General features: G+C 65.8%; 47 protein-coding genes and 3 tRNA genes (1 of these 50 cut by a window edge). 26 read left to right on the top strand and 24 right to left on the bottom strand.

The window, feature by feature from the left end:
• Window positions 1-46: the 3' portion of a CidA/LrgA family protein gene (locus KHP16_RS08385; RefSeq protein ID WP_109580869.1), read on the top strand. Its footprint begins 386 nt before the window's first position; 46 of the gene's 432 nt are visible here — the last part of the coding sequence; its start codon lies beyond the left edge, outside the window; it ends in the stop codon at window positions 44-46.
• A 2-nt stretch (window positions 47-48) separates the two neighbouring features.
• Complete coding sequence (locus tag KHP16_RS08380; protein ID WP_109580870.1) at window positions 49-759, top strand: LrgB family protein; 711 nt, start codon at window positions 49-51, stop codon at window positions 757-759.
• 15 nt (window positions 760-774) lie between these two features.
• On the opposite strand, the gene KHP16_RS08375 is transcribed toward KHP16_RS08380, so the two are convergent.
• The 7 genes from KHP16_RS08375 to KHP16_RS08345 form a co-directional block, all read right to left on the bottom strand.
• On the bottom strand, window positions 775-1,188 hold the full coding sequence (locus KHP16_RS08375) for a DUF3830 family protein (protein ID WP_109580871.1): 414 nt from the start codon (window positions 1,186-1,188) through the stop codon (window positions 775-777).
• Between the two features lie 79 nt (window positions 1,189-1,267).
• A complete protein-coding gene (locus KHP16_RS08370) occupies window positions 1,268-2,458 on the bottom strand; it encodes an amidase (RefSeq protein ID WP_115952423.1) in 1,191 nt (396 codons plus the stop codon).
• Between the two features lie 27 nt (window positions 2,459-2,485).
• Window positions 2,486-3,502, bottom strand: coding sequence for an ABC transporter ATP-binding protein (locus tag KHP16_RS08365; RefSeq protein ID WP_109580873.1), 1,017 nt, complete (start codon window positions 3,500-3,502; stop codon window positions 2,486-2,488).
• 11 nt (window positions 3,503-3,513) lie between these two features.
• Window positions 3,514-4,596 (bottom strand): ABC transporter ATP-binding protein, encoded by a 1,083-nt coding sequence (locus KHP16_RS08360; protein ID WP_109580874.1) that lies wholly within the window; start codon window positions 4,594-4,596, stop codon window positions 3,514-3,516.
• Window positions 4,597-4,598: 2 nt separating this feature from the next.
• Entirely contained in the window at window positions 4,599-5,486 is an 888-nt protein-coding gene (locus KHP16_RS08355) for an ABC transporter permease (protein ID WP_109580875.1), read from the bottom strand.
• Between the two features lie 30 nt (window positions 5,487-5,516).
• A complete protein-coding gene (locus KHP16_RS08350; RefSeq protein WP_109580876.1) occupies window positions 5,517-6,467 on the bottom strand; it encodes an ABC transporter permease in 951 nt (316 codons plus the stop codon).
• 68 nt (window positions 6,468-6,535) lie between these two features.
• Complete coding sequence (locus KHP16_RS08345) at window positions 6,536-8,230, bottom strand: ABC transporter substrate-binding protein (RefSeq protein ID WP_115952421.1); 1,695 nt, start codon at window positions 8,228-8,230, stop codon at window positions 6,536-6,538.
• 156 nt (window positions 8,231-8,386) lie between these two features.
• Here KHP16_RS08345 and KHP16_RS08340 point away from each other — a divergent pair, with 156 nt between their 5' ends.
• Window positions 8,387-9,634 carry a Zn-dependent hydrolase gene (locus KHP16_RS08340; protein ID WP_211959932.1) on the top strand — a complete coding sequence of 416 codons (1,248 nt, stop codon included), beginning with the start codon at window positions 8,387-8,389 and terminating at the stop codon, window positions 9,632-9,634.
• A gap of 30 nt (window positions 9,635-9,664) precedes the next feature.
• Here KHP16_RS08340 and KHP16_RS08335 read toward each other — a convergent pair whose 3' ends face one another.
• Window positions 9,665-10,438 (bottom strand): IclR family transcriptional regulator, encoded by a 774-nt coding sequence (locus KHP16_RS08335; protein WP_109580879.1) that lies wholly within the window; start codon window positions 10,436-10,438, stop codon window positions 9,665-9,667.
• Between the two features lie 244 nt (window positions 10,439-10,682).
• On the opposite strand from KHP16_RS08335, the gene KHP16_RS08330 reads away from it, so the two are divergent.
• The 6 genes from KHP16_RS08330 (at window position 10,683) to KHP16_RS08305 (ending at window position 15,644) form a co-directional block, all read left to right on the top strand.
• On the top strand, window positions 10,683-11,393 hold the full coding sequence (locus tag KHP16_RS08330) for a GntR family transcriptional regulator (RefSeq protein WP_109580880.1): 711 nt from the start codon (window positions 10,683-10,685) through the stop codon (window positions 11,391-11,393).
• Between the two features lie 33 nt (window positions 11,394-11,426).
• The gene (locus KHP16_RS08325) at window positions 11,427-12,104 is read left to right on the top strand and encodes a DUF2848 domain-containing protein (protein WP_109580881.1); all 678 of its coding nucleotides are present in this window, start codon (window positions 11,427-11,429) and stop codon (window positions 12,102-12,104) included.
• A 58-nt stretch (window positions 12,105-12,162) separates the two neighbouring features.
• Window positions 12,163-13,482: an amidase gene (locus KHP16_RS08320; RefSeq protein WP_211959931.1), complete on the top strand. Its 1,320-nt coding sequence runs from the start codon at window positions 12,163-12,165 to the stop codon at window positions 13,480-13,482.
• Between the two features lie 112 nt (window positions 13,483-13,594).
• Window positions 13,595-14,920, top strand: coding sequence for an MFS transporter (locus KHP16_RS08315; RefSeq protein WP_244835688.1), 1,326 nt, complete (start codon window positions 13,595-13,597; stop codon window positions 14,918-14,920).
• Window positions 14,921-15,046: 126 nt separating this feature from the next.
• Window positions 15,047-15,133: transfer RNA gene (locus KHP16_RS08310), tRNA-Leu, on the top strand.
• A gap of 151 nt (window positions 15,134-15,284) precedes the next feature.
• Window positions 15,285-15,644 carry a VanZ family protein gene (locus tag KHP16_RS08305; RefSeq protein ID WP_179593431.1) on the top strand — a complete coding sequence of 120 codons (360 nt, stop codon included), beginning with the start codon at window positions 15,285-15,287 and terminating at the stop codon, window positions 15,642-15,644.
• Here KHP16_RS08305 and KHP16_RS08300 read toward each other — a convergent pair.
• A complete protein-coding gene (locus tag KHP16_RS08300; RefSeq protein WP_109580885.1) occupies window positions 15,641-16,489 on the bottom strand; it encodes a 23S rRNA (adenine(2030)-N(6))-methyltransferase RlmJ in 849 nt (282 codons plus the stop codon). The genes KHP16_RS08305 and KHP16_RS08300 overlap by 4 nt on opposite strands.
• Window positions 16,490-16,601: 112 nt before the next feature.
• On the opposite strand from KHP16_RS08300, the gene mnmC reads away from it, so the two are divergent.
• From mnmC to KHP16_RS08260, 8 genes are all read left to right on the top strand, one after another.
• Entirely contained in the window at window positions 16,602-18,653 is a 2,052-nt protein-coding gene (gene mnmC, locus KHP16_RS08295) for a bifunctional tRNA (5-methylaminomethyl-2-thiouridine)(34)-methyltransferase MnmC2/FAD-dependent 5-carboxymethylaminomethyl-2-thiouridine(34) oxidoreductase MnmC1 (protein WP_211959930.1), read from the top strand.
• A gap of 183 nt (window positions 18,654-18,836) precedes the next feature.
• Window positions 18,837-20,192, top strand: coding sequence for a trigger factor (gene tig, locus KHP16_RS08290; protein ID WP_109580887.1), 1,356 nt, complete (start codon window positions 18,837-18,839; stop codon window positions 20,190-20,192).
• A 74-nt stretch (window positions 20,193-20,266) separates the two neighbouring features.
• Window positions 20,267-20,917, top strand: a complete 651-nt coding sequence (gene clpP / locus KHP16_RS08285; protein WP_109580888.1) for an ATP-dependent Clp endopeptidase proteolytic subunit ClpP — start codon at window positions 20,267-20,269, stop codon at window positions 20,915-20,917.
• Between the two features lie 151 nt (window positions 20,918-21,068).
• The gene (gene clpX / locus KHP16_RS08280) at window positions 21,069-22,349 is read left to right on the top strand and encodes an ATP-dependent Clp protease ATP-binding subunit ClpX (RefSeq protein WP_109580889.1); all 1,281 of its coding nucleotides are present in this window, start codon (window positions 21,069-21,071) and stop codon (window positions 22,347-22,349) included.
• A gap of 297 nt (window positions 22,350-22,646) precedes the next feature.
• Window positions 22,647-25,058 (top strand): endopeptidase La, encoded by a 2,412-nt coding sequence (gene lon, locus KHP16_RS08275; protein ID WP_109580890.1) that lies wholly within the window; start codon window positions 22,647-22,649, stop codon window positions 25,056-25,058.
• 201 nt (window positions 25,059-25,259) lie between these two features.
• Window positions 25,260-25,335: transfer RNA gene (locus tag KHP16_RS08270), tRNA-Val, on the top strand.
• Window positions 25,336-25,364: 29 nt separating this feature from the next.
• Window positions 25,365-25,441 (top strand) — tRNA-Asp (locus KHP16_RS08265).
• A 424-nt stretch (window positions 25,442-25,865) separates the two neighbouring features.
• Window positions 25,866-27,800 carry a SurA N-terminal domain-containing protein gene (locus KHP16_RS08260; RefSeq protein ID WP_109580891.1) on the top strand — a complete coding sequence of 645 codons (1,935 nt, stop codon included), beginning with the start codon at window positions 25,866-25,868 and terminating at the stop codon, window positions 27,798-27,800.
• A gap of 53 nt (window positions 27,801-27,853) precedes the next feature.
• Here the strand turns inward: KHP16_RS08260 and KHP16_RS08255 are convergent, their stop codons facing one another.
• Window positions 27,854-28,498, bottom strand: a complete 645-nt coding sequence (locus tag KHP16_RS08255) for an arylesterase (protein WP_415831433.1) — start codon at window positions 28,496-28,498, stop codon at window positions 27,854-27,856.
• Between the two features lie 142 nt (window positions 28,499-28,640).
• On the opposite strand from KHP16_RS08255, the gene KHP16_RS08250 reads away from it, so the two are divergent.
• Window positions 28,641-29,339, top strand: coding sequence for an ABC transporter ATP-binding protein (locus KHP16_RS08250; protein WP_109580892.1), 699 nt, complete (start codon window positions 28,641-28,643; stop codon window positions 29,337-29,339).
• Here the strand turns inward: KHP16_RS08250 and pgi are convergent.
• From pgi to KHP16_RS08220, 6 genes are all read right to left on the bottom strand, one after another.
• Complete coding sequence (gene pgi / locus KHP16_RS08245) at window positions 29,315-30,985, bottom strand: glucose-6-phosphate isomerase (protein WP_109580893.1); 1,671 nt, start codon at window positions 30,983-30,985, stop codon at window positions 29,315-29,317. The two genes, KHP16_RS08250 and pgi, sit on opposite strands and share 25 nt — an antisense overlap.
• Window positions 30,986-31,299: 314 nt before the next feature.
• Window positions 31,300-33,105, bottom strand: a complete 1,806-nt coding sequence (locus KHP16_RS08240; RefSeq protein ID WP_211959929.1) for an NAD(P)H-hydrate dehydratase — start codon at window positions 33,103-33,105, stop codon at window positions 31,300-31,302.
• A gap of 53 nt (window positions 33,106-33,158) precedes the next feature.
• Window positions 33,159-34,493 carry a D-amino acid dehydrogenase gene (locus tag KHP16_RS08235; RefSeq protein WP_109580895.1) on the bottom strand — a complete coding sequence of 445 codons (1,335 nt, stop codon included), beginning with the start codon at window positions 34,491-34,493 and terminating at the stop codon, window positions 33,159-33,161.
• Window positions 34,494-34,561: 68 nt separating this feature from the next.
• Entirely contained in the window at window positions 34,562-35,872 is a 1,311-nt protein-coding gene (locus tag KHP16_RS08230; RefSeq protein WP_109580896.1) for a TRAP transporter large permease, read from the bottom strand.
• On the bottom strand, window positions 35,872-36,423 hold the full coding sequence (locus KHP16_RS08225; RefSeq protein ID WP_109580897.1) for a TRAP transporter small permease subunit: 552 nt from the start codon (window positions 36,421-36,423) through the stop codon (window positions 35,872-35,874). The genes KHP16_RS08230 and KHP16_RS08225 overlap by 1 nt, the downstream gene beginning before the upstream one ends.
• Before the next feature lie 6 nt (window positions 36,424-36,429).
• Window positions 36,430-37,428: a TRAP transporter substrate-binding protein gene (locus KHP16_RS08220; protein ID WP_109580898.1), complete on the bottom strand. Its 999-nt coding sequence runs from the start codon at window positions 37,426-37,428 to the stop codon at window positions 36,430-36,432.
• Between the two features lie 222 nt (window positions 37,429-37,650).
• Here KHP16_RS08220 and KHP16_RS08215 point away from each other — a divergent pair, with 222 nt between their 5' ends.
• The 5 genes from KHP16_RS08215 (at window position 37,651) to KHP16_RS08195 (ending at window position 46,759) form a co-directional block, all read left to right on the top strand.
• The gene (locus KHP16_RS08215) at window positions 37,651-38,238 is read left to right on the top strand and encodes a winged helix DNA-binding protein (RefSeq protein ID WP_109580899.1); all 588 of its coding nucleotides are present in this window, start codon (window positions 37,651-37,653) and stop codon (window positions 38,236-38,238) included.
• 244 nt (window positions 38,239-38,482) lie between these two features.
• Window positions 38,483-42,541, top strand: a complete 4,059-nt coding sequence (gene purL / locus KHP16_RS08210) for a phosphoribosylformylglycinamidine synthase (protein WP_109580900.1) — start codon at window positions 38,483-38,485, stop codon at window positions 42,539-42,541.
• Window positions 42,542-42,946: 405 nt separating this feature from the next.
• Entirely contained in the window at window positions 42,947-43,969 is a 1,023-nt protein-coding gene (locus KHP16_RS08205) for a Fic family protein (RefSeq protein ID WP_244835687.1), read from the top strand.
• A 29-nt stretch (window positions 43,970-43,998) separates the two neighbouring features.
• Complete coding sequence (locus KHP16_RS08200; protein ID WP_244835686.1) at window positions 43,999-45,162, top strand: dipeptidase; 1,164 nt, start codon at window positions 43,999-44,001, stop codon at window positions 45,160-45,162.
• A gap of 169 nt (window positions 45,163-45,331) precedes the next feature.
• A complete protein-coding gene (locus KHP16_RS08195; RefSeq protein ID WP_211959927.1) occupies window positions 45,332-46,759 on the top strand; it encodes a CAP domain-containing protein in 1,428 nt (475 codons plus the stop codon).
• A gap of 13 nt (window positions 46,760-46,772) precedes the next feature.
• On the opposite strand, the gene KHP16_RS08190 is transcribed toward KHP16_RS08195, so the two are convergent.
• The 4 genes from KHP16_RS08190 to KHP16_RS08175 form a co-directional block, all read right to left on the bottom strand.
• A complete protein-coding gene (locus KHP16_RS08190; RefSeq protein WP_211959926.1) occupies window positions 46,773-47,585 on the bottom strand; it encodes a hypothetical protein in 813 nt (270 codons plus the stop codon).
• Window positions 47,586-47,657: 72 nt separating this feature from the next.
• The gene (locus tag KHP16_RS08185) at window positions 47,658-49,139 is read right to left on the bottom strand and encodes a hypothetical protein (protein WP_244835685.1); all 1,482 of its coding nucleotides are present in this window, start codon (window positions 49,137-49,139) and stop codon (window positions 47,658-47,660) included.
• 59 nt (window positions 49,140-49,198) lie between these two features.
• Window positions 49,199-50,893 carry an OmpA family protein gene (locus KHP16_RS08180; protein ID WP_244835684.1) on the bottom strand — a complete coding sequence of 565 codons (1,695 nt, stop codon included), beginning with the start codon at window positions 50,891-50,893 and terminating at the stop codon, window positions 49,199-49,201.
• A 425-nt stretch (window positions 50,894-51,318) separates the two neighbouring features.
• A complete protein-coding gene (locus tag KHP16_RS08175) occupies window positions 51,319-51,657 on the bottom strand; it encodes a DUF4148 domain-containing protein (protein ID WP_109580906.1) in 339 nt (112 codons plus the stop codon).
• Between the two features lie 374 nt (window positions 51,658-52,031).
• Here KHP16_RS08175 and KHP16_RS08170 point away from each other — a divergent pair, with 374 nt between their 5' ends.
• A complete protein-coding gene (locus KHP16_RS08170; RefSeq protein WP_146208384.1) occupies window positions 52,032-52,466 on the top strand; it encodes a hypothetical protein in 435 nt (144 codons plus the stop codon).
• A 61-nt stretch (window positions 52,467-52,527) separates the two neighbouring features.
• Here KHP16_RS08170 and KHP16_RS08165 read toward each other — a convergent pair whose 3' ends face one another.
• On the bottom strand, window positions 52,528-53,637 hold the full coding sequence (locus KHP16_RS08165; protein ID WP_211959924.1) for an NADH:flavin oxidoreductase/NADH oxidase: 1,110 nt from the start codon (window positions 53,635-53,637) through the stop codon (window positions 52,528-52,530).
• Between the two features lie 92 nt (window positions 53,638-53,729).
• On the opposite strand from KHP16_RS08165, the gene KHP16_RS08160 reads away from it, so the two are divergent.
• Together KHP16_RS08160 and KHP16_RS08155 are read left to right on the top strand one after the other, a co-directional pair.
• Window positions 53,730-54,611 carry a LysR family transcriptional regulator gene (locus KHP16_RS08160; RefSeq protein ID WP_109580909.1) on the top strand — a complete coding sequence of 294 codons (882 nt, stop codon included), beginning with the start codon at window positions 53,730-53,732 and terminating at the stop codon, window positions 54,609-54,611.
• A gap of 6 nt (window positions 54,612-54,617) precedes the next feature.
• Window positions 54,618-55,571 carry an alpha/beta fold hydrolase gene (locus tag KHP16_RS08155; protein ID WP_211959923.1) on the top strand — a complete coding sequence of 318 codons (954 nt, stop codon included), beginning with the start codon at window positions 54,618-54,620 and terminating at the stop codon, window positions 55,569-55,571.
• Between the two features lie 61 nt (window positions 55,572-55,632).
• Here the strand turns inward: KHP16_RS08155 and pqqE are convergent, their stop codons facing one another.
• From pqqE to pqqC, 3 genes are read right to left on the bottom strand one after another with little or no spacing between them, the layout of a single operon-like run.
• Window positions 55,633-56,778, bottom strand: a complete 1,146-nt coding sequence (pqqE, locus tag KHP16_RS08150; protein ID WP_244835683.1) for a pyrroloquinoline quinone biosynthesis protein PqqE — start codon at window positions 56,776-56,778, stop codon at window positions 55,633-55,635.
• Window positions 56,762-57,025, bottom strand: a complete 264-nt coding sequence (gene pqqD / locus KHP16_RS08145; protein ID WP_109580912.1) for a pyrroloquinoline quinone biosynthesis peptide chaperone PqqD — start codon at window positions 57,023-57,025, stop codon at window positions 56,762-56,764. The genes pqqE and pqqD overlap by 17 nt, the downstream gene beginning before the upstream one ends.
• Entirely contained in the window at window positions 57,022-57,663 is a 642-nt protein-coding gene (gene pqqC, locus KHP16_RS08140) for a pyrroloquinoline-quinone synthase PqqC (protein ID WP_109582638.1), read from the bottom strand. Before pqqC ends, pqqD begins: the two co-directional genes overlap by 4 nt.
• Window positions 57,664-57,671 lie beyond the last annotated feature (8 nt).

The raw sequence follows: 57,671 nt of genomic DNA, 5'->3' as shown, positions 1-57,671 counted from the left end.
CCGTCTCGAGCGGTGGATCGCCGCCCGCCGGGGGCAGGAGTCCTGAACATGAATCCCGATTCGCATGCCTACGCCGCCGCGTTCTGCATCGTGTGGACGTGCGCGCTGTACTTTGCGCTCAAACCGTTCTACCAGCGCCGCCCGCGCATCTGGCTGTCGCCGGCCATCCTGGTGCCCGCGCTGACCATCGGCCTGCTGCTGACCACGGATATCCCGTACGGCGATTACGTCGCGGATACGCATTGGCTCGTCTGGATGCTCGGCCCCGCGACGATCGCCTTCGCCGTGCCGATCTACGAGCAGCGCGCGATCGTGCGGCGTCACTGGCTCGCGCTGAGCCTTGGCGTGGTGGTGGGCATGCTGGTGGCGGTGATCAGCGCGCGGTGGCTTGCGGGCATGTTCCACTTCGATCCGACGGTGTCGAGCAGCCTGATGGCGCGCTCGATCTCCACGCCGTTCGCGATGGCCGTGGTCCAGCAGACGGGCGGCTCCGCGGAACTCGTGTCGCTGTTCACGGTGATCACGGGTCTCGTCGGCATGATCGCCGGCGATGTCGTGCTGGGGATGATGCACCTGTCGCCAGTGGCCAACGGCGCATCGCTGGGCGCATCCGCGCACGGTTTCGGCACCGTGCGGGCGCGGCAGCGCGGATCGGAGGAGGGGGTGGTCGCCAGCCTGACGATGGTGCTGGCTGGCGTGTTGATGGTATTGGTCGGCCCGCAGTTCACGCACGCGGTGCTGACGATGTTCCCCTACTAATCCCCGACTACTCCGCTACTCAGCGAGTTCGAAGACCACGTCTTGCGCGCCTTCCCACAGCACCTTGGTGCCGAGCGCGCGCAGGTTCTCCTTCCCTTCGGTAATCGTCAGGAAGTGATTACCGGCCAGCTGGCCCATCTTGCTGGCGAAGCAGCAGCTGCCATACGCGAGGATGATCTCGGTCTCGCTGTAGCCGCCGGGATAGAACAAGATGTCGCCCACCGACGGATGGCTCGTATGGTTCTCGAACCCCACGCCGAGCTTGAATTCGCCGAGCGGAATCCAGCAGCCTTCGCCGCTCCACCGCACGTGGATGAGTTTCTGGCGGTACGGCAGCAGCTTCATGAACGCGGCCACGGTCTCGGGCGCGTCGGGGTTGGTTTCGGCGATGAAGGTGTGGCCAGCGGCCGTGATACGGATTTTTGTCATGAGTCGGAGTATGGGTGCTCCCTTCCCCCGATGGGAGAAGGGAAAACCTTAGGTTTCAGGAGGCCGCCGCAGAGTGCGCTCAGCCCCAGCTGGCCAGCAGCGTCTCCGCCACGGCGATCAGGCTGCGGTCGCTGCCCTTCGGCCCCAGCAGCGAAATGCCATAGGGCGCGCCCTCGCGGCCCGACAGCGGCAGGCTCAGTTGCGGGAAGCCGGACAGCGGCGTCAGGCACAGCATATGCGCGGCCGCCATGCGGTAATCCTCGAACAGTTCCATCGGGGACGTGCGCAAGGGCGCGATGTCGGGCATCGTCGGCAGCACGAGCACGCCATCCGTGCCGAGCAGGCGGCCGAGATGCGCAGTGAACTCGGCGCGGATCTGGCTCGATGTTTCGAACTGCTCGGCGCTGACTTGCTTGCTGAACGCAAACCGTCCCGCGATATCGGAGCCCAGTTCGAGGCCGTATTGCTCGATCAGCTCGCCCGAAGACTGCCACGCTTCCCAGCCCTGGATGTACCGGAACGCCCAGTAGAGGTCCGATAGCGGCCGGTCCGCGACGGTCACGGGCGTGGCTGGCCCGAGGATGGCTTCCACCCGCGCCACGGTGGGCGCGAGCGCGGCGCGGGCTTCGTCGGTCGGCAGCGGCATGAGGTCGCTGGCGATGAGCATGCGCGGTGTCGCCGGCAGCGGCGCGGTGTCCGTGCCGAGCAGCACGTCGGCAACGCGCGCGAACGTGGCGATGTCGCGCGTGAAGAAGCCGCAGGTGTCGAGCGTCTCGCAGAGCGGCTGGCACAGTTCGAGCGAGATCCGGCCGTGGGACGGGCGGATGCCGAACAGGCCGCAGTGGCTCGCCGGGGCGCGGACCGAGCCGCCGGTATCGGTGCCGAGCGCGAAGTCGCAGAGGCTGTTCGAGACCGCCGAGGCCGAGCCGGAGGACGATCCGCCCGTGATGCGATCCGGGGCGCCGCCGTTGTAGGGGCTCCCGTAGTGGAAGTTCTTGCCGTTCATCGAGAACGCCATTTCGTCGGTGTGGCTCTTGCCGATGAACTGCGCGCCGGCGTCCAGCAATTTCCGCACGGTGGGCGCGGTGGCCGTCTTGATGCCCGAGCGGGCGAGCACATGCGGATTGCCACCGCCGGTCGGGTAGCCCGCCACGTCGAACAGATCCTTGACCGCGAAGGTGAGGCCCGCGAGGGGGCCTTCCGGCGCGTTGGGGACGGCGACGTCGGGGTAGGGCATGAACGCGCGGGCGGGATGCGTGGCAAAGGTCATGGCGATGAGGTCCTCTCGGTTAGTGGTTTATGCGGCAGCGGTGGCCGGGGCGGCGGGCTCCGATACCAGTACGCAGCTGACACGATGGCCGTTGCCCAGCGATACCGCGCGGGGTACCTCCTTCAGGCATTCGGGCCGCGCGTGCGCGCAGCGCGGGGCGAAGGTGCAGCCCGGCGGCAGCGCGGAGAGGTCGGGCGGCGCGCCGCCGATCGTCTCCAGCCGCTCGCCGCGCGACATGCCGTGCTGCCGGCTCTTGAGCAGCGCGTTCGTATAGGGATGCCGCGCCTCGCGCATCAGCGTGCGGATCGGACCCTCCTCGACGATACGGCCGCCGTACATGACGGCCACACGGTCGGCGATTTCGACCGCCGCGCCGATGTCGTGCGTCACGAACACGATGGATAGCCCAAGTTCGCGCTGCAGCTCGCGCATCAGGATCAGCACCTGGATCTGCACGGTGGCGTCGAGCGCGGTGGTCGGCTCGTCGGCCAGCAGGATCTTCGGTTGTGCGGACAACGCCAGCGCGATCATCGCGCGCTGGCGCATGCCGCCCGACATCTCGTGCGGATACGCCGCCAGCCGGCGTTCGGGGCTGGGAATGCGGACGGACTCGAGCGCCTTGAGCGCGCGCTCGCGCGCCTCGGCCTTGGTGACCTTCGCATGCGTGCGGATACATTCGACGATCTGCTGGCCGACGGTATAGACCGGGTCCAGCGCCAGCAACGGCTCCTGGAACACCATCGCCACCTTGCCGCCGCGCAGGCGCGACAGGGCGCGTTTGTCCATGGCGAGCACGTCCTCGCCATCGACGCGGATCTCGCCCTCCATGCGCGTGCGGCGCGGCGGATGCAGGCGCATCAGCGCGCGCAGCGTGACGCTCTTGCCGGAGCCGGATTCGCCGATCAGCGCGAGCGACTCGCCGGCGTTGACGGTCAGAGAGACGCCGTTGACGGCCTGAATGGTCTTGCCGCTGCCGTGGAAGGATACGTGCAGGTCGCGTACCGAGACGACAGGTGCAGCGACAGAAGTTTGGGTTTCGCTCATCGTAGTCCTCCTCAGGGCGTCGCCGCGTGCAGGCCCGGCGTCATCCGCCGCAACGGCAGCGAATGCCCGCCATCGGGCATGGCCATCAGGCACGACACGGGATGCCCGGCCAGCGCGTCCGTCAGCACCGGCGCGCGGCGCTCGCAAACGGGCTCGGCGCGCGCGCAGCGCGGGTGGAAGCTGCATCCCGGGGGCGGGTTGATCGGGTTCGGCGGATCGCCGGCAAGCGGCGCGGCCAGCGTGCGGTGGTCGGGGTCCATCGACGGCATGGACGCCAGCAGCGCGCGCGTGTAGGGGTGTGCGGGATTCGCGTAGATCGACTCCGTATCGCCTACCTCCACCACCTTGCCGAGGTACATCACCATCACGCGGTCGCAGAGATAGCGGATCACGTTGAGGTCATGGCTGATGAACACATACGTCAGGTCGAACTCGGCCTTGAGGTCGAGCAGCAGGTTCAGCACCTGCGCCTCCACCGACTTGTCCAGCGCGGACACGGCCTCGTCGAGAATCACCAGCCGCGGACGCAGCGCCAGTGCGCGCGCGATGTTCACGCGCTGGCGCTGACCGCCGGACAGTTCGTGCGGATACCTCCCGGCGAAACGCGCCGGCGCCAGTCCCACACGTTCCAGCAGATAGCGCGCGCGCTCGGTCGCCTCGCGCGCGCTCACGCCATGCACACGCGGCGTGAAGGCAATCGACTCCTCGATCGTCAGGCGCGGATTCAGCGACGAGTAGCTGTCCTGAAACACCATCTGGACCTGGCTGCGGAATGCCTTCATTGGCAACTGCGGAGAGCCCACGCCCTGCGCGTCGAAAATCAGTTCGCCACTGTCCTGCGCGGTGAGCTGCATCAGCAACCGCGCCGTGGTGGACTTGCCGCAGCCGGACTCGCCCACCACGCCGAGCGTCTCGCCCTTGAGCACGTCGAAGCTCACGCCGTCTACCGCGCGGACCTCGCCGGCGCGGCGAAAGGGGATGGCGGACTTCAGCGGGAAATGCTTGACGAGGTCGCGGGCAATGACCAATGGCTGAGCCGGGCCGCCGACATCGCGGGCGGCGGGCAACGCGGTCGCTTCCAGAGTGTCGTTCATGTTCAGTCCTTGATTTCCATGGCCGAGCGAATGCCATCGGCCAGCAGGTTGAAGGAGATCGACGTGAGGAAGATCATCGCGCCGGGCAGCGCGGCCACCCACGGCTGGGTGTAGATCGCGGTGCGCAGCGTATTGAGCATCAGGCCCCATTCGGGCTCGGGCGGCTTGACGCCGAGACCGAGGAACGAGAGACCCGAGGCCAGGATCATCGAGACCGAGATGAGGCTCGTGGCATAGACGAAGATCGGGCCGAGGACGTTGTTGAGCACGTGCGCGCGAACGATGGTCAGCGCCGAAGCGCCCGACGCGCGCGCGGCGTCGACGAACTCGCGCGCGCGGACCTGCGTGGTCACGCTCTCCGCCACGCGCACGATCTGCGGCACGAAGACGATGGTCAGCGAAAGCAGGGCGTTGCCGACGCCCGCGCCGAGCGTGCCCGAGAGCGCGATGGCCAGCAGCACCGACGGAAACGCGTACAGGATGTCGGTCAGCCGCATGATCACGGTGTTGGTCAGGCCGCCCGCGAAACCGGCGACGATGCCGAGCGCGCTGCCGATGACGAAGGCGAGCAGCACGGGCGTGATGCCCATGAACAGCGAAAGCCGCGCGCCCAGCATCAGGCGCGAGAGCATGTCGCGGCCGAGTTCGTCGGTGCCGAGCGGGTAGTGCTCGGTGCCGATCGGCTTGAGCCGCTTGAGGATCGACGACGCATAGGGGTCGCTCGGCATCAACTGCGGGGCGAACAGCGCCATCAGGATCAGCGCGATCAGGATGCATGCGGCCACCATCGCGAGCTTGTTGCGCAGCAGGCGGCGGCCGACCGTGGCCCAGTATCCGGGGGAGCGCTGCACGGCGAGCGGCGCCGTGCGTTTGTCGAGGGTCAGGTCCATGAGGCTCTCCGAGAAGCGAAGGCTGGGAAATCAGTTACGTTCGATGCGCGGATCGAACAGCGTCTGCAGGGCGTCCACGAGCAGGTTCAGCAGCACGAAGAACACGGCCAGCACGAGGATCGTCCCTTGCAGCAGCGGAAAATCGCGTTGGAAGATCGCCGAGTTCAGCAGGAAGCCCGTGCCCGGCCACGAGAACACGGTCTCGATGAGGATCGAGCCGCCAAGCAGATAGCCGAGCTGCAGGCCCATCACGGACAGCGCCGTGGGCGCGACATTCTTGACCACGTGCCGGAACACCGCGACATCGGAGAGACCCCGCGCGCGCAGGCCGACGATGAATTCGTTCGAGAGAATCTCCGCCACGAGCGCGCGGATCGTGCGGGCCACGATGCCCATCGGGATCACGGACATCGTGATGGCGGGCAGCAGCATGTACTGGAAGTGTTCCCAGTCCCACGCCCAGTCGCCGGAGCCGCCGGGACCGGCGCCCGTCGCGGGCAGCCAGCCGAGCAGCACGGAAAACGCGATGACGAGCACCATGCCGAGCCAGTAGTGCGGGATGCTCACGCCGAGCACCGACAGGAACGAGGCGACGCGGTCCGAGACGGAGTCGCGCAGATAGCCGGCCACGAAGCCGAACAGGCATCCGAACGTGAACCCGATGAGCGTGGCCACCGAGGCCAGGCGAATCGAATTGATCACCGCGGTCGACACTTCGCTCATCACGGGCCGGTTCGTCGCGATCGACGTGCCGAGGTCGCCGTGCAGCGCGCGCAGCAGCCAGTGGAGGAATTGTTCGAGGAACGGTTTATCGAAGCCGTAGAGCGCGGTTAGCTGGCGGCGCAGTTCTTCCGACGCATCGGGCGGCAGCACCGATACGAGCGGGTCGCCGGGCGCGATATGGACCAGCGAGAAGCACAGCAGTGCCACGCCGAGCAGGATCGGCAGCGCGTAGAGGAGGCGGCGGAGCAGATAGATCATCGCAGCGGTGGCTTGTTGGTTTGTGGGGAAAGGCGTCCCCCCCCCGGTGGGGAGGGGGTGAAACGAGCTTAATCCATCGACATCGTGGCGATATCGATGAACCAGCTCTGCGGCTGCACCACGCCCTTGACCTTCTTCGAGATCGCGCGCGGGCCGACGTCGTGCGCGATCAGCACGAACGGCGATTCCTCGACGATGCGGGCATGCAGCTTGGCCAGCGCGGCGTCGCGGCCCTTCTCGTCGAACGACGTACGGGCGTTCTCGATCAGCTTGTCGAACTCGGCGTTACCGAAGTAGCCCCAGTTGTTCGAGACCGGCGGTTGCGTCTTGGTGCTCACGAAGCGGACCATCGCGAAGAACGGATCCATCGCCGCGAAGCTCACGTTGATCGCGTTGGCGCCGTGCGCGCTCGGATCCTTCGCGCCAATCCGCCAGTTCGTGAACAGCGTGTTCCACTCCACGACGTCGAAGTCCACGTCGAAGAAGCACTCCTTGAGGTTCTGCTGCACGTACTCGTTCATCGGCAGCGGCTGCATCTGGCCCGAGCCCGATGCGGACACCTGCACCTTGACCTTCACCGGCTTGGCGGCCGAGTAGCCCGCTTCCGTCATGAGCTTGCGCGCGGCGTTCGGGTCGTACTTGATGTCGAACTTCGGGTTGCCCCACCACGGGCTGCCCGCCTCGACGATGCCCTTGGCCTCGGCCATGTAGCCGCCCAGCAGCGTCTTGAGGCCGGCGCGGTTCACGCACAGGTTCGCGGCTTCACGCACGCGCTTGTCGAGCCACGGCGAGTTCGGGGCGAACGACAGCTGCCACGGCCACATGTGCGGCTGCGCGTTGGCGTACACCTCGAAGCCGCGGCTCTTGATCTGGGCGATCGCGTCGGGGGCGGGGGCTTCGATCCAGTCCACCTGGCCGGATAGCAGCGCTGCCGTGCGGGCGTTGGCTTCCGGCATCGGGACCATCACGACCTTGTCGATCTTGGGCACGCGCTTCGGGTCCCAATAGGTGGCGTTCTTCGCGAGCTCAAGGCGTTCACGCGGGACGAAGCGCGTCATCTTGAACGGCCCCGTGCCAGAGGCGTCCGCCGCGAACGCGACCCACGCCTGCTTGCTGCGTTCGGCGGCGTCGGTCACGGATGCCGGGACGGCGGCCAGCTTCTTCTCCCACTGCGCGGGGGAGGCCATGAACAGGTTCGACAGGTTGTACGGCAGGAACGAGTCGGGCTCGGACGTCACGAGCTCGACGGTCAGGTCGTCGATCTTCTTCGCGCTGCGGAGCGTGGGCATGCGCGAGGCGGTCACGCCGACCTGGCTGGGGTCGAACTGTTTCGCGGTCTTGTCGAGGACCTTGTTGACGTTCCACACCACCGCGTCGGCATTGAATGCGGAGCCGTCGTGGAACTTCACGTTGGGACGCAGCTTGAACGTCCACTTTGTCTTGTCCTTGTCGTCGACCTTCCACTCGGTGGCCAGGCCCGGGATCAGCAGGCTCGGACCGTTGCTCTTCGACAGGTCCCATGCGGTCAGCGCGTCGTACATCGGGATGCCGGTGAACCGGTTACCCTCGAAGCCCTGATCGGGCTGGCCGAGCGTGCGGGGGATATCGGCGGCGGTCATGCCGATCCGCAACGTCTTGTCCGCGGCGTTGGCCACACCGGGCAACGCGAGCGCGGAGAAGGCGAGAGCAGCAGCGGTCGCGGCGAGCACCGTACGGAAACCGGAGGGAAAACCTTTCGCGTGGGAGGACGGATGGTGGTTCACAGGCAGAGCTCCTGAGGGTGGGGAAGGGAGTGCTTGGGAGCTAGCAAGTCATGTGCCACCGTGGGGGCAACGGTTGACGGGCATTCCCTGAACGATGGTCTGCTTCTTGCTGAATCCTCTGCCGCAACTCGCACTCATCGACAACAGAGAACTCACATGGACACCCTGCACACTCCCCGCATCAACGGCCCGCGCCTATGGCAATCGCTCATGGATCTCGGCGCGTTGGGCGCCACGCCCAAGGGCGGCGTTTGTCGTATCGCGTTGACCGAAGAGGACAAGCAGGGCCGCGATCTCGTGGTGCGGTGGTGCCGCGAGGCGGGGCTGGAGATTCGCGTGGACGAGATCGGCAATGTGTTCGCGCGCCGCGCGGGCAGCGATCCGGCCGCGCCCGCGGTGGCCACCGGCAGCCACATCGACACCCAGCCCTCGGGCGGCAAGTTCGACGGCAACTTCGGCGTGCTGGCCGGGCTCGAAGTCATGCGGACCCTCAATGACCTCGGCGTGGTCACGCGCGCGCCGGTGGAGGTCGCGATCTGGACCAACGAGGAGGGCACGCGCTTCACGCCCGTGATGATGGGCTCCGGCGTGTTTGCGGGCGTGTTCGACGCGGACTTCGCCCGCGAACAGGCGGACCGCGCCGGCATTACGGTGGGCGACGCCCTCGACGCCATCGGCTATCGTGGGGCGCAGAAGGCGGGCGAGGTTCCGGGCGGCATGTATGCCGCGTATTTCGAGGCCCATATCGAGCAGGGTCCCGTGCTCGAAGCCGCCGGGCTGCCGATCGGCGTGGTGTCTGGCGCGCTGGGGCAGCAGTGGTACGACGTGGTCGTGACGGGGCAGGACGCGCATGCGGGCCCCACGCCGCTGGCGCTGCGCCACGACGCCATGCTGGCCGCCGCGCGCATGGTGGAAGCCGTCAACCGCATCGCGCGCGACGAGGCGCCGCATGGGCGGGGCACGGTGGGGTATCTGGAGGTCAAGCCCAACTCGCGCAACGTGATTCCCGGGCGCGTGGATTTCGCGGTGGACTTCCGCAACCTGTCGCAGGACGGGCTCGACCGCATGGACGCCGCGATGCGCGCGGCGTTTGCCGGGATCGCCGATGCGGCGGCCGTGCAGGTGGAGATCAGGCAGGTGGTGAAGTTCGAGCCCTGCGTGTTCGCGCCGTCATGCGTGGAGGCCGTGCGCAAGGCTTCCGAGCTGCTCGGTCTGCCGAGCATGGAGGTGGTCAGCGGCGCGGGGCACGACGCGGTGTACGTCGCCCAGCGCGCGCCAACGGGGATGATCTTCGTGCCGTGCAAGGACGGCATCAGCCATAACGAGCTGGAGGATGCGCTGCCCGAGCATATCGAGGCGGGGGCGAATGTGTTGTTGCAGGCGATGTTGAGCGTGGCCGGTTGACGGATTGCCATGAAGGGGCGCAACGCCCCTTCAATGGCCGATGGAACGTGAAATCGCCCACGCACACTCCACCACCAGCGGACCCAGTTTCCGCTGCGCCTCCTCCATCGTCCACCGGCTCACCGGCGGCGACACATGCACCGCCCCCACCGCGATCCCCTGGCTGTTCACGATCGGCGCGCCCACGCCCATATCCCCGAGAAACAGCTCCTCCTCGTTGCACGCATACCCCACCGACCGGCACGCCACCACGCGGGAAAAGATCGTCTCCACATCCGTCAGCGTCGCGGGCGTGCGCGGCGCGCGGGCGGAAGTCTCGAGCATCGACCGTACCTGCGCATCGGGCAGCGTGCTGAGGTAAGCGCGCCCGGAGCTCGTGCAGTACATCGGAATGCGCATGCCCACCGGCGTCAGCACGGGCATGTGCTTGGCGGTCATGAGCTGCGCGACGTAGACCATGTCGAGCCCGACAGGCTCCGTCAGGTTCGCGGTCTCGCCACTGGTATTGGCCAGCTGCGACAGATACGGGCTGGCGATCGGAATCAGCGCATCCGCGGCGAGGTAGTTGTAGCCGATCTCCATTACCTTGGGCGTCAAGCGGAAGCGCCGCGTCTGCGGGTGCTTGTCGACGTAGCCGAGCTGCTCGAGCGTATGGACCGTGCGTTGCGCCGAACTCTTGGTCATGCCGGTGATGGCGGCGAGCTCGACGAGGGTGAGGGTGCGATGCACGGCGGTGAACGCGCGCAAGGCCTCGAGGCCTTTCTCGAGGGACTGGTTGAAAAGCGGATCGGGCCGTTCGGACATGAAGAAGACAGAGAGAAAACAAGCACCAACGTCGTGACCCGCTGCACCACGATGGCCGCGTATTGCACCAAGATATGCGCGTATCGATCATCGATACGGAACGGGTAGGTAACCCTAGCGATTTCAATGCCCGGCGGAATCCACCTCCCATGGACCTCAGGTAAACCCTGATAAAAAACCGTCTTGTGCCCAGTGAAATATCACACTAGTATCACAGCAACTTAAGACACACCGCAGTCCGCCCATGACGCGCCCTATCCGACTGGTAGCGACCGACGCCCCCGACGCGCTCGAAGCCAAACTCCCGCTCACGCCCGCGCAAAGCGGCGCGGCCATGCGCGAGCAGGCCTATATCGAGATCAAGCGCCGGATCATCGCGTGCGAGTTCCGCCCCGGCGAACCGCTCAACGAGGCGCAGGTCGCCGCGCTGCTCGGCCTCGGCCGCACGCCGGTCCATCAGGCGCTGCATCGGCTGGAGGTGGAAGGGCTCGTCCAGATCCTCCCGCGCAAGGGCATCCTGGTCACGCCGCTGTCGCTGAACGACGTACTCGACATGATCGAAGTGCGCGCGACCAACGAGGTGCTGTGCGCCACGCTGGCCTGCGAACGCGGCCACGACAGCGACTTCAAGGCGATGCGCGACATCGTGGACCGCTCGCCGGACCTGATCGCGCGCCGGGATATCCCCGCGCTGGCCTCGCTGGACCTCAAGTTCCATACCGCCATGTCGGCCGCCTCGCGCAATCGCGTGCTGGCCGACCTGCTGCGCAGCCTGCACGAGAAGCAGGCGCGCTTCTGGTTCCTCTCGCTGTCCGACCCGCAGCACCTCGAGAACGTCTACCAGGAACATCTGGAGATCGTGGACGCGCTCGAACGCCGTGACATTCCGGCGGTGCGCGAGTCGATTCGCGAACATATCGACGAATTCCGGAAGAACATCATCCGGACACTCTGAACGACCCACTCTTCTCGCAACAGGATTCACGCAATGCCGACACTGCAATTCCAGGTAGCCGGCGGGGGCGCACTCGCCCTCGACATCGAACGACTGATCATCGCCGGCTGGACCGGCCGCGACGCGGACGCGGTGCAACACCACATCAAGGAACTCCAGGACATCGGCGTGAAGCCGCCCTCCACGGTGCCGTGCTTCTATCCGCTGGCCGCGTCGCTGCTGACGACGAGCGACGTGCTGGAAGTCCCGCGCGACGATTCGTCGGGCGAGACGGAGTTCGTGCTGCTGCAGGGGCAGGGCGAGTTGTACATCGGCATCGGCTCCGACCATACGGACCGCAAGGTCGAGGCGTATGACGTCACGGTGTCCAAGCAGATGTGCGGCAAGCCCGTCGGCCGCGAGGTGTGGCGCTTCGACGAGGTGGCCGATCACTGGGACAGCCTCGAGATGCGCTGCTGGCGTGTGCGCGACGGCAAGCGCGCGCTGTATCAGGAGGGCAAGGTCACGCGCCTGCTGGACCCGCGCGACCTCGTGCGCCGGCTGACCGGCGAGGACGCGCTGCCGCCGGGCACGGCGATGTTTTGCGGCACGCAGGCGGTCATCGGCGAACTGGGGCATGGCGAAGCGTTCGAGGTCGAGCTGCACGACCCCGTGCGCAACCGCACGCTCCGCCACGCCTATCGCGTGGAAAGCCTGGCCGTCGCTGAATAACGGACCGGCAGGCCAACGCTACACCCATACCGACAACGAGGCTCTTCAGGGGAACGACATGGACCAGACGTCTACGATCGCCGCGCTTGCGGCCGAACTCGCGGCAGGCCGCACGAGCAGCGTCGCGCTGACAGAGGCCGCGCTCGCGCGCATCCAGCAGCATCGGGAGGCCGGTGGCGCCGCCTTCCTCGAAGTCGATGCCGACGGCGCGATCGCCGCGGCGCGCGCCGCCGATCAGGCCCGCGTGGCGGGCCTCGTGGCGTCGCCGCTGGCCGGGTTGCCGGTGTCGATCAAGGATCTGTTCGACGTGCGCGGCCAGGTCACGCGCTCGGGCTCCAAAGCGCTGGACGGCGCGCCCGCCGCCGCCGATGCGCCCGCGGTGGCGCGTCTGCGCGCGGCCGGGGCGGTGCTGATCGGTCGCACGAACATGAGCGAGTTCGCGTTCTCCGGGCTGGGCCTCAATCCGCATTACGGCACGCCGCGCACGCCGATCGATCCCGAGCGGATTTCGGGCGGGTCGACGTCCGGCGGCGCGGTCAGTGTGGCCGAGGGCATGGCCGTGGCCGCTCTGGGCACCGATACGGGCGGCTCGATTCGTATTCCGTCGGCCTTCTGCGGCCTGACGGGCTTCAAGCCGACCGCGAAGCGCGTGCCGCTCGACGGCGCGGTGCCGCTGTCCACGTCGCTCGATTCGGCCGGTCCGCTCGCGCGGTCGGTCGCCTGCTGCGCGGCCGTCGATGCGGTGCTGTCGGGCGAGACGCTCGATACGCGTCCCGCCACGCTGGCGGGCCTGCGGCTGTACGTGACGCGCGATTTCGTCTGCGACGGGATGGATGACGACGTGGCCGCCGCGTTCGACGCCACGCTGGCCAGGCTGTCGAAGCTCGGCGCCCAGATCGTGCCGTTCGAGTTCGGCGCGCTGCGCAGGCTGCCGGAGATCAACGCGGCGGGCGGGCTGACCGCGGCCGAGGCGTGGCACTGGCACAGGCAACTGCTGGCCGAACGCGGCGATCGGTACGACCCGCGCGTGGCCATGCGCATCCGCCGCGGCGAGAAGCTGAGCGCCGCCGACTATATCGAGCTCCTGGCGGCGCGCCGCGCGATGCAGGCGGAAGCCGCGTATCTGCTGCGCGATGCCGATGCATGGCTGATGCCGACGGTCGCCGTGCGTCCGCCGCGCCTGGATGCGCTGCAGGCCGACGACGCGTTCTTCGCCACCAATGGGCTCGTGCTGCGCAATGCCAGCGTCATCAACTTCCTCGACGGTTGCGCGGCGTCGCTGCCGCTCGGCAACGGTATCGGCCTGGGCGTGTGCGGCCTGCATGGGCGGGATGCGCGTGTGCTGCAGGTATCGGGCGCGATCGAAGCCGCGCTGTAACGCGCCTTTTTGCAGTGTTCCCGCGGCGCTCCAGCACAGCGTTCGCCAATGTCGCCCGAGGGCCATGCCAATGCAGCGTGGCCCCGTGTACCACCATCAAGGAGTTGCACCGATGTCTTCCACGTTAGCCGGCGCCCAGGGCGTCACCGGTGGGCTGCCGCCTGCCGAAGTCACCCGGCAGCGCAACGACGCGTACCGCAAGATCACGGTACGTTTGATTCCGTTCCTCGTCTTCCTGTTCATCCTCGCCTGGATCGACCGCGTCAACGTCGGTTTCGCCAAGCTCCAGATGCTGCAGGACCTGCAGTTCAGCGAAGCCGTCTATGGCTTCGGCGCGGGCATCTTCTTCATCGGCTACTTCCTTTTCGAGGTGCCGAGCAACCTGCTGCTCGAGAAGATCGGTGCGCGCAAGACCCTCGCGCGCATCACCATCCTCTGGGGCCTGGCCTCGATGGCGATGATCTTCGTCAAGACGCCGATGCAGTTCTATGCGCTGCGTTTCCTGCTCGGCATCTTCGAAGCGGGGTTCTTTCCGGGCGTGGTGCTGTACCTCACGTACTGGTTCCCGGCCGAGCGCCGCGCGCGCATCAACGGCCTGTTCATGACGTCGTTCGCGATCGCGGGCGTGGTGGGCGGCCCGCTGGCCGGCTTCATCATGACCACGATGGACAATGTCGACGGTCTCGCCAACTGGCAATGGCTGTTCGTGATCGAAGGCATTCCGTCGGTCCTCGCCGGCATCGCGGTGCTGATGTACCTGCCGGAGAAGCCCGTCAAGGCGAAGTGGCTCACCGCCGCCGAGCAGACGCTGGTCACGCGCGACGTGGAAGCCGACGCGCGCGACCCGGCCAAGCATTCGTCGCTGCGCGACGCGTTCTCGAACTCGCGCGTCTGGATCTGCGCGGCCATCTACTTCTGCGTGGTGAGCGGCAACGCGACCATCGCGTTCTGGTCGCCGTCGATCATCAAGGAGCTCGGCGTGCAGGGCAACCTGAAGATCGGTCTCGTCTCGGCGATTCCGTTCATCGCCGGTACCATCGCGATGGTGCTCAACGGCATCCACTCGGACCGCTCGGGCGAACGCCGCATGCACTGCGCGATGGCCACGCTGCTGGCCGCCGTGGGCCTGACGCTGACGGGCTTCTGGCTCCAGAGCGCGACGATGGCCCTGTGCGCGCTGACGGTCGCCTCGATTGGCATCCTCGCGGCGTTCCCGGTCTTCTGGTCGCTCCCGTCGGCCTTCCTCGCCGGCACGGCGGCAGCAGGCGGTATCGCCCTGATCAACTCGATCGGCAACCTCGCGGGCTTCGTGGCGCCGTACATGATCGGCTGGTTCAAGACGACCACGGGCCAGCTGTCCTCCGGCTTGTACTTCGTCGCCGCACTGGAGGCCTGCGCCACGGTGCTGGTACTCGCCTTCATCCGCGTCAAACGCTGATCCCGACGGCGACCCGGTGACAAGCGGGGAGGGGGACTGGATTCCCCTCCCGCGTTGCGCTACAATCCGCAGCCTTGTTTTATGGCGGCCACGCACGCCAGCGAAACAAGCATCAAGACAGGGACTGCGAGGGTGGCGAAATTGGTAGACGCACCAGGTTTAGGTCCTGACGCCAGCAATGGTGTAGGGGTTCGAGTCCCCTCCCTCGCACCAACCTCCATCATTCTTCCTTGATTCTGGCCTCACTTCCGCGCCGGGAGTGCATGCCCGAACGCGCGCATACCCGAACAGGTGCGCTCACGAACATTCCGCCGCTACCGTTTGCGGTAACGTTACGTTCGTCTCTTCTTTTCCCAACCCGGCCATGACCACGACGCTTCGCTCGATCGGGATGTTTCGCCTGTTGTTCTGGGGCTGCGCCGCTGCCATTCTGGTCCTGGCGCTGCTGCCGCCGTCGACGCCGATGCCGACTACCGGGTGGGACAAGTCCAATCACATGCTCGCGTTTGGCACGCTGGCCGTGTTGGGGGCGCGGGCGTGGCCGGGGCGGATGTGGGGCGTGTTGCTCGGTCTGGTCGCGTATGGCGTGTTGATCGAGATCCTGCAGGGCTTTACGCCGTATCGCGATGCCGATGCGATCGATGTCGTTGCCGATACCGCGGGCGCGCTGATCGGGTTCGCGATCAGCGCGTTGATGGCGCGGCTGGCGGCGCGGTCGGCCTAGTTGTCCAGCGACTCCAGCGTGTAGGACGCGCCGTCGTCCTGTCCCAGCAATTCCACGAGCTTCGGCAGCGCGGCTTCCAGATCGGCCTTCAGCGTCCACGGCGGGTTGATCACGAACATGCCGCTGCCATGCAGGCCGAGCCCCCCGGGGACCGGGGACTTCACGGTGAGGGCGGCGTGGACCCAGCTCTTGACCGGCAGGCGCTTCAGTTGCTCGGGAAGCTGTATCGCCTCGCGTCGCTGCACCTGCGGATACCAGACCGCATACATCCCCGTGGCAAACCGCTGCAGCCCGTCCTGCACCGCGCGTACCGTGCGCGCATAGTCGTTCTTGTCCTCGTAGGCGGGGTCGATCAGCACGAGCGCGCGGCGCGGTGGCGGGGGCAGGATAGCCTTCAGCCCTTCGAAGCCGTCCGCGTCATAGAGCATGACCCGGCGGCCCGCGCCGCGGAAGTTGTCGCGCAGGACCTGGATCTCGGTCGGATGCAGTTCGAACAGGCGCAGGCGATCAGCCTCGCGCAGCATCTGCCATGCCAGCCATGGCGAACCGGGATATCGATTGAGTTCGCCGTCGGGGTTCAGTTCGTCCACCTGCTCCAGATACGCTTCGAGCATCGCGGGCAGTTCTTCTTCCGATTCCCAGAGCGGACCGATGCCCGTCTCGAACTCGGCGTTCTTCTGCGCGTACGCATGTTCGAGCGAGTAGAGCCCCGCGCCGGCCTGCGTGTCGACGTACCAGAACGGCTTGTCCTTGCGCGTCAGATAGTCGAGCAACTGCACGACGATCGCGTGCTTGAGCACATCGGCGTGGTTGCCGGCATGGAAGGCGTGGCGGTAGCTGAACATGGCATCGGGGGCGGGCGCGAGGGCGGCGTCCGGCCGGGGTGGGGCACAAGGGGCCGCTATGCTACCATCCGGCGCCCCCGGTTCCCTCAAATGGAAAGCGAAATCCGCGCCCATGCCGCGTGCTCTCGAGCCTGCCGAGCCGATCGTTGACGGTGACGGCACCCCTTACTCCCCGCGCTACGGCGACGTGTATCACAGCAGCCGTGGCGGCCTCGCGCAGGCGCGCCACGTGTTTCTCGGCGGCAATGGCCTGCCCGAACGCTGGCGCGGCCGCCGGCAGTTCGTGATCGTCGAGACGGGATTCGGGCAGGGGCTCAATTTTCTGGCGACCTGGCAGGCGTGGCGCGACGACCCGCAGCGCTGCGGGCATCTCCATTTCGTCTCCATCGAGAAGCATCCCTTTACGCGCGACGGTCTGTGGCAGTTGCATGCCGGGCTCGGTGCGCTGTTGCCGCTGGCCACGTTGCTGCAGGACGCGTGGCCGGACATGTTGCCCGGGCTGCATCGGCTTGAATTCCCGCATGCGCCGGGGGGGGCGGTGACCCTGACGCTCGCGTTCGGCGATGCCGAGGCGCTGCTTCCCCGGCTTGCGGTCGGCGCGGATGCGTTCTATCTGGATGGGTTTTCGCCGTCCCGCAATGGCGATATGTGGTCGGAGGCCGTGTTTCGCGGGCTGTCTCGTCTGGCGCGCGCCGATGCGACGCTGGCGACGTACACCGCCGCGGGTTTCGTGCGGCGCGGGTTGCAGGCGGTTGGGTTCGATGTGCGGAAGGTGCCGGGGTTTGGCGGCAAGCGCGATATGACGGTAGCGCGCTTTGCGCCCGCATGGAAAACCCGCCGGCATGCGCCGCCGGTGGCGGGTTCGTGGCCCGAGCGTCATGCGGTGGTGATCGGGGCGGGTTTGGCCGGTTGCGCGGTGACGGAGCGGCTGGCCGCGCGCGGGTGGCGCGTGACGCTCGTCGATCGGCACGCCGGACCGGCGCGGCAGACATCGGCGCATCGGGCGGCGGCGATGCATGCGCATATCTCGAGCGATGACAGTCTGTTGTCCCGGCTGTCGCGGGCGGGGAATCTCCATGCCTTGCGTGCGTGGCGCGCGCTGGCCGCCGCCGGGCATGACGTTGGGTGGCACGGCTGCGGCGTGTTGCAACTCGGCGAGGATGAGGCCGAGAACGCGGCGCAGCGGGCCGCGCTCGCGGCGCTGGGCTTTCCGGAGTCGTTCGTGCGGTGGATGTCCGCAGGCGAAGCTGCCGATGCGCATGGCGCCGCCGTGCCGCGTGGCGGCTTGTGGTTCGGGCAGGGCGGTTGGGTAGCGCCGCCCGACATCTGCGCGGCGCAACTCGCGCACGCCGGCCCCGCCGTTACCGCGCGCTTTGGCTGCGAAGTCGCCAGCATCGCGCGCGTGCCCGGGGCACCAGCAGGTGCGGAAGGTGCGGAAGGCACCGACGACTGGTGGCAGGTGCTCGCAGCCGATGGCAGCGTCATCGCCACGGCGCCCGTGCTCGTGCTCGCCAACGCGTATGAAGCCGCGCGGCTGCTGCCGTCGCCGTATCGGGAACTCCGCCGCGTGCGGGGTCAACTGACCGATCTGCCGGCAGCCGCGGTGGATGCCCTCGGCACATGGCCCGACTGCGTGGTCACGGGGAACGGTTATCTGCTCCCGCGCGCGGAGGACGGCAGCGCGCGCGTGGGGTCGAGTTACGACCCCGACGAAGGCCCGCTGGTCGCGCGGCCCGAGGTCCATGCGGACAACCTCGCGCGCCTGGCGGCGCTGTTGCCGACGCTGTCGCAACATCGCGCCGGCGCGCCCGGCACATTGGATCCGCGCACGCTGGAGGGTTATGTCGGCGTCCGCACGGTAACGCATAACCGCCTGCCGATGATCGGCCGTCTGCCCGACGAGGCGCGGGCGCTGGAACATGCCCACGCGCTCCGTGGCGCGCACCTGCGCGATCTGCCGCGGCTCCCCGGCCTGTATGCGTCCCTTGCGTTCGGCTCCCGCGGCCTCACATGGGCGGCTATGGCCGCGGAACTCGTGGCCAGCCAGATCGAAGGCGAGCCGCTTCCGGTAGAGAGCGATCTGGCCGACGCCGTGGATCCCGCACGTCTGCTGCTGCGTGCATTACGCCACGGGCTGCGCGCCGCGGATTCCGCTTCCGGGTAAAAACTGCCGGAACCGAATGAAAACCATGCGATAATCCGCGTTTTCCGTCCGCACGGAGCCCGCCGGATGCGTATCGGGGGTCGTCATCGAACGGCCCCAAAATTGGCGCATACGGGTATGCAGGCGAGCGGGTGGACGTGAAGTAGGCAGAGACAACAACATTTCTGGATTGGATCAACGACCATGTCGAACGTCATTGAAAATCTCGGCAAGCTGGACCGCAAGGTGACCCTGGCCATCCCCAAGGCTGAAGTGCAGAAGGAAACGCAGGAGCGCCTGGTTCGCCTGTCGAAGACGGTGAAGATGTCCGGCTTCCGCCCGGGCAAGGTGCCGATGAAGATGGTCGAGAAGCAATATGGCCAGCAGGTCGAGTTCGAAGTGCGCTTCGACAAGGCTGCCCGCGCATTCTTCGACATCACCCAGGCGCAGGACGTCAAGGTGGCCGGCCAACCCAAGTTCGACCTGAAGACCGACGGCGTCGCTGACGACGAAGTGGCTTTCGAGGCGACGTTCGAGGTGTATCCGGAAGTCAAGATCGGCGAACTGTCCGGCGCCGAAGTGACCCGCACGAAGACCGAGATCGGCGACGCCGAGATCGACAAGACCGTGGATATCCTGCGCAAGCAGCGCGTGCACTACCACGTGCGCGGCGAAGCCGGTGAGCACGGCGACGGCGGTGGCGATGTGGCCGCCAAGAACGGCGACCGCGTGACCGTGGACTTCGTGGGCAAGATCGACGGCGTGGAATTCGCCGGCGGCAAGGCCGAGGATTTCGCGTTCGTGCTGGGCGAAGGCCGCATGCTGCCCGAGTTCGAAGCCGCCGCCATCGGCCTGAAGGTCGGTGAGAGCAAGACCTTCCCGCTGGCCTTCCCGGCCGACTATCACGGCAAGGAAGTGGCCGGCAAGACCGCCGAGTTCACGATCACGCTGAAGCGCGTCGAGTGGGCCCACATGCCGGAAGTGAACGACGAATTCGCGAAGTCGCTCGGCATCGCCGACGGCAGCGTCGAGAAGATGCGCGCCGACATCCGCGAAAACCTCGAGCGCGAAGTCAAGCGCCGCACGCACGCGATGCTGAAGGACGAGGTCATGGAAGCGCTGATCAAGGTCAGCGAACTGGACGTGCCGAAGGCCCTGGTGGACCAGGACAAGGAACGCCTGGTGGAAATGGCCCGCCGCGACCTCGAGCAGCGTGGCATGCCGAACGCCAAGGACATGCCGATTCCGGCGGACATGTTCACCCAGCAGGCCGAGCGCCGCGTGAAGCTGGGCCTGATCCTCGCCGAGATCGTCAAGGCCAATAACCTGCAGGCCAAGCCCGAGCAGATCAAGGCCGAGATCGAAGATTTCGCGAAGAGCTACGAGGACCCGAAGGAAGTCATGCGCTGGTACTACGGCGACCAGCAGCGCCTGGCGGAGATGGAAGCCTACGTGCTCGAAAACAACGTGGTAAATTTCGTGTGCGAGAAGGCCAAGGTTACGGACAAGACGGTGTCGTTCGAGGAACTGACCGCCGAATCGAATCCGCAACAAGCTTGATTCGGGCCTGATTCGCGTGAAGCGGCCGGTGTCATCGACACCGGCCGTCGTCCCTGAATACCTGGAGAACCTGCATGACCCGCAATGATTTGCTAGACCGTCTGGCCACGACGCAGGCTTCGGCCCTGGAGACGCAGGGTCTCGGGCTGGTGCCGATGGTGGTCGAGCAGTCCGGCCGCGGCGAGCGCGCGTACGATATCTACTCGCGCCTGCTCAAGGAACGCGTGGTGTTCATGGTCGGCGAGGTGAACGACCAGACCGCGAATCTGGTCGTGGCGCAATTGCTGTTCCTCGAGAGCGAGAATCCCGACAAGGACGTGTCGCTCTACATCAATTCGCCGGGTGGCTCCGTTTCGGCGGGCCTCGCCATCTACGACACGATGCAGTTCATCAAGCCGGACGTGCAGACGCTGTGCATGGGCATGGCAGCGAGCATGGGCGCGTTCCTGCTGGCCGCTGGCGCCAAGGGCAAGCGTTCGGCACTGCCGAACTCGCGCATCATGATCCACCAGCCGCTCGGCGGCGCGCGTGGCCAGGCCTCGGACATCGAGATCCAGGCCCGCGAGATCCTGTACCTGCGCGAACGCCTCAACAGCATCCTGTCCGAAGTGACCGGCCAGCCCGTGGAAAAGATCGCGCGCGATACCGACCGCGACAACTTCATGAGCGGCGATCAGGCAGTGGATTATGGCCTGATCGACAAGGTCATTACCCGGCGCGGCTGAGTGATCCTCGCACAGCCTACAGCGGAACGAGGCCATGTGCCTCGTTTTTTGCTTATGAAGCGACGGCGCCGGCCGGACGGCGGTCGCCCCAATGGTTTTGGCGTATGATGCGTTTCATGCGTTTCCCGCACTGCTAATGTGACTGAATCCTATGGCGGACAAAAAAAGTTCTTCCAGTGAAAAGCTTCTGTACTGCTCGTTCTGCGGCAAGAGCCAGCACGAGGTCAAGAAGCTGATCGCGGGCCCGTCGGTGTTCATCTGCGATGAATGCATCGACCTGTGCAACGAGATCATCCGCGACGAGGCGGCCGCGTCCGACAAGGACGCCGCGGCCGCTGCCCGTTCCGACCTGCCGACCCCGCACGAGATTCGCGAGAGCCTCGACCAGTACGTGATCGGGCAGGAGCAGGCCAAGAAGATTCTGGCCGTGGCGGTGTACAACCACTACAAGCGCCTGAAGCACCTCGGCAAGAAAGACGATGTCGAGTTGTCGAAGAGCAACATCCTGCTGATCGGCCCGACCGGTTCCGGCAAGACGCTGCTGGCCCAGACGCTGGCGCGCCTGCTGAACGTGCCGTTCGTGATCGCCGATGCGACCACGCTGACGGAAGCCGGCTACGTTGGCGAGGACGTCGAGAACATCATTCAGAAGCTGCTGCAGAACTGCAACTACGAAGTCGAGAAGGCGCAGCGCGGCATCGTCTACATCGATGAAATCGACAAGATCTCGCGCAAGTCCGACAACCCGTCGATCACGCGCGACGTGTCCGGCGAAGGCGTGCAGCAGGCGCTGCTGAAGCTGATCGAAGGCACGATGGCTTCGGTGCCCCCGCAGGGCGGCCGCAAGCACCCGAACCAGGACTTCCTGCAGGTCGATACGACCAACATCCTGTTCATCTGCGGCGGCGCGTTCGATGGCCTGGAAAAGGTCATCATGCAGCGTTCGGACAAGACCGGCATCGGTTTTGCCGCGCAGGTCCAGAGCAAGGAAGAGCGCGACGTCAGCGAAGTGCTGCCCCAGACCGAGCCGGAAGATCTGATCAAGTTCGGCCTGATCCCGGAACTCATCGGGCGTCTGCCGGTAGTGGCCACGCTGGCCAAGCTGGACGAGGCCGCGCTGATGCAGATTCTCGTCGAGCCGAAGAACGCGCTGGTCAAGCAGTACCAGAAGCTGCTGGCGATGGAAGGCGTGGAGCTGGAGATTCGTCCCGCCGCGCTGTCCGCCATCGCCCGCAAGGCCATCCGCCGCAAGACGGGTGCCCGCGGTCTGCGTTCGATCCTCGAGCAGTCGCTGATGGACGTCATGTACGACCTGCCGAACTACAAGGGCGTGCACAAGGTGGTGATCGACGAAAGCACGATCACCGGCGATGCGCCGCCGCTGCTGATCTACGAAGAACCGCAGCAGCCCAAGGTAGCCGGCTCGAACTGAGGGCGCGACGCATGCGCATGACGCCCGAGTGGTCGATGCCAGACTGGCGATAAATTCAAGGAGCCGTTCGCTTGGAAGCGAGCGGCTTTTTTTCTTCATTTCAAACGACGAACGGGAGCAAACGCGGGTATGCTGTTCAAGAGCGGGTCGCAAGTGCAGGGTGAGGCATACCGAAAAGGTGCGTTTTTCTGCATGTTTCGAGGTATGTCTGCGTCCTACACCGAAATCGGTGATAGCTGTCTTGTAATCGATTCCCGCGGCCCTATTTACGCCTTAAATGACTGACTGGGGAAAATGATGTCCGGAACACAACTCCTCCCGGCTGAGCCGATTCGCCTCCCACTGTTGCCGCTGCGCGACGTGGTGGTGTTTCCGCACATGGTGATCCCGCTGTTCGTGGGTCGCCCGAAGTCCATCAAGGCGCTTGAGACTGCGATGGAGTCGGGCAAGAGCATCATGCTCGTGGCCCAGAAGACGGCGGCGAAAGACGAGCCGACGGCCGATGACCTGTACGAGGTCGGCTGCATCGCCAATATCCTGCAAATGCTGAAGCTGCCCGACGGTACCGTGAAGGTGCTCGTCGAAGGTACCCAGCGTGCGAACATCACCGAAGTGAGCGAGGACGACTCGCACTTCATGTGCGAAGCCGTGCCCGTGCCGCCCGCACCGGTCGAAAGCGCCGAAACCGAGGCCCTGCGCCGCGCGATCGTGTCGCAGTTCGACCAGTACGTGAAACTCAACAAGAAGATCCCGCCCGAGATCCTGACGTCGCTGTCGGGCATCGACGAAGCCGGCCGCCTGGCCGACACGATCGCCGCGCATCTGCCGATCAAGCTCGAGCAGAAGCAGAAGATCCTCGAGATGGTCAATGTGACCGAGCGTCTCGAGAGCCTGCTGTCGCAGCTGGAAGGCGAGATCGACATCCTGCAGGTGGAAAAGCGCATCCGTGGCCGCGTCAAGCGCCAGATGGAGAAGTCCCAGCGCGAGTACTACCTGAACGAGCAGGTCAAGGCCATCCAGAAGGAACTGGGCGAAGGCGAAGAAGGCGCGGACCTCGAGGAACTCGACAAGCGCATCAAGGCCGCCCGCATGCCCAAGGAGGCCAAGAAGAAGGCCGACGCCGAGTTCAAGAAGCTCAAGCTGATGTCGCCGATGTCCGCGGAAGCGACCGTCGTGCGCAACTACATCGACACGCTGGTCAATCTGCCGTGGCGCAAGAAGAGCAAGGTCAACAACGACCTCGCGAACGCCGAGCGCGTGCTGGATGAAGACCACTACGGCCTCGAGAAGGTGAAGGAACGCATTCTCGAGTACCTCGCGGTGCAACAGCGCGTGGACAAGGTGAAGGCGCCGATCCTGTGCCTGGTTGGTCCTCCCGGCGTGGGTAAGACCTCGCTCGGCCAGTCGGTGGCGCGCGCGACGAACCGCAAGTTCGTGCGCATGGCACTGGGCGGCGTGCGGGACGAGGCCGAGATCCGCGGCCACCGCAGGACCTATATCGGCTCCATGCCGGGCAAGATCCTGCAAAGCCTGTCGAAGGTTGGCGTGCGGAACCCGCTGTTCCTGCTCGACGAAATCGACAAGATGGGCATGGACTTCCGTGGCGACCCGTCGTCGGCGCTGCTCGAGGTGCTGGACCCGGAACAGAACCATACGTTCCAGGATCACTACATCGAGGTCGACTTCGATCTGTCGGACGTGATGTTCGTGGCGACGTCGAACTCGCTGAACATTCCGCCGCCGCTGCTGGACCGGATGGAAGTGATTCGCCTCTCGGGTTACACCGAGGACGAGAAGGTCAACATCGCCGAGCGTTACCTGCTGCCCAAGCAGATCAAGAACAACGGTCTGAAGGCAGGCGAGATCGAGGTGACCGACGCGGCGATTCGCGACATCATCCGCTACTACACGCGGGAAGCCGGTGTGCGGTCGCTGGAACGCGAGGTCTCCAAGATCGCGCGCAAGGTGGTCAAGCTGCTGCTGCTGAAGAAGGAGTCGGGCTCGGTGAAGGTGGATTCCGAGAACCTCGACAAATTCCTCGGCGTGCGCAAGTACGACTTCGGTCTTGCGGGCAAGGAGAACCAGGTGGGCCAGGTGACCGGTCTGGCGTGGACGGAAGTGGGCGGCGATCTGCTGACCATCGAAGCCGCGATCATGCCGGGCAAGGGCAACATCACGCGTACGGGTTCGCTTGGTGACGTGATGAAGGAGTCGGTCGAGGCTGCGCGTTCGGTGGTTCGCTCGCGGGCACGTCGTCTGGGGATCACGGACGAGATGTTCGAGAAGCGCGACATCCACATCCACGTGCCGGAAGGCGCGACGCCGAAGGACGGTCCGTCCGCGGGCGGCGCGATGACGACGGCGCTGGTGTCGGTGCTGACCGGGATTCCGGTGCGTGCCGATGTCGCGATGACCGGCGAGATCACGCTGCGTGGTGAGGTGCTGCCGATTGGCGGTCTCAAGGAGAAGCTGCTGGCGGCCCATCGTGGCGGCATCAAGCTGGTGCTGATTCCCGAAGAGAACGTCAAGGACCTCGCCGAGATTCCTGACAACGTGAAGAACGCGATCGAGATCGTGCCGGTGCGGTGGATCGACAAGGTGCTGGAGCTCGCGCTCGAGCGCAAGCCCGAGCCGCTGCCCGAGGAAGTGGCGAAGCCTGCCGATGTGGCGGACAAGTCCAAGTCCACGGTCGAGATGACGCATCACTGATCGCGCGTTTATCGCCGACGAGAAACGCCACGGGAAACCGTGGCGTTTTTTTATGCGCGCTTTATTGCGAATTTCCTGTGCGCAGCGCTTGGCAAATCGCGAACACCTGGATTACAATCGCGGCCTCGCAACGCAAACAGCGGCAACCGAAGCAGTACCTGCCGAGCCGTGCGAAGCGAGATTGACTAGTGTCACGCATGCGGGTGCTTAGCTCAGTTGGTAGAGCGGCGCCCTTACAAGGCGTAGGTCGGGGGTTCGAACCCCTCAGCACCCACCACCGCATCGCGTTGCACTGGCGCCGACACAGGAGTGGTAGTTCAGTCGGTTAGAATACCGGCCTGTCACGCCGGGGGTCGCGGGTTCGAGTCCCGTCCACTCCGCCAGCTTATAAAAAACGCCCGCGCATGCGGGCGTTTTTTATTGGGCGGAGTGGAGTGAGCCGCCTGCGCGGCTCACGGCGGGACTCGAAGGGCCGCGCTTGCAAGCGCGGCAGCGGCCTGCGGGATGTAGGCGAGTCCCGTCCACTCCGCCAGCTTATAAAAAACGCCCGCGCATGCGGGCGTTTTTTATTGGGCGGAGTGGAATGAGCCGCCTGCGCGGCTCACGGCGGGACTCGAAGGGCCGCGCTTGCAAGCGCGGCAGCGGCCTGCGGGATGTAGGCGAGTCCCGTCCACTCCGCCAGCTTATGAAAAACGCCCGCGTATGCGGGCGTTTTTTATTGGTCCTCCGAAACTGACGGGTATCGGGTGCCGCTCCTGATAGAATCGCGAAGTTTGACCTTCGTGCCAACCCTTTACCCGAATCAGCATGCTTGATTTCGTACGCAACAACCGGCGCCTGATGCTTCTGCTGCTGCTGGTGCTCGTCTTTCCGTCGTTCGTGTTCTTCGGCGTCGAAAGCTATTCGCGCTTCATGGACAGTTCGCATGACGTCGCGAAGGTCGATGGCCGCGCCATCTCGGTTCAGGAAGTGGACAACGTCGTCCGCGACCAGACCGAGCGCATGCGTCAGATCCTGGGCGCAAACTACGACCCGCGTCAGTTCGAAGGCGCCGCCGCGCGCCAGGCCGTGCTGGATCAGCTGATTCAACAGCGCGTGGTCTCCGCCGCCGTCGAGCGCGAGCACCTGACCGTGTCCGATGCCGAAGTGGCCGCCGCGATTCAGAGCATTCCCGCGATCGCGCAGCTGAAGACCGCCGATGGCAAGTTCGACGAGAAGGCCTACGTGCAGCTGCTGGCCGCGCAAGGCATGACGCCGGAGCAGCTCGACGCGCGCATGCGCTTCGACCTCGCCACGCAACAGCTGAGCGCCGCCGTGGCAACCACGGGCTTTATGCCGAAGTCGCTGCTGGACCGCCTGCTCGCCGTGCGCGATCAGGAGCGTGACGTCCAGGCGCTCGTGATCAAGCCCGCCGACTTCACCGCGAAGGTGACGCCCGATGCGGCGGCACTGAAGGCGTACTACGACGCGCACACGTCCGCCTATGCGATTCCCGAGCAGGCCAAGGTCGAATACGTCGTGCTGTCCGGCGACGCGCTGGCTGCGTCGCAGACGGTGACGCCGGAACAGTTGAAGTCTTACTACGACAGCAACGTCCAGCGCTTCAAGACGGAAGAACAGCGCCGCGCGAGCCATATCCTCATCTCGTCGCCGAAGGACGCGCCGGCCGCCGACCGTGCCGCCGCCAAGGCGCGCGCGCAGAAGCTGCTCGACGAACTGCGCAAGCATCCGGAAACGTTCGCCGCCGTGGCGAAGAAGGAATCGCAGGATCCGGGTTCGGCGGAGAAGGGCGGCGATCTCGGCTTCATGGGCCGCGGCGCGCTGGTCAAGCCGTTCGAGGACGCGATGTACGCGTTGAAGCCGGGCCAGATCAGCGATGTGGTGGAAACCGATTACGGTTATCACATCATCAAGCTCGACGAAGTGAAGCCCGCCGCCGTACAGCCGCTGGAAGCCGTGAAGGCGGAACTCGAGACCGAACTCCGCAAGCAGCTCGCGGCCAAGGCCTATCAGGAGCAGGCCGATGCGTTCGGCAACCTTGTGTATGAGCAGGCGGAAAGCCTGAAGCCGGCCGCGGACAAGTTCCATCTGCAGATCCAGACCGCGGACGACGTGACGCGTCAGCCGAACCCGAAGCTCGGCGCGCAGAACCCCCTCAACAACGAGAAGGTGCTGAAGGCCCTGTTCAGCGACGATTCGCTGAAGAACAAGCGCAATATCGAGGCCGTGCAGGTGGGCCCGACCACGCTGGTGTCGGCGCGTGTCGTGGACTACCGTCCGTCGTCGGTGCGCAAGTTCGAGGAAGTGGAAGCGCAGGTGCGTGCCGCGTACATCGCGCAGCAGGCCGCCGAACTCGCGCGCAAGGATGGCGAGGCGAAGCTCGAGGCGCTGAAGAAGGATCCGGCGACGGCGGGCTTCGGCGCATCGGTGACCGTGTCCCGCACGCGTGGCGACAACATCCCGCCGAAGGCCGCCGAGGCCATCATGCGCGCGGATGCGCTGAAGCTGCCGGCGTTCGTGGGCGTGGATCTGGGCAACGATGGCTACGCCATCTATCGCATCAACAAGGTCAGCACGCCGACGCAGCCGAAACCCGAGCAACGTCAGGCCGAGGCCCAGCAACTGGCGCAGCTGGTAGGTCAGGCGGATCTGAACGCCTACTACGAGAGCCTGAAGGCGGAGTCGAAGGTGAAGATCCTGCGGCCGATTGCCGCAGCGTCCGATACCAGCGACGCGCAATAAGAGCCCGAGTCAAGGGAAGTCAAAAAACGGCAGGCGCAACGCCTGCCGTTTTTTTATCGGCTGCTCTTCAGCAGCGGTTTCAGCTGCGGCCACACGTTGTCCAGCAGGGTCGGCTGCGCGGCCGCATTCGGATGGATGCGGTCGTCCTGAAACCAGTCCGGGTGCGTGATCACCTTGTCCAGGAAGAACGGCACCAGTGCGGCGCGATATTCCTGCGCGAGCTTTGCATAGAGGCCGAAGAATTTCTCGGTGTAGTCCTGCCCGTAGTTCGGCGGAATCCGCATGCCGACCAGCACCACGCGCGCGCCGGACTTTTGCGCGTTGCCGAGGATGTCGCGCAGGTTGGCCTCCGTGCTTTGCAGCGAGAGCCCGCGCAGCGCATCGTTCGCACCCAGTTCCACGATCACCACCGCCGGCTTGTGGCGCTTGATCAGGTCCGGCAGGCGCGTCTTGCCGCCCACGGTGGTCTCGCCGCTGATGCTCGCGTTCACGACGCTATAATCGAACCGCTCCGCGCGCAGGCGGTCTTGCAGCAGCTTGACCCAGCCGGTGTCGCGCGTGAGGCCGTATTCGGCGGAGAGGCTGTCGCCGAGGACGAGCACCGCGGGGCCCGCCGTGGCTGGCGTGGTGGCTGGCGTGGCGGCTGGCGTCGCGGATGTCGCGGCGGTGGCCGGCGTGGCTGCCGTGGCGGGCGTCAGCGATAGCCATGCCGCGCCGATGCCGATGGCCACGCCAATGGCGATGCCGCATGCTACCTTCACGGCGTTGCCGTACGAACTTCCGCCCCGGCTTCCGCTCGAAGTGGTACACCGATCAATGCTGCTCCCGGATTTCTTGCCCATGTCTTCTTCCATTCTCGCTGTCGAGTCACTAGGAAAGACCGTAGCTGACGCGACGGGTTCGCTGACGATTTTGCACGACGTCTCGTTTTCCGTCACGCCGGGCGAGACGCTGGCCATCGTCGGCGCTTCGGGATCGGGCAAATCGACGCTGCTGGGCCTGCTGGCCGGGCTCGATCTGCCGAGCACCGGCGCGGTCAAGCTGCATGGTCAGGACTTGTTCGCGCTCAACGAGGACCAGCGTGCCGCGCTGCGCGGCCGTCATGTGGGATTCGTATTTCAGTCGTTCCAGCTCGTCGGGCATCTGACCGCGCTGGAGAACGTGATGCTGCCGCTGGAGTTGCGCGGCGAGACGGACCGCGTGCGCGAGCGCGCGGTGGAGATGCTCGAGCGTGTGGGGCTGGGCAAGCGGCTGTCGCACTATCCGCGCACGCTGTCCGGCGGCGAGCAGCAACGCGTGGCGCTGGCGCGCGCCTTCGTGGCGCGGCCGGACATCCTGTTTGCCGATGAGCCCACCGGCAGCCTCGATACGTCGACGGGCGAGGCGGTCATCGCGCTGATGTTCGAACTCAATCGCGATGCCGGTTCCACGCTCGTGCTCGTGACCCACGACCGATCGGTGGCCGCGCGCTGCGGCCGGATGCTGACGATCGAGGCGGGCCGCGTCGCGAGCGATCAGTTACTCGGTACGGAAGTCTGACGCGACAGGACTTCGCGCGCACGCGCGATGAGGGCGCGCGTCGAGGCATCGTGCGCGCCTGCCGTGTCGGCCACGCTGTCGCCCTTGAGTTCGCCTTCGATCGGGCGCGCCAGAATCTTGCCGAGCTCCACGCCCCACTGATCGAACGAGTTGATGTTCCAGATGACGCCCTGCACGAACGTGCGGTGCTCGTAGAGCGCGATCAGCGCGCCGAGCACATGCGGCGTGAGGTCTTCCATGAGGAGCGTGTTGCTCGGGCGGTTTCCCTCGAACACCATATGCGGCACGCGCGCCGGATCGGTGATGCCGGCCGCGTGCAGTTCTTCCGTGCTGCGTCCGCGCATCAGCGCTTCCGCCTGCGCGAAGCAGTTGGCCAGCAGCTTGGCGTGATGGCCCGGCAGCGAGCGCGGCGGCACGAGCGGCGCGACGAAGTCCACGGGGACGATCTGCGAGCCCTGGTGGATCATCTGGAAATAGGCATGCTGGCCGTTCGTGCCAGCGGTGCCCCACACCACCGGGGACGTATGCGACCGCACGCGGCGGCCGTCCAGCTGCACGGACTTGCCGTTGCTCTCCATCTCCAGTTGCTGCAGAAACGCCGGGAACAGTTCGAGCGACGTCGAATACGGCGCCATGCAGCTCGTCGGCATGTTGAAGAAGTTGCGGTACCAGATGCCGAGCATGGCCATGATCACCGGCATGTTCTGTGCGAGCGGTGCCGTGCGGAAGTGATCGTCCATGGCGCGGCCGCCGCGCAGCAGGTCTTCGAACGCGTCGAAGCCGACGGCTAGCGCGATGGACAGGCCGACCGACGACCATAGCGAGAAGCGGCCGCCGATCCAGTCCCAGAACTCGAACATGTTGGCGGGGTCGATGCCGAACTTGCGGACGGCTTCGGTGTTCGTCGATACCGCGACAAAGTGGCAGGCGAGCTGATGCTCGGCCACGCCGTTGGCGAGGAACCATTCGCGCATGCTGCACGCGTTGGCCATCGTCTCGAGCGTCGTGAAGGTCTTGGAGCAGACGATCACGAGCGTGCGGGCCGGGTTCAGGCGCACGAGCGTCTCGGCGAGTTCGGTGCCGTCGACGTTCGACACGAAATGCATGCGGGGGCCGACGCGGTCCGCCAGATGCGCGAGCGCGCGGCAGACCATGCGCGGGCCGAGGTCGGAACCGCCGATGCCGATATTGACGACGTCGGTGATCGTCTCGCCCGTGTAGCCCGTCCATTGGCCGCTGCGCACACGCTCGGAGAAGCTCTGCATACGGCGCAGGACGTCGTGGATGCCGGGCATCACCGAGGTGCCATCGACGCGGAACGGGGCGTCGGGCAGCGCGCGGAGCGCGACGTGCAGTGCGGCGCGGTCTTCGGTGGCGTTGATGTGTTCGCCCGCGAACATCGCTTCGCGGCGGCAGGGGACGCCGGCTTCTTCGGCCAGGCGCATCAGCAGGTCGAACGTTTCCTGCGTGATGCGATTCTTGGAGAAATCGAGATACAGGCCCGCGGCCTCCACGGAGAACGTCGAGACGCGGCGGTCCGCGTCACCGTTGTCGTTCCCCTTGTCGAACCACTCGCGCATCGGTGTGTCGCGAATGGTGTCGTGATGCTGCAGGAGGGCATTCCAGGCGTGTAGATCTGTCGGCATGCAATCTCGAAATTAAGTCGTCGGCGTCCGTGCCGTGCTGCGGCGCGGACAGCGGAAGTATATCGCCAGCGCACGGCGGCAATTGAGCGAATTCGCGGGCAAATCCTGTGCAATGTCGGGCGCTGTTCACCGCGTGGCGTAAGGTCTCCCTTGGATTGCCTTCCATGCTCCCCACGGCACTAACGGTGTGCCGCAACGATAGCAGGCAATCGGGAGCGTCCCTATCGGACGTTGTCCGACGGATGGTGACATCCTGTTACGGAATCGTGGTGTGCTCTGTGCGTCGGCGCGCAAATGTGGCGCGTCAGGTGCGGTCAGGCGGGGTCGCCGCGCAGGAGCGCGTTGAGGATCTGGCGCGCGGGCGCGTACAACTCGCTGGCGGTCATGCCGGCCGGGCCCATGCCCCCGGCGACGAAGGCATCCGCCGCGCGGCCATGGATCCATACCGCGGCGCACGCGGCGGCGTGGGGCGTCATGCCTTGCGCGAGGAAGGCGCCTGTCATGCCGGCAAGCACGTCGCCGGTGCCGGCGGTGGCCAGTGCGGCGTTCCCGGTGGGATTGATGGCGAGCGGTGCCGTGTTGTCGGGCGTGGCGATGAGGGTGCCGGAGCCCTTGAGCACGACGACGGCTTGCCATTGCGCGGCCATCGCTCTTGCGGCGCGCAGACGGTCCCGCTGCACGTCGGCGACGGTTGTGCCCAGCAGGCGGGCGGCTTCCAGTGGGTGAGGGGTGAGGACTGTGGGGAGGCCGCTTGCGATGAGGCGCTGGGACAGGGCCTTGTCGCTGGCGAGCACGTTGAGGGCGTCGGCGTCCAATACGAGCGCCGGCTTCTCGTCCGCGTTCATGGCGGCATCGAGCAACGTGGCGAGGGCGGCGGCGCTATGAGGGCTCGTGCCCATGCCGGGGCCAATGACGATGGCCGTCATGGCCGCCGTGTTCACGTTGTCGAGCGGGTGGAGCATGAGCTCGGGGTGCATCAAGTCGGCCGATGGCGCGTTGTCGGCGAGGTACCCGATATGGACGCGGCCCGCGCCGAGGTAGAGCGCTGCCCGTGCGCCGAGCAGCGGGGCGCCCGTCATGCCCGTGTTGCCGCCGATGACGGCGAGCTGGCCGAAGTGGCCCTTGTTGGCGGCGTGATCGCGTTTGGGAAGCGCGGCGGCGAAGGCGGCGGGCTGGTTGACGATGGCGATGGGTAGGCGCGTGGGCGCCTGCGTGGCTGGCTGCGGCGTCAGTGCGGCCGATGACGATGACTGCGCGGGCGGCGGGGCCGGGACGCTTGCGTCGGCGGGCGGATAGGGCAGGCCAAGCGGGGCGATGTCGATCTCGCCGGCGCAGTCGCGGCCGTCCAGCGTGAGGAGGCCCGGCTTGGCGGCGAGGAACGTGAGCGTGCGTTGCGCGCGCACGGCCGGTTGTCCCGCGCCGGTGTCGGCGAACAGACCGCTCGGGACGTCGAGCGCGAACACGGGCACGCCGGACGCGTTGATGTGGCCGATCCAGCGGGCGGCCTGTCCCTGCGCGGGGCGATTGAGGCCGATGCCGAGCAAGCCGTCGACGATGGCCTCGCAGTCGGCGGGCCATGGCGGCAGCGCGGCTGTTTCGTCCTGCGGCATCGCCAGCACGGGCACGCCCGCCGCGCGGGCCTCGGCCCATGCGCGCGCGGCGTCGGGGGGCAGGCGGTCCGGGGCGCCGGTCAGCCAGGCTTCCACGCGGCGCCCAGATTGATGCAGGCGCGTGGCGGCGACGAGCGCATCGCCGCCATTATTGCCGGCGCCGGCGACGCACAGGATCTTGCCCGCGGGGGCATGGCGCACGACCCAGTCCGCCGCGGCCGTCCCCGCGCGGGCCATCAGCGTGAACGGTGGCAGGCTGTTGAGGCCGGCCTGCTCGATGGCGCGGAGGGTCGCGACGTCGTAGAGCGGGGTGCATGCCTGCGCGGGGGGCTGACCGAGTCCACCGAGTCCACCGACCTGACCGACAAGACCCAGCGGATCGAGCGTGATCCAAGCTTCGGTGACGGCCGGCGCGTCGCCGACCGTCGCGGTCGTGCTGCCCGTGCTTGCCGTGCTGCTGGCGGAGGCCGATGCCGATGCCGATGCGGATGCCGTGTTGGTGGTGTTCATGCGTATGCGTCCAGGCGAGACATGCCGCAAGCGTACATCAAGCCGAGGCGCGCTTATGCCAATCCATAGCGGGCCGGAGTCAGGCCTTCCATGTCGATGGCGGGGCCATCGCCTTCGCCAGCGCTTGCGGCGATCTGGTCGGCGGCGATCTTGCCGGAGCCGCAGGACATGGCCCAGCCTGTGGAACCGTGGCCAAGGTTCAGGAAAAGGCCGGGGACGGATGTCGCGCCGATCAGCGGGGGGCCGTCGGGCAGCATCGGGCGCGCGCCGGCCCACAGGGTGGCTTCCTGATAGCTGCCCGCGACGGGGAACCAGTCGCGGGCGACGCGGATCAGTGTGCGGATGGCGTCTTGCCGCAGGTCGAGCCTGCGGGTCCCTAGCTCCGCGGTGCCCGCCACGCGCAGGCGGTTGCCCATGCGGGTGATGGCCACCTTGTACGACTCGTCCATGAGCGCGGCGAGCGGGGCTTGCAGTTCGTCCCGCACCATCACGGTGGCCGAGTACCCTTTGACGGGGTAGAGCGGGATGCGGAGGCCCAGCGGACGCATCAGCGTCGCGCTGCTTGCGCCCGCGCATATCAGCACGCGATCGGCGTGGAGCGCCTCCGGCGTGGCGCCACGCTTCGCCGGCGCCAGTTCCACCGTCAAGCTGCCCGCGGCCACGCTGGCGGTGCCGCCAGCCGGCGATGCCACGCGACCGCCCGATGCCGCGCGCACTCGCGCGACGACGGTATCGAAGCGGAACCGTACGCCCGCCGCTTCCGCATGCTGGTGCAGGCGCCGCACGAACAACGGGCAGTTGCCCGACTCGTCCTCGGGCAGGTGCAAGCCACCCGCCAGCGCCGTGTCCTGCGCGAGGCCCGGTTCGATGCGGCGGCAGCCCGCGGCGTCCACGAGCGTGTGGGGGACCTTGTTCTCGCGCAGCAGCGCCAGCGCCGGCGCGGCGAGGTCGAGGTCTTGCGATGTGCGGAAGAGTTGCAGATATCCGCGCGACTGCTCGTAGTCGATCTCGAGCTCGCCGCGCAGGCGATGCAGACAGTCGCGGCTGTAGAACGCCAGCCGCTGCATGCGGAGCTTGTTGGCGCGGTAACGATCGGGATGGCATTCGCGCACCCAGCGCGCGATCCATCGCCACATGGCCGGATCGAGGCTCGGCCGGAAGCGGACCGGCGATTCCTTCGCGAGCAGCATGCCGAGCAGCTTGCGCGGCATGCCGGGTGCCGCCCAAGGCGTGACGTAACCCGGTGCGATCACGCCGGCATTGCCGAAACTGCTCTCCTGCGCCGGCGCGCCGCGCGCTTCCAGTACGGTCACGTCGAAGCCGGCCTGGCGCAGGTACCACGCGGAACAGACGCCAATGGCGCCCGCCCCAATCACGATGACGTGCATGTGGCTCGAATCTCCCTGTCAGCGACCCCGGGAAATCCGCGCTGCCCGTCAGGCGAGCGGGCGCGCGGTTATTTGAGTTCCTTCTGCATGACCTGATCGGGCAGCCACGTCACGATGGACGGCCACACGGTCACCATGGCGATGGCGAGCACCATCATCATGAAGAACGGCAGCGAGACTCTGGCGATGTAGTTGCTGTCCTTCCCGGTCATGCTCTGCAACACGAAGAGATTGAATCCGACCGGTGGCGTCACCTCGGCAATCTCGACGAGCAGCACGATGAAGATTCCGAACCATACCAGATCGAAGCCGGCGGCCTGCACCATCGGCAATACGGTGGCGGTGGTCAGCGCGATCATCGAGATGCCGTCGAGCGCGGTGCCGAGCACGATGTAGATGATGGTCAGCACGGCGATCAATGCCCACGGCGACAGGTGCAGCGCGGCCACCCATTCCGCCAGCGCGCGCGGAATGCCGGTGAAACTCATCGTCACGGACAGGAACGACGTGGCGCCGAGTACGAACATGATCATCGCGGTCAGGCGCGTCGCGGACATCAGGCTGTCCCAGAATGCCCGGCGCGTGAGCGAGCCGCCCGCCCATGCCAGCGCGAGGGACGCCACCACGCCGTAGGCGGCAGCCTCGGTCGCCGTGGAATAGCCCGCGATCATGATCCACGTGATGAACGCGATCAGCACGATGCATGGCAGCAGCTGGCGGATCGAGGCGAATCGCGCGCGCCACCCGAACGTCTCGGCCGGCGGCGTCTTGCTCGGATTGAGCAGCGCCCACACGACGATATAGCCCGAGAACAGCAGCATCAGCAGCAGACCCGGCAGGAAGCCCGCGAGGAACACGCGGATGATCGATACGTCGGCGGACACCGCGTACACGACCATCGTGATCGACGGCGGAATCAGGATGCCGAGCGTGCCCGCGGTGGACAGCGAGCCGAGCGTGATGCGTTCGTCGTAGCCGCGCCGCGTGAGCTCCGGCAGCGCGGACTTGGCGATGGTCGCGCACGTGGCCGCGGACGATCCCGATACCGACCCGAAGATGCCGCAGCCGAGGATGTTCACGTGCATGAGCCGGCCCGGCAGCCAGTTGAGCCAGGGCGACAGGCCGTTGAACATCTGCTCCGACAGCTTGGTCCGGAACAGGATTTCGCCCATCCAGACGAAGAGTGGAAGTGAAGCGAGCGTGTACGACGCGCTCGACGACCACCACGAGTTGGCGAGGTTGATCAGCGCTTCGTGGTCGGAGAAGATGACGAGGCCGATCCACGAGGTGACCGCGATGGCGACCGGGATCCATGCGCCGAGCGCGAGGAACACGATCATCACCACGAGCAGGACGAGGGCAACGAGGACGGTGCTCATCAGATCGTCTCCCCGAAATCGCCGGCAGCGAGCTTCGCTTCCTGCGCCACCTGATAGCGCGGCTTCTGGCGGCGCACCACGCGCTGCCATTCATCGCCCACGGCGAGCATGAAGCCCGCGCAACCGATGACGGCAAAGCTTTGAGGAATCCACAGCGGGATCACGATCTGTCCTTGCGAGACGTCGCCGATATCCCAGCTCTGCCACGCGAACGTGCCGAGGGCATAGGTGGCGTACGCCGCGAACACGAGGCACACGGTGAGGGAGACGAGTTCCAGCAGCCAGCGGCGGCGCGGGCCCACGGCCTCCAGCAGCATTTCCACGCGCACGATGCCGCCGTGCTGGAAGGTCTGCCCAAGGACGAGGAACGCGGACGCCGCGCACAGCCACGCGACGATGTCGTCGCCGCCGCGGAACGCGATGGTCGTTTCGCGCGACAGCGACATCATGATCATGACGATGCAGACGCCGAGGATGCAGAGCGCGCCGAGCACGGCGCACAGGTCGAGCAGCCGGTCCAGCCAGCGCTTTGGGGTGACGGGGACTTCCATGCCGCGTTACTTCTTGTAGGCGTCGAGGATGGCCTTGCCGTCGTCGCCGGCGCTCTTGGCCCACTCATCGACCATGGTCTGGCCGACTTTCTGCATGTCGCTCTTGAGCTGGGCCGACGGAGGCTGCACGGTCATGCCGTTCTTCGACAGCACCGCGAGGTACTCGCGCGTCTTTTGCTCGGAGACCTGCCAGCCGCGCTTCTCGGCATCGGCCACGGCCTTCAGCAGGGCGTCCTGCGTGGGCTTGTCCAGCGCGGCGTACGCCTTCTTGCTCACCACCAGCATGTTCTTCGGCAACCACGCGTCCACGGTGTAGAAGTACTTCACGCTTTCCCACACCTTGGTGTCGACGCCGGTCGCGCCCGACGACATGAAGGAGTTCACGGTGCCCGTGGCGAGCGCCTGCGCGAGGTCGGCGGCCTGGATCGTGACGGGCTGCGCGCCGACGAGTTCGGCGATCTTGGATGTGGCCGGGTTGTACGCGCGCCATTTGAGGCCCTTCATGTCCGCGGCGGAGGTCAGCGTCTTGTTCGCGTAGATGCCCTGCGGCGGCCACGCCACCGCGTACAGCAGCTTCATGCCCTGGCGATCGAGGACCTTTTCGGTGACGGGGCGCGAGGCCTGCCAGAGCTTGAACGCGTCGCCGTAGCTCGTGGCGAGGAAGGGCACCGCATCGACGCCGAACACGGGGTTCTCGTTGGCGAGCGTCGACATCAGGATTTCGCCCATCTGCACCTGACCGGTCTGCACGCCCCGCTTGATTTCGTTCGCCTTCAGCAGGGAGCCGTTGGGGTGCAGCTGGATCTTGAGCTTGCCGCCGGTGGCCTGCGCCACGTCATCGGCGAGCTTCTGCAGGTTCTCGGTGTGCAGGTTGTTCACCGGGTAGCCGGTGGGGAGGTCCCATTTCGTATCCGCCCATGCCGCCGGCGCGCTCCCGAGGGCGGCAACGAGGCCTCCCACAAGGCCCGTCACGATTGCCCACGTGTTGACTCCCTTGACTCGCATCTCGATCTCTCCTGGTGTTGCATGCGCGTTGACGCGCGGGTTTGACTACCGGGGCGCGCCGATGGCTCGGCCGGCGCGCGATGAGCGAAAACGGATTTTTTGATGCAAGGGTCATGCCCAGAGTGGTGTTCATGCTGAGAATTTGCCAATAAACTGTCAAGCCATTATTGGCTCGATGTGCTTCGGGCTTTCACCTATCGCCACGGACAGGAGACCTTATCTATGGCACGCAAGCCTGCGACCACCACGCCCGAACCGCCCGAAGAGACTGGCGCGGCGTCGCCCCGCACGTCGCTGTCCCGCGCGGCGGGGATGAACATCGTGTCGTCGTCGCACCTGGTGTCGGTTCGCAGCCCGGAGCTGTCCGAATTCGAATTCGGGCTCAACACGGCGTACAACGCCTATAGCCGGTGGGTGGTGCGGTGCATGGGGGCGGCCGGGGTGCGGGATCTCACGTTCCTGGACGTGCTGGTGCTGCACCACGTGAATCATCGCGGGCGGGCGAAGCGGCTGGCGGATATCTGCTTCGTGCTGAACGTCGAGGACACGCATCTGGTGACCTATGCGCTCAAGAAGCTCACCGGTCTTGGACTCGTGACCGGGGAGCGGGTGGGGAAGGAGGCGACCTACGCCACCACGCAGGCGGGCGCGGATGCCTGCGCCAGATATCGGGAGATTCGCGAGCAATGCCTCACGAGCAATTTCACCGAGGGGAGCGAGGAGAACGTCGAGATCGGGGAGTTGGCGAGGTTATTACGGGTGTTGACGGGGCTTTACGAGCAGGCGGCGCGGTCGGCGACGTCCCTATGATGTGACGTAATGTGATGTGATGTTGGGGGGCTTTGCCTCGCGGACGGTCGGAAAACTGGCCCCCGGCGATGCACTTTGGTGCAGCGCCGGCCCATGCGGCCGGGTTTGTCCGTTCCTGCCCCATCTCGCAATGCAATATCGAGGCCCGGGCAAGGTACAATAGCGGTTTTCCGCCAGCCGGCGCCCCACTCAGCGGTGCCGGCGGCCGCAGCCCCCTACCTCCTGCCTCCCGACCGCAACGATCATGGCGCATTTCTCGTGCTTCCCCGGCCCATTGGCGCTTTCCGCCTTCCGCCAGCAACGCCTCCTCACCGCCCTCAGGCAGATCGACGCCGATATCGAATCGGTGCACGGCCAGTTCCTGCACTTCGTTGATGCCAATGCACCGCTCTCGTCCGACGACGAGGGCCGGATCGCCGCGCTGCTGACCTATGGTGCACCGTTCGCCGCGCAGACCGAAGGCGACCGGTTCGTCGTGATTCCGCGCTTCGGCACGATCTCTCCGTGGGCCAGCAAGGCGACCGATATCGCCCATAACTGCGGCCTGACCCACGTGCACCGCATCGAACGGGGCATCGAGATCACCGTGATCTGCAAGAAGGGCCTGCTGCGCGGCCGCAAGACGCTGGACGCCGATACGCGCGCCGCCGTGGCCGCGCATCTGTTCGACCGCATGACGGAAACCGTGATCGCCTCGCGCGAGGAAGCGGCGGGCCTGTTCCAGGAGCTGCCGGCCAAGCCGCTGCAGTTCATCGACATCGCCGCCGGCCGCGCCGCGCTGGTCGATGCCAACACGGCCATGGGCCTTGCGCTGTCGGACGACGAGATCGACTACCTGCTGGACGCCTACGCCAGGCTGGGCCGCAATCCGACCGACGTCGAACTGATGATGTTCGCGCAGGCCAACAGCGAACACTGCCGCCACAAGATCTTCAACGCGACATGGACCATCGACGGCGTGAGCCAGGACAAGTCGCTGTTCGCGATGATCCGCAACACGCACCAGCTGAATCCGCAGGGTTCGATCGTCGCGTATTCGGACAACTCGGCGGTGATGGAGGGCGGTGTCGCGGAGCGCTGGTATCCGCGCGGCGACGATCAGCGTTATGGCCGTCATGAGGCGCTCACCCATACGCTGATGAAGGTGGAGACGCACAACCATCCGACCGCGATTTCCCCGTTCCCCGGCGCCTCCACCGGTGCCGGCGGCGAGATCCGCGATGAAGGGGCCACGGGCCGCGGCGGCAAGCCGAAGGCCGGCCTGACGGGCTTCACGGTGTCCAACCTGATGCTGCCGGACGCCGTGGAAGCGTGGGAGAACGCGCGCGACGCCGCGCAGCCGGTCGCCCATCGCAACCCCGACGACAAGCCCGGCGTGACCGGCAAGCCGGACCGCATCGCGTCGCCGCTGCAGATCATGATCGAAGGCCCGATCGGCGGTGCCGCGTTCAACAACGAATTCGGCCGCGCGATTCTCGGCGGTTATTTCCGCGTCTACGAACAGAACGTCGGCGGCACCGTGCGCGGCTATCACAAGCCGATCATGATCGCGGGCGGTATCGGCAATATCGACGCCACGCACACGCAGAAGAACGATCTGCCGCCGGGCTCGCTGCTGATCCAGCTGGGCGGCCCCGGCATGCGCATCGGCATGGGAGGCAGCGCCGCGAGCTCGATGGCCACGGGCACCAATACGGCCGATCTGGACTTCGATTCGGTGCAGCGCGGCAACCCCGAAATGGAGCGTCGCGCGCAGGAAGTCATCAACGCGTGCTGGCAACTGGGCGATGCGAACCCCATCCTGTCTATCCACGACGTGGGCGCGGGCGGTCTGTCGAACGCCTTCCCGGAAGTCGTGGACGGTGCGAATCGTGGCGCGCGCTTCGACCTGCGCCAGATTCACCTCGAGGAATCGGGCCTGTCGCCGGCCGAGATCTGGTGCAACGAATCGCAGGAGCGTTATGTGCTGGCCATCGCGCCGGACAGCTTCCCGCAGTTCCAGGCAATGTGCGAGCGCGAGCGCGCGCCGTTTGCCGTGGTGGGTATCGCCACTGAAGAAAAGCAGCTGCAGCTCGTGGATGCCGAGGTGGACGCTTCGCTGAAGGAACACTTTCCGGTCAACATGCCCATGGACGTGCTGCTCGGCAAGCCGCCGCGCATGCATCGCGACGTAAAGCGCGTGGAGCAGGCGCTGCCGGCGGTGGATGTCACCGGCATTTCGCTCGAGCAGGCCGTGCACGACGTGCTGCGTCATCCGACCGTTGCCAGCAAGTCGTTCCTGATCACGATCGGCGACCGGACCGTGGGCGGCATGAACGCGCGCGATCAGATGGTCGGTCCGTGGCAGGTGCCCGTGGCCGATGTGGCCGTGACCACGCTGGACTACAAGGGCCTGGCCGGCGAAGCGATGACGATGGGCGAGCGCACGCCGCTGGCCGTGATCGACGCGCCCGCCTCGGGCCGCATGGCGATCGGCGAAGCGCTGACCAACCTCGCGGCCGCGCCGGTGATCGACCTCGGCAAGGTCAAGCTGTCGGCCAACTGGATGGCGGCCTGCGGCGTGGAAGGCGAGGACGCCAAGCTTTACGACACGGTGCACGCCGTGGGCATGGAACTGTGCCCGGCGCTTGGCATCAGCATTCCGGTGGGCAAGGACTCGTTGTCGATGCGCACCAAGTGGTCGGATGAGGAGGGCGGCAAGTCGGTGGCGAAGGAAGTGGTCGCGCCGGTGTCGCTGATCATCTCGGCATTCGCCGCCGTGGACAACGTCAATCGCACGCTGACGCCGCAACTGCGGACCGATGCCGGCGATACCGTGCTGATCGCGATCGACCTCGGCCGTGGCAAGAACCGCCTCGGTGGCTCGATCCTCGCGCAGGTGACGCAGCAGATCGGCGATCGCGTGCCCGATGTGGACGACGCGGAAGACCTCAAGCGCTTCTTCAACGTGATTCAGCGCCTCAACCGCGAGGACAAGCTGCTGGCGTATCACGATCGTTCGGACGGTGGCTTTATGGCCGCCGTCGCGGAAATGGCCTTCGCGGGCCATTGCGGTGTGTCGCTGAACGTGGACATGATCTCGCTGGATCCCGCGCAGGAGCAGGACTACGGCGATGCCAAGAACTGGACGCAGCAGATCGCGGAGCGCCGCAACGAGCAGACGCTGCGCGCGCTGTTCTCGGAAGAGCTCGGTGCCGTGATCCAGGTGCGCGCGGAGGACCGCGATGCGGTGTTCGGCGTGCTGCGCGAGTCGAACCTGTCGGCGTGCAGCCATGTGCTCGGCAAGCCGAACACGAGCGACCAGATCGAGATCTATCGCGACGCGAAGAAGGTCTTCGGCGCCGCGCGCGGCGAGCTGCAGCGCAACTGGTCCGAGGTCAGCTGGCGTATCGCGCGCCTGCGCGACAACCCGGCCTGCGCCGATAGCGAATACGATCGTCTGCTGGACGCGGCCGACCCCGGCATCAGCCCCGTGCTGACGTTCGATCCGGCCGAGGACATCGCTGCCCCGTTCGTCGCGACCGGCAAGCGTCCGCGCGTGGCGATCCTGCGCGAGCAGGGCGTCAACTCGCAGATCGAGATGGCGTACAGCATGGACCGCGCGGGCTTCGACGCGCACGACGTGCACATGAGCGACCTGATCGCAGGCCGCGCGAACCTGGCCGACTTCACGGGCTTCGTGGCATGCGGTGGCTTCAGCTACGGCGACGTGCTGGGCGCGGGCGAGGGCTGGGCTAAGACGATCCTGTTCAACGCCCAGATGGCCGAGCAGTTCGCCGCGTTCTTCAACCGTCAGGACACGTTCGCGCTGGGCGTGTGTAACGGCTGCCAGATGCTGAGCAACCTTGCCCCGATCATCCCGGGCGCGAACGCGTGGCCGAAGTTCACGCGGAACCAGTCGGAGCAGTACGAAGCGCGCTTCGTGACGGTGCAGGTGGAGCAGTCCCCGTCGATCTTCTTCGCGGGCATGGAAGGCAGCCGCATCCCGATCGTGGTCGCACACGGCGAAGGCTTCGCGGACTTCTCGCAGCAAGGCGATATCAACGCCGCCAAAGTGGCGCTGCGCTTCGTGGACAACGCCGGCAACATCACGCAGACGTATCCCCTGAACCCGAACGGCTCGCCGCAGGGCATCACGTCGGTCACGACCGTCGATGGCCGCTTCACCGCGCTCATGCCCCACCCGGAACGCGTGTTCCGCGCGGCGACGATGAGCTGGGCCCCGGACGCGTGGAAGGCGATTCCCGACGGCGGCAGCCCGTGGATGCGGATGTTCCGCAATGCGCGGAAGTGGGTGGGCTGACCCTCGCCGTGCTGTGGCGAACGAACCCGCTGGCTGGCGCCAGCGGGTTTTTTTATGGCTGGGAATGTGACCAATAGGCGCGCCAGATACTTGTCAGAAAGATGGTGGGAAACTGGCCAAAAGATCGGAATTTTCCGAGTCTTGGTGGTGCATAAGTTAATGTATATAATAGGTTTTTACGATTCGTATTCCGGACATTGAACTGGCCAAAAAACTGGCCACATGTCTGTACGATCCACCGTAGTCGCGGTCTACGATAGTCCACATCAATTTGAGCCTTTGCTGCCTCAGTTGCAGGCCGAAGAGCTTGTTTCCGCATCGCGCGATGTGATCGAAAAGTCTCATCGATTGCAGGGGGCATTGAGTGCGTCTGCGCGGTGCCGCGTCAGGGAGCTCGTGCGGAGCATGAACTCGTACTACTCGAACCGGATCGAGGGCGAGAGCACGCATCCGGTAAATATCGAGCGCGCGCTGAGAAAGGACTTCTCGGCAAAGCCGGAGACTGCCAAGTTGCAGCGCCTTGCGGTGGCCCATATCGATGCGGAGCGTGAGCTGGAGATGCTGGTTACGAGCGAAGCGGATGCACTGCGTTCGGATTTCCTGCTGAAGGCCCACTACGCCCTGTACTCCAGACTGCCCGCCGAAGACCGGACCACCGAGGACGGCGACGTCGTGGAGCCGGGTAGCCTTCGCCAGAGGGAGGTGGCCATCCAGAAGCATGTCGCTCCCACCCCCGCGTCGCTTCCGCGTTTTCTGGAGCGAATGACGCAGATCTACGGCCGGCTCGTTGGCCTCGATCCGTTGCTCTACACCATCGCCGCCGCGCATCATCGGGTTGTCTGGACGCACCCCTTTCGCGATGGCAATGGGCGTTCCGCGCGTTTGCAGACCCATTGCGCGCTGTATCCGCTGAGTGGAGGGTTGTGGTCGGTGAACCGCGGGCTGGCGAGAAGGCGTGATGACTATTATGGTTTGCTGAGCAACGCGAATATGCCGCGGCAGGGCGACGTCGATGGCCGGGGAAACCTCAGCGAGCGCATGCTGCGGGAATGGTGCAAGTTCTTTATCGGGCAGTGCGACGATCAGGTTTCATTCATGACCAGGATGCTCGACATTACGGAGATGCGTGAGCGCCTTCAGGCCTTGATCTCGTTTCGTGGTCACTCGAGCCAGTACAAGTATTACCGGCAGGAAGCCTTGATGCCGCTGCACCATCTGATCGCGGCCGGCGGAGTGTCGCGAGCGGACTTTATTCAGATGACCGGCGTGGGCGAACGCACGGGGCGACGGCTGCTTGCGCAGTTTCTGAAAGACGGTCTTCTTGTTTCCGATAGTCACCGCGGAGACGTCGAGATCGGCTTTCCACTGGACGCATTGAATTTTCTCTTCCCCAAGCTTTACCCGGAAGCTGCGGTGGATCTGGAGTAGCGCGGCGGCGCTACCTTATTCCTCACGACATGACATCCAACATCCAGGAAGCACGATTGCCGGTGGAAGCCGACGCGGCCACCACGGCCCTGCAGTTCAGGCCACGCAGGCGCGCGTTTCTTGCGTTTGGGGCCGCGCTGGGCGTGGTGGCTTGCGCGCCGGGGCGATCCGGGGAACGTCCCGAAGGTGGGACGGTGCCATGGCGCGCATCGCCGGGGGCCGTGACCATCGATATGCATAGCCATGCAGGTCGTGTCACGCTCTCGCGGGATCCAGCGACGGGGTTGCATCGTGCTTTCACGTCGCTGCGTGCGCCGATGGTCGAGGGTGGGATGAACGTGATCTGCCTGGCCATCGTTGCCGATACCGCCGCCACGCGCGTGTCGGCCGATCGCAAGCGGTTCGAGGCGTGGCGCAAGCCCGAGCCGGGGGAGTTGTATCGGCTGTCGCAGCTGTCGTTCGAACGGGCGAAGGCGCTATGTGCCGAACAAGGGCTCGGTGTGGTGACGGATGCCGGGGCGCTTCGCACCGCCGGCGACGGGCCGCGCGTGATCATCACCGCGGAAGGCGCGGATTTCCTCGAGGGCGCCGTGGAGCGTGTCGATGAGGCATTTGAAGTGCACAAGCTGCGGCAATTGCAGCTGACGCACTATCGCGTCAACGAGCTTGGCGATATCCAGACGGAGGCACCGGCACAGGGCGGCTTGACCGATTTCGGCGCGCATGTCGTGCGTCGATGCAATGCGCTGGGCATCGTCGTCGATGTCGCGCATGGCACGTACGACCTCGTGAAGCGCGCGGCGACCGTCTCGACGAAGCCGCTGGTGCTGTCGCATACCGCGTTGGTTTCGCGGCCCACGTCTCGCGGGCGTTCGATTTCGGCCGATCATGCGCGCGCGGTTGCCGATACGGGCGGGGTCATCGGCATCTGGCCCAGCGCGGGATCGTTCCACGACTTGCGCGAGATGGCACATGGGTTCAAGCGCATGGCGGATGTGGTCGGTGTCGAGCATGTCGGCCTCGGGACGGACATGCTCGGCTTTATCTCGCCGCCGGTGTTCACGAACTATGCGCAGTTGCCGTTGCTGGGCAGCGCATTGCTGGCGGAAGGATTTTCCCAGGCTGAGACGGAGCAGGTGCTGGGCGGCAACTATCGACGCGTCTTTGATGCGTCGATAGCGCCGCGTCGATAGTACCGCCAGCGGCTCGCCACGGGCTGTCCCTGAAATTTCGTGCAGATCAGAATAAACCGAAGCGCATTTGCTTTTCGAAGCGTGCTTTCTAGGCTGTAGCCATTGCCTGGACCGCCGCACCCGCTGTCCCGCGTGCAACAACAAGAAGCAGCAAATCGGGGAGACTGCGATGACCTCAACCGAGCCGGTGTCGCACCGGATGGCATTCGCGTTGCTGTGTTTCCTGATCCTGCTATCGAGCCTGCATTCCAGGCTCGGTTCGGCACGAGATTTTGCCGCGGTAGGGGCACAGGGGGACTTCGCCGCGCGCGATGCATGCCCCGCCGGTCAATTTCTTGTCGGCATGCGAGTGCGATCGGGCGCGTGGATGGATCAGATCTCCATTACCTGCGCGCCGGTGGCGCCCAACGGGGATGTCGGTGCGCCATGGTTCGGCCCAACGCGTGGGGGTAACGGCGGTGGACCGTCCGAACGAACCTGCGGCGCGGGCAAGATCGTGGCGGGCATCGGCTTGCTGTTCACGGACGGCAATCGGCAGGTCCTGACGATCGATGTCAGTTGCCGATCCACGACTGGAAACGATCGTACGACCTTCAGGCTGGGGCAGGAACCGCCGGGATTCTCGCGCTTTCCGACGGAGATCCAGACATGTCCCGCGGGGGAAGCGGCGACTGGCGTGCAGGGGCGGTATGGGCGGCATGTGAATGCGCTGGGATTGCTGTGCGGCGCGTTTACGCCCGGGGGCGGAAGCGGCGCGGGCGGCGGAGGGGGGCCGGGGCCATCGCCGGGAACGGGGTGCGCGGGACTCAGCGGGGAGGAACTGGATATCTGCAACGAACACAACGCCATGCGCGCGCGGCACGGCGTGCCCGCGCTCAACTGGTCACAGGAGCTGGCCAGCAACGCGCAGCAATGGGTCAGTGCGTGTCGCAAGGCGAAGAACAGCAACAACGACGAATTCTTCTGCCACCAGAGTCCGTCATTCGGCTGCGGCACGGATCCCAACTATCACTACGGCGAGAACCTGTCGTTCGGCTATCCGAGCCGCACGGGGAAGGAGGCCGCGCAGCAGTGGTATTGCGAATCGAAGGTCTACGACTTCAACAACCCTTCGCCGAAGCTGGCCGGCGAGGATGATTCCGGAACGATCTTCGGGGATGCATGCGATCCGGCGAATAATCCGAAGAAGGTCACCGGGCATTTCACGCAAATGATCTGGAAGGCAACGACGAGGCTTGGCTGTGCGAGGAACACCTGTGCGCTGGGGACGACGCAGGGCACCCTGTGGGCTTGCGAGTACGACCCGCCAGGCAACTTCAACGCCGCGCAGCCGGGCGTCCTGAGCCAGAACGTTCCGCGCCCGCTACAAGGCTTCGCCCCGATGATGATCGGCGAACGCAGCGCCGCGCGCCCGATCACGACGGTGATCATCTCGGATGTCGATCTCTATGACGTACCGGGAGGAGTGGGACGGGTCATCGGCATGCTGCGGCAGGGGCAGACGTTGCCGCTCTACGAATGCAAGGCCGATGACTGGTGCAGGGTAGCGGGGGGATGGGTGTGGGGCGCGTTTCTCGTACGGAGTCACGTTCACTAGCGCCCGTACGCCGCTAGCGGATCGGCGTCAGCAGGGCGGGGGTTCCAAATTCGACGAGCTTTCCATTCGACTGGGCGAAAAAGCCGTCCCAGAACGCGCGCAACGACGCGAGCGATTGTGTCGATCGATAGTTCGCGGTGGCTCGCTTGCCTGGCACATCGGGCACGATGCCCGCACCCATGACATAAATGGACGCGCCCGCGAAATCCGCGCGGATGTTGGCCTTCTGTACCTTCTGCAGTTCGGCGTCGGCATCGATCTGCCGCATGCGATCCTGCGCATAGAAGCTGGAGACCGAGGAGTTCTCGAGCATGTCCGACACAACGAGCACGGTCTTGACGCGAGCCCGCGCCTCCCCGACCGCCTTCGACACGCTCGCCAGGCTGCCTACGACATCGGACTTGGCCAGATTGCCGCTCGCACCCTGCAGCGCTTCACCGACCGCCTTGGCGGCGAGGTTGGTGCCGAACGTGAATTGCGACTTCAGGCAGCCGTCGAGACTTTTCAGTTGCTTCACCGCGGTACTGTCGCGCACCGCCTTGTCCGTGATCGGGGGTTCGAGATACCCGCCGCCCAGCGGCTGCAGATAACGCCCCTGCGCGTATGCGGAGAAGCTGAACACCTGAAACGATGTACCCGGCACGATCAGCGTCTGCAACTGGCGTCCGAGTTCGCGCGTGAGCGTGTCATCGAGGACCGTCGTCTGGTCGATCACGATGAACAGCGCGCGATCAGCGGGTTGAGCGGATGCGGGCAACTGATTGGCTGCATAGCAGCTCGGAATATCGTTGCTCGCGGCATGCGCCGCCAAAGGCGGAAAGGTCATCGTAGCCGCCGTAATCATAGCCGCCGCCACGCGCACCGCGCGGGCATTCCGGAGTATCTTCATAGCGGTTCCTTACAGCAGCGACTCAAGACGAGCGCGTTCCGCTTCCTTGTCTCGCGCGGCGGCCTCGGCGGCTTCGCGCGCGGCCTTGCGCTCGGTCAGCAGGGACGTGACCGTCGCCCGCGTATCGTCCGGCAGCGATTGCAGGAAGCGGATGGCAGACTCCTTGCCCGATGCCGCCGTCAGCGAATCGATCTCGCGCAGCGCTTCCTCCGCGGTGTACTTGACCGGCGCCGATGCGGCGGCAACCACCGCTTCGGCGGCAGCAGCGGTAGCCCCAGCAGCCGGGGCGGCGGTTGCGCCCATGGCCTTCAGGCGGTTGACGCGGTGCTCTTCCAGGAAATCGTCGAACGTATGCTCGAGGCGCAGTCCATCGTTGGTACGCCGCTCGCTCAGCTTCTGCTGGAGCGCCTGCAGCTTGGACTGCGCCACTTGCGCCAGCGGTGCGTAGAACGACAGATAGTCGTCATAGGTCGAAAACCCGCGCGTCCCCTTGAAGGCCGCCTTGCTCTCGCGGCCCGCGAAGCCCCACTTGTAGCCGCCGGCAATACCGACCAGCTGCGTGATCGCGAAAATGAACGCCAGCATGAAGAACGCGGCGTAGCCTTCGTCCTTGTAAGCGGCCTTGCCGTCTTCGGCGGCCTTCGCTTCCGCCTTTGCCTGGCTTTGGAGTACCTCGTTGGGCAGCCCTTGTCCGAGCTTGTCGAACGGGTTGCCGCCGGTCGCGTTCGCCGGTGCGGAGAGCGTCGTCGAGGCCGTATGTTCAGAGTCGAGGTGGCGCATCCGCATGATCGTCGAAACAACGGCGACCACGACGATGATGACGATGGCCGTGCCGACCATGAAGTAGCTCCGGCCGGTGCCGACGCGGTTGGCGCACTGCGTGTACTCGGGCTGGTCGTCATCTTTGGACTGGACGTCGTCGAGCTTGATGTTGTGGCTCGAGAACTTCCCCGGCTGACCATCGGCGCGCCAGTCGCGATCCGCCTTGGCGACGAGGTTCGATCGATACAGCTGATGGCCGGCCGCATGCATCACGAACACGAAGATCACGCAGAGCACGAACACCACCGCCCACATCAGCAACTGCCGCGTGTTCTCGCTGCCGCTCTCGCCGGCCATCCAGGTGCCCAGCATGTACGAGAAGCCGAGACCCTCGGCCAGCACCAGCACGAACAGCAGGCCCATCATCCAGCCGGGCGTCGGCGAACGGCCAAGGTCGTTCGCCTTGGACAGATAGGTCAGCCGCTTGTTGAACTCGTCTTCGGTCGTGAAGTGGATGAACTGCTTGTAGGCATCGCAGAGCGTGCGTTCGGAAATCGTCCACGTCTTGTTCTTGGCGTGGCGCGTGTTGTCCCGTGACAGGCGCGCGATCTTTCCGACGACGGGCAGGCCGTACCAGAAGTTCATCAGCAGGAAATCAATCCGGAACTTGTTGCTCAGATAGATCATCAGCAAGATCCCGAGCGCAATCGCGGAGTAGATCACCGACATGTTTTGGTTGATCCAGTCACCCATTTTTTCGTTCTCAGCAGGAAGTTATCGTGTATGGCTCAATGCACGCGCACGAGCTGCGGATTGAATGCGGCCGAATACTGTTCGCCCATCTTGTCGTAACGCAGCCAGGAGCCTTCGGCACGATCCGGCGTCCTGTGCGGAATGACGATGTCCAGGCATTGCACGGACGCCTGATTGACGAACACGCGATACAGCAGGGCCTTGTCGCCCCGATACGTGTTCACCTCCGGCGTGGTGCGGAGTTCCGGCTCCTGCTTGCTGTCGCGATAGTCGCGATAGACGAGGAGCGTCGGCTTGCGCGCGGGTGCGCCGCCATCGCGCAAGACCGCGACGTTGTTCAGTGCCACGAGATTGCCGTTGACCTTGTCCACCCAGCTTGTGTTGAAGAGGCCCGGCATGTAATCGCCTGTCGCAATGGCCTTGTCGTCCTTGAGCGATTTGACGGCATTCGATGCACGGGGGCGGTCCAGATCGCAGCGCGTGATCGGCGTATCGGCCACCGCGGAAGGGATGATCGAGAAGCCGGATGAACGTTCCAGCTTGCCGAGATCGAGCGTGCCCGCGCTGGCTCGCGTCGGGGCGCCGCCGAAGTCCCAGCCTTTGACGGCAGCCGCCGACGGTTGCGCGTCCGGGCTTTGCCGCACGGCCGCCGTTGCGGGTGCCGCCGGCCTGGGCGGCTGCGGACTTTTCTGGGGCTTGACGGCTGCTGTGGTGGCTACCGTGACGGGCGCATTGTTCGGCTGCGCCACGCGGGGCGGCGTATTCGACGAAGCGACGGCGGGCGATTCCGTGGTGTTGCGGTAGAACGCGACATTTGGCCGACGCACTTCCAGAAAGCGCGCAAGACTCGCATCGTCGGTCAGATCGACGATCTCGACGCGGCGGTTCTTCGCGCGGCCGGCCTCCAGATGATTGTCGGCGACGGGCAATGTCTCGCCCGCGCCCTGATAGAACAATTGCGATTCCGGCACACCAGCTTCGCGGAAGACCGCGGCCACCGCGCGCGCCCGGCGTTCCGACAAATCCGCGTTATAGGTCGATGCGCCGGTATCGTCCGTGTGGCCGACGAGCAGAATGCGTTTGAACTTTAGAGCTTCGATGGCATTGCGGTCCTGCTGGCTGCTTTGCGCGTTCAGCGTGCGGGATTGCGCCACATACGAATACTGCAGGGCGATATCCATGAAGGACGCGCGGGCAGCTGGCTGCAGTTCCGCCGAACCGTGCGCGAACTGGGCCTTGCCGGGTGCGGCATTGTCCGTGACCGCGACGAGAAGTCCGGCATTCTGCGCGTTCGGGTTATTGGCGGCCTTGCCATCCTGTGCCGAGCCCGTGGCCGCGTCGAGCGGCGTGACGGTCATGTCGAGGCCGTGCTTCTGCGCGATGCGCGCCAGTTCGCAACGGCGTCGATCCATGTCGGCCCCGATCAAGCCGCCCGCGGCCGCGCCGACCCCCGCGCCGACCAGCGCGCCCACCTTCTTGTTGTTCGATACCGCCGCGCCCAGCAATGCGCCGACCACCACGCCGGCGGCCAATCCGATGTTGCGCGCATTGTTGGCGCACGGGTCATCGCTGGCGAAGGTGTCCTTGAGATAGCCGCCGGGCGTTCCCGGGGCGGTAGCGCAGCCGGACACGAGCAGGCACGCCGCGACGGAACCCGCGAGCGTGCGACGTGGAAGCGAAAGCGTGCGTGAAGAGGGATGACGTGACTTGCTTGTTTTGGTTCGTGTCATTGCAGCCATCAGGAAGGAAAGGCGATACGAGGTGCAACACACAAGGGAAAAAAATTGCGCGATGCCACCGGCATTACCGTTATATCGGTAACGAAAAGAAAAGCTTTAAGCGGATTTTTGGAATTGGCGAAATGGAAATGGCTGATATCGCGCCATGCCAAAAGCCTTGAGAAAACGCGGAAAAGCGCCGCCATCCGAGGCTTCGGACAGGGACATGTTTCCTTCGATTTGTTGCTGATGCTTTAGAAAAATTATGGCCAGCGAGCGTGTCGATTCTATTTTTAGTGGCTCGATGGTAATCGGATCACGAAAGGTCGTGTATCGCTCTGGAGAGGGGTATTCGACGATAGCCGCGACATGTGGAAGTCGGGACATCGTCGAGGCAGCACGAATACCGGGCCGTCATGGCCCGGTATTGTTCATGCTCAGGCGCCATCGGTGTAGACGCTGCGGGCATCGTCGATGCGGTAGTGCTGGTGCGTCGTATTGGCGGCAACGAGCTTGACGCCCGGCGTCAGCGACGGCGTCGTAGCGGTCGCGACCTGATCCTGCGCGGCGATCTTCGCTTCGGCGCGTTGGATCGCGGCGGGGTAGCTGTAGTTGTCGCCGCCCAGCGGCGTGAAGCCGGCCTTCTCGACGCGGACCAGATCGGCGCGAACTTCGGCGCGCGTCACGGGGCCGTTCTGATCGACGCTCTGGGCGAAGGACACGGCGGGGATGGCGAGGGTGCAGGCGACGAGCAGGGTGCGTGCAAGGGTTTTCATGATAGGTACCTCCTGGGTTGGTTGGCCTTTTTGGCGGAAGTCATCGTGCGATGAACTTGTACCCAGTATTGGCGCCCGGCACTGACCCGAGACTGACCGAATCATGACAAGTTTGTCAGCGTCCGGCTGTCGGCACGCCGCGGTGCACCCCGCAACCCTTCAGTCTCGCGCGATGGTTGCCGTTAACGAACGACGGCCCCGTCTGGCGGGGCTTCCACAGCCTTCGGGGGGGTAATGTCGTGAATGCAGGAATTCGTTTCGCGCTGACTGTGTGCCATCTCGCTATTGCCGTCAGCGCGCACGCAGCGAAACCGCCCGCGGATGTCCCGGTGCCATGCCTCGAGCCCACGCAGCTGCGCAATGATATGAACCCGGTGGTACTCAACAGGGTGATGGCCGCCTGCATCGCGCAGACCCAGCTCGACAACGCGGTCTTCGCGTTTGCCCTGAGCGGTGCCTATGGCCACTTCGATTCGCTTCGGGTGGCCGACAAGACGGCGCATCAGGTGGTAAAGGTCATCCGCGGATTCACGCTGCAGTCCGCGGACAGCGCGCAGTTGCAGGCGTTCCAGTCCCACCTCACTGCGACCATGGGGAATCCGGCGCAACGGCGCGGACTGTGTGCCTCGGTCCGGAGCTTCGGTCCACCGGCGTACTTCCCCGCCTACATGGTCCAGCATGGGATGGCAGCAATGAGCGCGGCCACGGCCGGCAGCACGCCGGCGCCTCGCGCGCTCGTGGATAACTTCGACGAAGCCCGGGGATGGACCGCGGCCGTGACGAGTTATCTCCAATGTGAGGGCGCATAGGGGGCCGTTGGAGGCGGCGCGGGCACACGGCTAAGTTGACGGACGCCTCGCCGCCTCGCAATCAAGCCGATTGCACCCGATACCGCTCCAGCCAATGCGCATACGGCGCCGGCAGCACCCACGACGGGCGTTCCACGCCGAGCTTCATCGCGGTCTGGTACGGCCAATGCGGGTTCGACAGCATCGCGCGGCCGACCATGACGAGGTCCATCTGGCCTTGTTCGACTACGCGGTTGGCGATGACCGGATCGTCGATACCCCACGACGAGGCGACCGGGATGCCTGCTTCGCGGTGCACGCGTTCTGCGATCGGGGCCAGGAAGGCGGGGCCCCAGGGGATCTGCGCGTCGGGCGTGGAGAAGCCGACGCTGACGTTCAGCATGTCGAGCCCGCCTTCGCGCATCGCGCGGACCAGTTCGATCGATTCCCTGAGCGTCTGCTCGTCGTTGCCGTCGTACTCGATGACACCGAAGCGCGCGGTCAGCGGCAGGTTTTGCGGCCAGACTTCGCGAACGGCGGCGAGCGTTTCCAGCAGGAAGCGGCCGCGGCCAACGGCGTCGCCACCGTAGCCGTCGGTGCGGGCATTGCCATGGGTCGAGAAGAAGCTCTGCGCCAGGTAGCCATGCGCAAAATGCAGCTCCAGCCATTGGAAGCCCGCATCGCGGGCGCGCACCGCGGCCGCGACGAAGTCGGCTTGCACGCGCGCGATATCGGCCTCGGTCATCGCTTCCGGCACGTTCGGCAGATGCGCGCCGAATGCCTTCGCCGATGGGCCGATGATCTTCCAGCCGCGTGCATCGCCTTCGGCGATATGGTCGTCGCCTTCCCACGGACGATTGGCGCTCGCCTTGCGGCCCGCGTGGGCGATCTGGATGCCAGCGACGGCGCCGCCGGCCTTGATGGCGTCGGCGATCTGCTTCATGCCCGCGGCCTGCTCGTCATTCCACAGTCCCGTGCATCCCGGCGTGATGCGGCCCTCCGGCGACACCGCCGTGGCCTCGACGATCACGAGGCCCGCGCCGCCGCGCGCCAGGCCCGCGTAGTGCGACAGGTGCCAATCGTTGGTCAAGCCATCGACGGCGCTGTACTGGCACATCGGCGGCACCGCGATGCGGTTGCGGAGGGTGACGTCTTTCAGCGTGAACGGAGTGAAAAGTGCGGGTGTCGTCATGATCTTTCGTGCTTTTTGCAAGGAAGCCATCTTATCGGCGTGCCGCTATAATGAAAACTATCTCCGCGTTATTACTTTAATAAGACTTCGTTATGTTTAACCCCCAGTGGTTACGGTCGTTCTCGATGGTGGCCCAGACCGGCAGCTTCACGCAGGCCGCCGACCAGCTCGGCCTGACGCAGGCGGCCGTCAGCCAGCACATCCGTCATCTGGAAGATGCGCTCGGCCCGCTGCTGATCCGCCGCCCCCGCGCGGTGGAGCTGACGCCCGCGGGCAAGGTGCTCCTCGAATACTGTGCCGACATGGAAGCCGCCAACGATCGCCTCCGCGCGCAGCTGAGCGCCCATGCCGACAGCGGCGTGGTCGGACTGATCACGCCCGGCAGCATCGGGCTGTTCCTCTATCCGCGTCTGCTCGACCTGCAGGGCAAGACGCCGGGACTGATCATTCGGCATCGATTCGCGCCCGATGCGGAAACGCTCGATGCCGTCTTGCAGAATCGCTTCGACGTGGGCCTCGTCTCGCTACGGCCCGACGATGCGCGCCTGTCCGCGAGTCCGTTCAGCGAGGAGCCGCTCGAGCTGGTCTATCCCGCCGGGGAGGACGTGCGCGGCTGGGACGACCTCCAGCGCATCGGTTTCTGCGATCACCCAGATGGCAAGGCCATGGCCAATCGCTTGCTGAGTCGGCACTATCCGGGCAATCCGGGCGTGAGCACGCTGCCTTGCCGCGGGTTCAGCAATCAGGTCAGCCTGATGCTGGAGCCGGTGGCCCGCGGCTTCGGCTTTACCGTCATCCCCCGTTACGCGCGGCAGGCCTTTGCGCGTCAGGACCAGATTCGCGTGCTCGATTGCCATGCGCCGGTCATCGACAAGCTCTGGCTCATTCATCGGTCCGAGTGGGCGCTGTCGCCGCGTGTAGAGCGTGTGGTCGATTATCTGCGCACGCAGGTGCCCGCCACGCTCGCCATGTGAACGCTTATGAAACCTTCGTTTCCTGTGTCCTCGTTTTACCTGCGCCGCCCCGATGGGCATCGATTGCATGTCTCGCTGGCGGGGCCGGTGGAAGGCGAGCCATGGGTTGTCGTCCATGGCGGCCCCGGTGGACGCTGCTATCCGGCGATGACGGCGTGGTTCGATCTGGCGCGGCATCGGGTCGTGATGCCCGATCAGCGCGGGGCGGGGTTATCGAAGCCTGCGGGGTCGTTGCGCCGGAATTCGGTGACCTCGCTGATCGCGGATCTCGAGGCATTGCGCGCGCATCTCGGCATTGCGCGTTGGGGGGTGGTCGGCGGGTCGTGGGGCGCGGCGCTGGCGCTCGCCTATGCGGCGCGGCATCCGGCTTCGGTCACGCGGATCGTCTTGCGGGGGAGTTTCCTGTCCGGGTGGGACGACATGCTGCGACTGTTTTCGCCGCGCCAGCGCGGGTTGCCGATGTTGCATGGGGTGCCGGCGCTGGGCGTGCGGCTACCCACGGCGGAGGGTGCATTCGATGCGGTCGTCAACCGGATGCTGCATGGGGCGCCGTCCGTCCAGCATCGTGTTGCCGAGGGGTATGAGCGGATCGAACGCAGCGCGTTGCGGTTGCCTGCGTTGCGGAAGGTGCGTGGGAAATTGGCGGTTGCGGCGGTCGCGGCGCGGCGGGAGGCGCGGCGGAATCGGTATCGGATTCAGGCGCATTATCTGCGGCATCGCGCGTGGCTGGGGAAGCCGGTGGTGCTACGGGCGGCGCGGGAGGTCGGATTGCAGGGGATTCCGGTGACCATCCTGCACGGACGGCGGGACCGGGTGTGCGATCCGCGGAATGCGCGGCGGTTGCAGGCGGTGTTGCCCGCGGCGACGCTGCGGTGGATTGCGGCGGGGCATTTGCCGGTGGGGAAGATGGCGGCGGCATTGAAGACTGCCATCGGCGAAGGGCCGGGCGGCGCCGGCTAGCGACGCCTCGCGCCGGCGCACCCCCCAACGGCGCGCCACGCCACGGCCCGGCTTTCCGCTGCTATCTCGCCTTGGTGCTCCCCGCGGCGAACGCGCGCGAGGCGGCATCGGCGCGGAACACGAGCGGGTGTTCGGCGATGGCGGCAGCCGCGCCATGCAGCACCACCTCCCGCACGCGCGCATGATCGGGAGACTTGTCGCAAACGGGATCCGTACGCGCGGGATCGCCCGTCAGCAGAAACGCCTGACACCGGCACCCGCCAAGATCGTTCTCGCGCTCGTCGCAGCTGCGGCAAGGCTCGGGCATCCACGCCGTGCCGCGAAACCGTTGGAACGCATCGCTGCGATACCAGATGTCGTGCAGCGACTGCCCGGCGACATTGGGCAACGTCAGCCCCGGCAGTGCACGCGCCGCGTGGCACGGCAGCGCGGCCCCGTCGGGCGCGATGCCGAGGAGTACCGAGCCCCAGCCATTCATGCACTTCTTGGGCCGCGTCTCGTAGTAGTCCGGCACGACGAACAGAATGCGGCAACGCTTGCCGATCTTCGCGCGATAGGACGCCACCACGGCCTCGGCCTCGCGCAGCTGCGCCTCGGTCGGCATCAGGGCCAGACGGTTCTCCCATGCCCATCCGTAGTACTGCGTGTTGGCAAGTTCGAGATATTCGGCGCCCATCTCCAGCGCCATCTCGATGATCGCCCCCACATGCGGCAGGTTATAGCGATGGAGCACGCAGTTGAGCACCATCGGATACCCATGCGCCTTGATCAGCGATGCCACGCGCTGCTTGAGCGCGAACGTGCGCGTGCTCGACAGAAAGTCGTTCATCTCGCGCGTGGAGTCCTGGAACGACAGCTGGATATGATCGAGCCCCGCCTCGCGCAAGGCGCCGAGGCGCGCGTCGGTCAGCCCGACACCCGACGTGATGAGGTTGGTGTAGAAGCCCAGCCCACGCGCATGCGCGACGAGGTCTTCCAGATCGTCACGGAGCAGCGGCTCTCCACCCGAAAAGCCCAGTTGCGCGGCGCCCAGCCCGCGCGCTTCCGTCAGCACGCGCTTCCACTGCGCCGTGTCGAGCTCGCGATCGTGGCGCGCGTAGTCCAGCGGGTTGTAGCAGAACGCGCAATGCAGCGGGCAACGATACGTGAGCTCGGCAAGCAGCCACAACGGCGGGGCGATCGTGGCGAGCTCAGACGAGCCAGCCACGCTCGATGGCGTGTTGGACAAAGGTCTCCACCTCCGGGGCGATGCCTTCGATACCGAAGGCCTGTTGCAGTTCGTCCACCATCATCGCAACGGTATGGGCGCCGTCGCAGCGCTGCAGGATGGCACCGGCGCTGTCATTGAGCTTGACCATACCTTCCGGATATAGCAGCACCCATGCCTTCTGGGCGTCTTCGTACTGCAGCCGGTAGAGCTTGTCGAGCCGGGGCATCGTGATGTCGTTCGTCATGCAGGATACGCCTTTTCAATCGCGTCGAGCATCGACCACAGGATGTCGAGCTTGAATTGCAGGATCTCCACCGCGCGTGTCTGTTGCGCGGGCGTGCGGAAATAGTCGAGCGTCACGCGCAGGCCGTGATCGACGTCGCGCTGCGCGAGCGGAATGCGCGAACGGAAGTAGGCGAGGCCCTCGGGCTGGATCCATGGATACTGGTCGGGCCAGCCTGACAGACGTTCCTTGTGGATCGCCGGCGCGAACATCTCTGTCAGCGAGGAGCACACGGCCTCCTGCCACGGCGCGCGCCGCGCGAAATTCACATAGGCATCCACCGCGAAACGCACGCCGGGGAGCACGAGCTCCTGCGACCAGAGTTGTTCGCGCGTAAGGCCCACCGCCTCGCCGAGCCGCGTCCACGCCTCGATACCGCCGGGCTCGGTATCGGTCCCATCGTGATCGAGGATGCGGATGACCCATTCGCGGCGCGTGGCGCGATCGGGACAATTGGACAGGATCGCCGCGTCCTTGAGCGGAATATTGAGCTGGTAGTAGAACCGGTTGGCCACCCATCCGCGAATCTGCTCGGGCGAGCACTGGCCGCTGGCCATGCGCCGGTTGAACGGATGATGGATGTGGTAGCGCGACTCCATGCCCCGCA

Origin of the sequence: Cupriavidus plantarum (genome assembly GCF_905397285.1) — a bacterium.
GTDB classification, from domain to species: domain Bacteria; phylum Pseudomonadota; class Gammaproteobacteria; order Burkholderiales; family Burkholderiaceae; genus Cupriavidus; species Cupriavidus plantarum.
The sequence above is the reverse complement of the archived record's forward strand: the minus strand, read 5'-3'. Positions and strand labels throughout refer to the sequence as shown.

Bases quoted from the DNA above. Each gene is read 5' to 3' on its own strand.
- KHP16_RS08380 (WP_109580870.1), top strand. From the start codon at position 49: ATGAATCCCGATTCGCATGCCTACGCCGCCGCGTTCTGCATCGTGTGG.
- KHP16_RS08375 (WP_109580871.1), bottom strand. From the start codon at position 1,188: ATGACAAAAATCCGTATCACGGCCGCTGGCCACACCTTCATCGCCGAA.
- KHP16_RS08370 (WP_115952423.1), bottom strand. From the start codon at position 2,458: ATGACCTTTGCCACGCATCCCGCCCGCGCGTTCATGCCCTACCCCGAC.
- KHP16_RS08365 (WP_109580873.1), bottom strand. From the start codon at position 3,502: ATGAGCGAAACCCAAACTTCTGTCGCTGCACCTGTCGTCTCGGTACGC.
- KHP16_RS08360 (WP_109580874.1), bottom strand. From the start codon at position 4,596: ATGAACGACACTCTGGAAGCGACCGCGTTGCCCGCCGCCCGCGATGTC.
- KHP16_RS08355 (WP_109580875.1), bottom strand. From the start codon at position 5,486: ATGGACCTGACCCTCGACAAACGCACGGCGCCGCTCGCCGTGCAGCGC.
- KHP16_RS08350 (WP_109580876.1), bottom strand. From the start codon at position 6,467: ATGATCTATCTGCTCCGCCGCCTCCTCTACGCGCTGCCGATCCTGCTC.
- KHP16_RS08340 (WP_211959932.1), top strand. From the start codon at position 8,387: ATGGACACCCTGCACACTCCCCGCATCAACGGCCCGCGCCTATGGCAA.
- KHP16_RS08335 (WP_109580879.1), bottom strand. From the start codon at position 10,438: ATGTCCGAACGGCCCGATCCGCTTTTCAACCAGTCCCTCGAGAAAGGC.
- KHP16_RS08330 (WP_109580880.1), top strand. From the start codon at position 10,683: ATGACGCGCCCTATCCGACTGGTAGCGACCGACGCCCCCGACGCGCTC.
- KHP16_RS08325 (WP_109580881.1), top strand. From the start codon at position 11,427: ATGCCGACACTGCAATTCCAGGTAGCCGGCGGGGGCGCACTCGCCCTC.
- KHP16_RS08320 (WP_211959931.1), top strand. From the start codon at position 12,163: ATGGACCAGACGTCTACGATCGCCGCGCTTGCGGCCGAACTCGCGGCA.
- KHP16_RS08315 (WP_244835688.1), top strand. From the start codon at position 13,595: ATGTCTTCCACGTTAGCCGGCGCCCAGGGCGTCACCGGTGGGCTGCCG.
- KHP16_RS08305 (WP_179593431.1), top strand. From the start codon at position 15,285: ATGACCACGACGCTTCGCTCGATCGGGATGTTTCGCCTGTTGTTCTGG.
- KHP16_RS08300 (WP_109580885.1), bottom strand. From the start codon at position 16,489: ATGTTCAGCTACCGCCACGCCTTCCATGCCGGCAACCACGCCGATGTG.
- mnmC (WP_211959930.1), top strand. From the start codon at position 16,602: ATGCCGCGTGCTCTCGAGCCTGCCGAGCCGATCGTTGACGGTGACGGC.
- tig (WP_109580887.1), top strand. From the start codon at position 18,837: ATGTCGAACGTCATTGAAAATCTCGGCAAGCTGGACCGCAAGGTGACC.
- clpP (WP_109580888.1), top strand. From the start codon at position 20,267: ATGACCCGCAATGATTTGCTAGACCGTCTGGCCACGACGCAGGCTTCG.
- clpX (WP_109580889.1), top strand. From the start codon at position 21,069: ATGGCGGACAAAAAAAGTTCTTCCAGTGAAAAGCTTCTGTACTGCTCG.
- lon (WP_109580890.1), top strand. From the start codon at position 22,647: ATGTCCGGAACACAACTCCTCCCGGCTGAGCCGATTCGCCTCCCACTG.
- KHP16_RS08260 (WP_109580891.1), top strand. From the start codon at position 25,866: ATGCTTGATTTCGTACGCAACAACCGGCGCCTGATGCTTCTGCTGCTG.
- KHP16_RS08250 (WP_109580892.1), top strand. From the start codon at position 28,641: ATGTCTTCTTCCATTCTCGCTGTCGAGTCACTAGGAAAGACCGTAGCT.
- pgi (WP_109580893.1), bottom strand. From the start codon at position 30,985: ATGCCGACAGATCTACACGCCTGGAATGCCCTCCTGCAGCATCACGAC.
- KHP16_RS08240 (WP_211959929.1), bottom strand. From the start codon at position 33,105: ATGAACACCACCAACACGGCATCCGCATCGGCATCGGCATCGGCCTCC.
- KHP16_RS08235 (WP_109580895.1), bottom strand. From the start codon at position 34,493: ATGCACGTCATCGTGATTGGGGCGGGCGCCATTGGCGTCTGTTCCGCG.
- KHP16_RS08230 (WP_109580896.1), bottom strand. From the start codon at position 35,872: ATGAGCACCGTCCTCGTTGCCCTCGTCCTGCTCGTGGTGATGATCGTG.
- KHP16_RS08225 (WP_109580897.1), bottom strand. From the start codon at position 36,423: ATGGAAGTCCCCGTCACCCCAAAGCGCTGGCTGGACCGGCTGCTCGAC.
- KHP16_RS08220 (WP_109580898.1), bottom strand. From the start codon at position 37,428: ATGCGAGTCAAGGGAGTCAACACGTGGGCAATCGTGACGGGCCTTGTG.
- KHP16_RS08215 (WP_109580899.1), top strand. From the start codon at position 37,651: ATGGCACGCAAGCCTGCGACCACCACGCCCGAACCGCCCGAAGAGACT.
- purL (WP_109580900.1), top strand. From the start codon at position 38,483: ATGGCGCATTTCTCGTGCTTCCCCGGCCCATTGGCGCTTTCCGCCTTC.
- KHP16_RS08205 (WP_244835687.1), top strand. From the start codon at position 42,947: ATGAACTCGTACTACTCGAACCGGATCGAGGGCGAGAGCACGCATCCG.
- KHP16_RS08200 (WP_244835686.1), top strand. From the start codon at position 43,999: ATGACATCCAACATCCAGGAAGCACGATTGCCGGTGGAAGCCGACGCG.
- KHP16_RS08195 (WP_211959927.1), top strand. From the start codon at position 45,332: ATGACCTCAACCGAGCCGGTGTCGCACCGGATGGCATTCGCGTTGCTG.
- KHP16_RS08190 (WP_211959926.1), bottom strand. From the start codon at position 47,585: ATGACCTTTCCGCCTTTGGCGGCGCATGCCGCGAGCAACGATATTCCG.
- KHP16_RS08185 (WP_244835685.1), bottom strand. From the start codon at position 49,139: ATGTCGGTGATCTACTCCGCGATTGCGCTCGGGATCTTGCTGATGATC.
- KHP16_RS08180 (WP_244835684.1), bottom strand. From the start codon at position 50,893: ATGACACGAACCAAAACAAGCAAGTCACGTCATCCCTCTTCACGCACG.
- KHP16_RS08175 (WP_109580906.1), bottom strand. From the start codon at position 51,657: ATGAAAACCCTTGCACGCACCCTGCTCGTCGCCTGCACCCTCGCCATC.
- KHP16_RS08165 (WP_211959924.1), bottom strand. From the start codon at position 53,637: ATGACGACACCCGCACTTTTCACTCCGTTCACGCTGAAAGACGTCACC.
- KHP16_RS08160 (WP_109580909.1), top strand. From the start codon at position 53,730: ATGTTTAACCCCCAGTGGTTACGGTCGTTCTCGATGGTGGCCCAGACC.
- KHP16_RS08155 (WP_211959923.1), top strand. From the start codon at position 54,618: ATGAAACCTTCGTTTCCTGTGTCCTCGTTTTACCTGCGCCGCCCCGAT.
- pqqD (WP_109580912.1), bottom strand. From the start codon at position 57,025: ATGACGAACGACATCACGATGCCCCGGCTCGACAAGCTCTACCGGCTG.
- pqqC (WP_109582638.1), bottom strand. From the start codon at position 57,663: ATGGAGTCGCGCTACCACATCCATCATCCGTTCAACCGGCGCATGGCC.